43 protein-coding genes and 2 pseudogenes are annotated in these 50,174 nt (G+C 64.0%); 21 read left to right on the forward strand and 24 right to left on the reverse strand.

Annotated elements, in window-relative coordinates; all coding sequences use genetic code 11:
* The first annotated feature begins 331 nt into the window (after positions 1-331).
* A complete protein-coding gene (locus tag F0L46_RS22710) occupies positions 332-1,312 on the forward strand; it encodes an acyltransferase (protein WP_188312099.1) in 981 nt (326 codons plus the stop codon).
* A 274-nt stretch (positions 1,313-1,586) separates the two neighbouring features.
* Here F0L46_RS22710 and F0L46_RS22715 read toward each other — a convergent pair.
* The 4 genes and pseudogenes from F0L46_RS22715 to F0L46_RS22730 all read right to left on the reverse strand — a co-directional run.
* Positions 1,587-1,793, reverse strand: a pseudogene (locus F0L46_RS22715) (transposase); the annotation flags it as partial.
* A gap of 528 nt (positions 1,794-2,321) precedes the next feature.
* Entirely contained in the window at positions 2,322-3,755 is a 1,434-nt protein-coding gene (locus F0L46_RS22720; protein WP_149821903.1) for an undecaprenyl-phosphate glucose phosphotransferase, read from the reverse strand.
* 294 nt (positions 3,756-4,049) lie between these two features.
* A complete protein-coding gene (locus tag F0L46_RS22725; protein WP_188312100.1) occupies positions 4,050-4,598 on the reverse strand; it encodes a glycosyltransferase in 549 nt (182 codons plus the stop codon).
* A complete protein-coding gene (locus tag F0L46_RS22730) occupies positions 4,595-4,987 on the reverse strand; it encodes a glycosyltransferase family protein (RefSeq protein ID WP_240540120.1) in 393 nt (130 codons plus the stop codon). Before F0L46_RS22730 ends, F0L46_RS22725 begins: the two co-directional genes overlap by 4 nt.
* 734 nt (positions 4,988-5,721) lie before the next feature.
* Here F0L46_RS22730 and F0L46_RS22735 point away from each other — a divergent pair.
* On the forward strand, positions 5,722-6,486 hold the full coding sequence (locus tag F0L46_RS22735; RefSeq protein WP_149821906.1) for a metallophosphoesterase family protein: 765 nt from the start codon (positions 5,722-5,724) through the stop codon (positions 6,484-6,486).
* Between the two features lie 383 nt (positions 6,487-6,869).
* On the opposite strand, the gene F0L46_RS22740 is transcribed toward F0L46_RS22735, so the two are convergent.
* From F0L46_RS22740 to F0L46_RS22755, 4 genes are all read right to left on the reverse strand, one after another.
* Positions 6,870-8,528: an asparagine synthase-related protein gene (locus F0L46_RS22740; protein ID WP_149821907.1), complete on the reverse strand. Its 1,659-nt coding sequence runs from the start codon at positions 8,526-8,528 to the stop codon at positions 6,870-6,872.
* A 195-nt stretch (positions 8,529-8,723) separates the two neighbouring features.
* Positions 8,724-9,848, reverse strand: a complete 1,125-nt coding sequence (locus F0L46_RS22745) for a glycosyltransferase (protein ID WP_149821908.1) — start codon at positions 9,846-9,848, stop codon at positions 8,724-8,726.
* Between the two features lie 55 nt (positions 9,849-9,903).
* Positions 9,904-11,250, reverse strand: coding sequence for a VpsF family polysaccharide biosynthesis protein (locus F0L46_RS22750; protein ID WP_276315619.1), 1,347 nt, complete (start codon positions 11,248-11,250; stop codon positions 9,904-9,906).
* A gap of 64 nt (positions 11,251-11,314) precedes the next feature.
* The gene (locus F0L46_RS22755) at positions 11,315-12,481 is read right to left on the reverse strand and encodes an endo-1,4-beta-xylanase (protein WP_149821910.1); all 1,167 of its coding nucleotides are present in this window, start codon (positions 12,479-12,481) and stop codon (positions 11,315-11,317) included.
* A gap of 278 nt (positions 12,482-12,759) precedes the next feature.
* On the opposite strand from F0L46_RS22755, the pseudogene F0L46_RS22760 reads away from it, so the two are divergent.
* Positions 12,760-13,170, forward strand: a pseudogene (locus F0L46_RS22760) (IS5 family transposase); the annotation flags it as partial.
* 513 nt (positions 13,171-13,683) lie between these two features.
* Here the strand turns inward: F0L46_RS22760 and F0L46_RS22765 are convergent.
* Complete coding sequence (locus tag F0L46_RS22765; protein ID WP_188312101.1) at positions 13,684-14,769, reverse strand: endo-1,4-beta-xylanase; 1,086 nt, start codon at positions 14,767-14,769, stop codon at positions 13,684-13,686.
* A gap of 643 nt (positions 14,770-15,412) precedes the next feature.
* Here F0L46_RS22765 and F0L46_RS22770 point away from each other — a divergent pair.
* The 5 genes from F0L46_RS22770 to F0L46_RS22790 all read left to right on the forward strand — a co-directional run bounded on the left by F0L46_RS22770 (position 15,413) and on the right by F0L46_RS22790 (position 22,213).
* Entirely contained in the window at positions 15,413-16,324 is a 912-nt protein-coding gene (locus F0L46_RS22770; protein ID WP_149821912.1) for a WecB/TagA/CpsF family glycosyltransferase, read from the forward strand.
* A gap of 2 nt (positions 16,325-16,326) precedes the next feature.
* Positions 16,327-17,487, forward strand: coding sequence for a glycosyltransferase family 4 protein (locus F0L46_RS22775; protein ID WP_149821913.1), 1,161 nt, complete (start codon positions 16,327-16,329; stop codon positions 17,485-17,487).
* 237 nt (positions 17,488-17,724) lie between these two features.
* Positions 17,725-19,251, forward strand: a complete 1,527-nt coding sequence (locus tag F0L46_RS22780; protein ID WP_276315618.1) for a cellulase family glycosylhydrolase — start codon at positions 17,725-17,727, stop codon at positions 19,249-19,251.
* A gap of 540 nt (positions 19,252-19,791) precedes the next feature.
* A complete protein-coding gene (locus tag F0L46_RS22785; RefSeq protein WP_149821915.1) occupies positions 19,792-20,874 on the forward strand; it encodes an acyltransferase family protein in 1,083 nt (360 codons plus the stop codon).
* 490 nt (positions 20,875-21,364) lie between these two features.
* On the forward strand, positions 21,365-22,213 hold the full coding sequence (locus F0L46_RS22790; protein WP_149821916.1) for a TylF/MycF/NovP-related O-methyltransferase: 849 nt from the start codon (positions 21,365-21,367) through the stop codon (positions 22,211-22,213).
* 26 nt (positions 22,214-22,239) lie between these two features.
* Here the strand turns inward: F0L46_RS22790 and F0L46_RS22795 are convergent, their stop codons facing one another.
* The 3 genes from F0L46_RS22795 to F0L46_RS22805 all read right to left on the reverse strand — a co-directional run bounded on the left by F0L46_RS22795 (position 22,240) and on the right by F0L46_RS22805 (position 27,006).
* A complete protein-coding gene (locus tag F0L46_RS22795) occupies positions 22,240-23,214 on the reverse strand; it encodes a glycosyltransferase family 2 protein (RefSeq protein WP_149821917.1) in 975 nt (324 codons plus the stop codon).
* A 325-nt stretch (positions 23,215-23,539) separates the two neighbouring features.
* Entirely contained in the window at positions 23,540-24,814 is a 1,275-nt protein-coding gene (locus F0L46_RS22800) for a polysaccharide biosynthesis/export family protein (RefSeq protein ID WP_149821918.1), read from the reverse strand.
* On the reverse strand, positions 24,811-27,006 hold the full coding sequence (locus tag F0L46_RS22805; RefSeq protein ID WP_149821919.1) for a GumC family protein: 2,196 nt from the start codon (positions 27,004-27,006) through the stop codon (positions 24,811-24,813). The genes F0L46_RS22800 and F0L46_RS22805 overlap by 4 nt, the downstream gene beginning before the upstream one ends.
* 345 nt (positions 27,007-27,351) lie before the next feature.
* Here F0L46_RS22805 and F0L46_RS22810 point away from each other — a divergent pair, with 345 nt between their 5' ends.
* Positions 27,352-28,677, forward strand: a complete 1,326-nt coding sequence (locus tag F0L46_RS22810) for a lipopolysaccharide biosynthesis protein (RefSeq protein WP_149821920.1) — start codon at positions 27,352-27,354, stop codon at positions 28,675-28,677.
* 94 nt (positions 28,678-28,771) lie between these two features.
* Here the strand turns inward: F0L46_RS22810 and F0L46_RS22815 are convergent, their stop codons facing one another.
* Positions 28,772-29,440: an LbetaH domain-containing protein gene (locus F0L46_RS22815; protein ID WP_149821921.1), complete on the reverse strand. Its 669-nt coding sequence runs from the start codon at positions 29,438-29,440 to the stop codon at positions 28,772-28,774.
* Positions 29,441-29,776: 336 nt separating this feature from the next.
* Between F0L46_RS22815 and F0L46_RS22820 the strand changes: the two genes are divergently transcribed.
* On the forward strand, positions 29,777-31,165 hold the full coding sequence (locus tag F0L46_RS22820) for an O-antigen ligase family protein (protein ID WP_149821922.1): 1,389 nt from the start codon (positions 29,777-29,779) through the stop codon (positions 31,163-31,165).
* A gap of 299 nt (positions 31,166-31,464) precedes the next feature.
* Positions 31,465-31,749 (forward strand): hypothetical protein, encoded by a 285-nt coding sequence (locus F0L46_RS22825; RefSeq protein ID WP_149821923.1) that lies wholly within the window; start codon positions 31,465-31,467, stop codon positions 31,747-31,749.
* Positions 31,750-31,790: 41 nt separating this feature from the next.
* Here the strand turns inward: F0L46_RS22825 and F0L46_RS22830 are convergent, their stop codons facing one another.
* Positions 31,791-32,096 carry a hypothetical protein gene (locus F0L46_RS22830; protein WP_149821924.1) on the reverse strand — a complete coding sequence of 102 codons (306 nt, stop codon included), beginning with the start codon at positions 32,094-32,096 and terminating at the stop codon, positions 31,791-31,793.
* A 444-nt stretch (positions 32,097-32,540) separates the two neighbouring features.
* On the reverse strand, positions 32,541-32,684 hold the full coding sequence (locus F0L46_RS26335; RefSeq protein WP_188312102.1) for a hypothetical protein: 144 nt from the start codon (positions 32,682-32,684) through the stop codon (positions 32,541-32,543).
* 810 nt (positions 32,685-33,494) lie between these two features.
* Between F0L46_RS26335 and F0L46_RS22835 the strand changes: the two genes are divergently transcribed.
* On the forward strand, positions 33,495-34,979 hold the full coding sequence (locus F0L46_RS22835) for a hypothetical protein (protein WP_149821925.1): 1,485 nt from the start codon (positions 33,495-33,497) through the stop codon (positions 34,977-34,979).
* Positions 34,980-35,218: 239 nt separating this feature from the next.
* Here the strand turns inward: F0L46_RS22835 and F0L46_RS22840 are convergent, their stop codons facing one another.
* From F0L46_RS22840 to F0L46_RS22855, 4 genes are all read right to left on the reverse strand, one after another.
* Positions 35,219-35,515: a hypothetical protein gene (locus F0L46_RS22840; protein WP_149821926.1), complete on the reverse strand. Its 297-nt coding sequence runs from the start codon at positions 35,513-35,515 to the stop codon at positions 35,219-35,221.
* Complete coding sequence (locus F0L46_RS22845) at positions 35,512-35,844, reverse strand: hypothetical protein (protein WP_149821927.1); 333 nt, start codon at positions 35,842-35,844, stop codon at positions 35,512-35,514. Before F0L46_RS22845 ends, F0L46_RS22840 begins: the two co-directional genes overlap by 4 nt.
* 170 nt (positions 35,845-36,014) lie before the next feature.
* Positions 36,015-36,227, reverse strand: coding sequence for a hypothetical protein (locus F0L46_RS22850; RefSeq protein ID WP_149821928.1), 213 nt, complete (start codon positions 36,225-36,227; stop codon positions 36,015-36,017).
* 60 nt (positions 36,228-36,287) lie between these two features.
* Positions 36,288-36,599, reverse strand: coding sequence for a hypothetical protein (locus tag F0L46_RS22855; RefSeq protein ID WP_149821929.1), 312 nt, complete (start codon positions 36,597-36,599; stop codon positions 36,288-36,290).
* Between the two features lie 249 nt (positions 36,600-36,848).
* On the opposite strand from F0L46_RS22855, the gene F0L46_RS22860 reads away from it, so the two are divergent.
* The 4 genes from F0L46_RS22860 (at position 36,849) to F0L46_RS22875 (ending at position 38,415) form a co-directional block, all read left to right on the forward strand.
* A complete protein-coding gene (locus F0L46_RS22860; protein ID WP_149821930.1) occupies positions 36,849-37,079 on the forward strand; it encodes a hypothetical protein in 231 nt (76 codons plus the stop codon).
* Between the two features lie 3 nt (positions 37,080-37,082).
* A complete protein-coding gene (locus F0L46_RS22865; RefSeq protein WP_149821931.1) occupies positions 37,083-37,397 on the forward strand; it encodes a hypothetical protein in 315 nt (104 codons plus the stop codon).
* Positions 37,398-37,579: 182 nt separating this feature from the next.
* A complete protein-coding gene (locus F0L46_RS22870; protein ID WP_306461780.1) occupies positions 37,580-38,155 on the forward strand; it encodes a Ros/MucR family transcriptional regulator in 576 nt (191 codons plus the stop codon).
* Between the two features lie 53 nt (positions 38,156-38,208).
* Positions 38,209-38,415 (forward strand): hypothetical protein, encoded by a 207-nt coding sequence (locus tag F0L46_RS22875; RefSeq protein WP_149821932.1) that lies wholly within the window; start codon positions 38,209-38,211, stop codon positions 38,413-38,415.
* Between the two features lie 37 nt (positions 38,416-38,452).
* Here the strand turns inward: F0L46_RS22875 and F0L46_RS22880 are convergent, their stop codons facing one another.
* Together F0L46_RS22880 and F0L46_RS22885 are read right to left on the reverse strand one after the other, a co-directional pair.
* Positions 38,453-40,081, reverse strand: coding sequence for a sensor histidine kinase (locus tag F0L46_RS22880; RefSeq protein ID WP_240540121.1), 1,629 nt, complete (start codon positions 40,079-40,081; stop codon positions 38,453-38,455).
* Positions 40,082-41,165: 1,084 nt separating this feature from the next.
* Positions 41,166-41,369 (reverse strand): hypothetical protein, encoded by a 204-nt coding sequence (locus tag F0L46_RS22885; RefSeq protein ID WP_149821934.1) that lies wholly within the window; start codon positions 41,367-41,369, stop codon positions 41,166-41,168.
* Between the two features lie 299 nt (positions 41,370-41,668).
* Between F0L46_RS22885 and F0L46_RS22890 the strand changes: the two genes are divergently transcribed.
* Positions 41,669-42,886: a hypothetical protein gene (locus F0L46_RS22890; RefSeq protein ID WP_149821935.1), complete on the forward strand. Its 1,218-nt coding sequence runs from the start codon at positions 41,669-41,671 to the stop codon at positions 42,884-42,886.
* A gap of 383 nt (positions 42,887-43,269) precedes the next feature.
* Here the strand turns inward: F0L46_RS22890 and F0L46_RS22895 are convergent, their stop codons facing one another.
* From F0L46_RS22895 to F0L46_RS22905, 3 genes are read right to left on the reverse strand one after another with little or no spacing between them, the layout of a single operon-like run.
* Complete coding sequence (locus tag F0L46_RS22895) at positions 43,270-43,749, reverse strand: HNH endonuclease (RefSeq protein WP_149821936.1); 480 nt, start codon at positions 43,747-43,749, stop codon at positions 43,270-43,272.
* Positions 43,742-44,794: an ERF family protein gene (locus tag F0L46_RS22900; RefSeq protein WP_149821937.1), complete on the reverse strand. Its 1,053-nt coding sequence runs from the start codon at positions 44,792-44,794 to the stop codon at positions 43,742-43,744. The genes F0L46_RS22895 and F0L46_RS22900 overlap by 8 nt, the downstream gene beginning before the upstream one ends.
* Complete coding sequence (locus F0L46_RS22905; RefSeq protein ID WP_149821938.1) at positions 44,778-45,602, reverse strand: YqaJ viral recombinase family protein; 825 nt, start codon at positions 45,600-45,602, stop codon at positions 44,778-44,780. The genes F0L46_RS22900 and F0L46_RS22905 overlap by 17 nt, the downstream gene beginning before the upstream one ends.
* 62 nt (positions 45,603-45,664) lie before the next feature.
* Here F0L46_RS22905 and F0L46_RS22910 point away from each other — a divergent pair, with 62 nt between their 5' ends.
* From F0L46_RS22910 to F0L46_RS22925, 4 genes are all read left to right on the forward strand, one after another.
* Complete coding sequence (locus F0L46_RS22910; protein ID WP_149821939.1) at positions 45,665-45,937, forward strand: helix-turn-helix domain-containing protein; 273 nt, start codon at positions 45,665-45,667, stop codon at positions 45,935-45,937.
* A gap of 279 nt (positions 45,938-46,216) precedes the next feature.
* Positions 46,217-47,140, forward strand: a complete 924-nt coding sequence (locus tag F0L46_RS22915) for a hypothetical protein (protein WP_210247676.1) — start codon at positions 46,217-46,219, stop codon at positions 47,138-47,140.
* Positions 47,137-48,120, forward strand: a complete 984-nt coding sequence (locus tag F0L46_RS22920) for a hypothetical protein (protein WP_149821941.1) — start codon at positions 47,137-47,139, stop codon at positions 48,118-48,120. Before F0L46_RS22915 ends, F0L46_RS22920 begins: the two co-directional genes overlap by 4 nt.
* Before the next feature lie 143 nt (positions 48,121-48,263).
* Positions 48,264-49,715: a TadE/TadG family type IV pilus assembly protein gene (locus F0L46_RS22925; RefSeq protein WP_149821942.1), complete on the forward strand. Its 1,452-nt coding sequence runs from the start codon at positions 48,264-48,266 to the stop codon at positions 49,713-49,715.
* Positions 49,716-50,174: the final 459 nt, after the last annotated feature.

Genomic DNA, 50,174 nt, shown 5'->3' on the forward strand with positions numbered 1-50,174 from the left:
CATTCCGAGTCAGACTCTGAGGTGCAAATCCTGCTCGAGAGCTGGCGACGCCACTTTAACACCGTCCGCTCGCACGCGTCGCTCAGCTACCGACTGCCTGCGCAGGAGGTGCTGGTACCGCGACAACCCGTTTGGCCGCCTGCGCAACCTCGACCTCCTTCGCCAGCCATGCTAGCCGTGGCGCCAAGGCCAACCCTGAACTAGAATTTCAAGAGGACCACTCAGCGGGGCCCGTCATGTTGGAAGACGGTTGATCGGGGGTAGCACACATATGAAGTTACACACTCTCGGTCAGGCTCCTACACCCGCGGACTCAGCAATCCGAGCTCAGATGAGCCACCGTATCGTCGGGATCGATGCGTTTCGCGTTCCCGCAGTGCTCGCGGTTATCCTGATCCACTCTACCCCGACTGGGCAGACCGAGATCGGCGCTCCTCAGATCATGAACCAGATTAGTCGGTTCGCAGTTCCTTTCTTTTTTGTACTAAGTGGTTATTTCATTGGCCTGCGTGGCATCGATAGTGCTTCAAGTACATTTTATCGAGTTGCAAGACGTACTCTACCCGTTTTTATCGTATGGACATCGCTTTACGCCATAGTGGCGCCGGGCGGTATCGAGCGCACTCTCAAAGTAGGGACATTGATATACACGATTATCACCGGCGGTCCATTTGGGTATCATCTTTGGTTTCTTCCGTCGCTCATTGTCTGCACGGCAATGGCCACATGGTTAGTGACAAATTTTCGATGGTTTTATGCTATAATATTCGCTCTAATGCTATATGTCGTGGGGCTTTGCCTTAGCTCGTACAGCGGCTTATTCACCGGTTACGGTATTTGGAGTAAAGGTATATGGGTCGCACGAGCTACACCTTTAATCGGTACAATATACGTAATATCAGGTATCTACCTTGGAGTGCATGGTGCTAGGTCAGACATCCGCCTTTGGGCCGCGCTGCTCGCTAGCGGCATATCAATCCATCTTTGCGAAAGTTGGGCTCTCAGCCGGGTCGGACTCTCTCAGTTTACGGCGTCCGAGTTCCTCATCGGAACACTTGGTTCCGGTATCGGGGCATTTGGCTTTGCGGCGAACCTACAAAAAACGCGAACGCTGGAGGTTGCCGCAAAAATTGGTCGGTATGGTCTCGGCATGTACTGCGTTCATTTATTTTTTGTTAATTTTCTCTATGAGGAGCAGTTACAACAAAACTTTTGCCTGTACGCATGGAAATCAATATTGGCATTTGTCGGTTCTGCGTTGGTCGCGATACTGATTTCTCGCGTCAGAATGCTCCGCAGGTTTGTAGAATGATTCCATATCTTGCTGGTATAGGAGCAAGATTCACTGAATCACACGCCATGGACTAAAAAAATATATCAAGAAAGGATTCACGCGCTAAAACACTCGGCCTTCACCTTCCCGCTCAGCATCTATGTCGAGCCGCACTACGTCTCGGAAGTCTGACTAGGCTTTGCTGAATTGCCGTTGTGAGGGTTAAAGCATTTCCGAGTTAAGTGGGATCATGTCTTAAAGTTCTAAGTCAATTCGTACGCTCGACGAGCGCGAGTCCGTGGAGGAGCATGTCGATGGCATCCCAGAGCACGCCCTTCATTCTCGAAACAGCTTGGTGGAGCAGATTCTTCAACTTAGCAAAGTGCTGCTCGATGGGATTTAGATTGGGGTTGTAGTGTGGAAGATAGAGCAAGGTGGCCTGCGCGCGCCGAACGGTGACCTCTACCCCGACGACCTTGTGAGCCAGGAGGTTGTCCATTACCACGACATCACCTAGCTGAGTGTGAGCGAAGCTTATGATGCGCGGCCAGAAGATGAACGGATTATCAACTTTAGGATGCAACTACCGAGCGGGACGTGGTGATTTGTAATGAAGGACCGCGAGTAGGCTGGCGCCCAAAGATCGCATTCTGAGCCTATTGAGCCCATCTCCAGCCAAACGACGTGAGCACACCGGTGCCTGCGATCGACGCCGCATGTAAGATCAACACCCTCGTGGGGCCGCATCATCTCGGAAGCTTTTGAAATCAAACCCCAGGATCCTGTGGGAAGCGGTCGCGACCAGCGCGTAAGCCCACCATAGCGCGATCCCAAGCGGGGCCACCATGCCGCGGGGATCGCCTGCCAGCGCAGTGCACTAGGCGTGGCACGCTGGCAAGGCTGTCAATCTCCGTCATCACCGCGGCCCGCGGACCGTCGCCGATCTTCTAGCCTCAGTGGTACCCTCATGCCGCGTTTTAGCCGCGCTTAAGCCGCGTCATGGGACTGGAAGCCTGTTGACCGCCCGAATGCCGCGGCTATCGCCCCGTCAGTACACGTTGCGGACTTTGATCAGGCAGAGGGCAGTCCGCACCAGAATCTGCAAGTCGAGCCAGAAGCTCCAATTGGCGATATACCAAAGATCGAGTTCGATCCGACGCTCCATCAGATCAACCGTGGGCGTCTCGCCGCGGAAGCCGTTGACCTGAGCCCAGCCTGTGATTCCCGGTTTCACGTGATGGCGGAAGGCGTAGGTGCCGATCAGCCGCGTATATTGGTCGTCGTGGGCCATGGCGTGGGGACGGGGTCCAATAAGAGACATGTCGCCACGCAGGACGTTAAGAAGTTGCGGCAACTCGTCGATGCTGAGGCTGCGCAGCCAGCGGCCGACGCGAGTTACCCGGGGGTCGCCGCGCTGTGCCTGCTGCACGCTCCCGCCATCCTCCATCACGCGCATGGAGCGGAACTTGAAGATGCGGAAGGGTCGGCCGTTGAAGCCGTTGCGGTTCTGCAGAAAGAGAAACGGCCCCGGCGAGTCGAGCCTGATAGCGAGCGCCACTACGGCAAGGAGTGGCGCCATTGCGATGAGGGCCACCCCCGCTACAGCCACGTCGAGGGCGCGCTTGGCGGCGCGCTCACCCGCCGAGAGCGGCGCGCGCTGGAGTTCGAAGGTGGGGCCGAGGCCCGTCTCCTGCCGGGGGCGGCGCAGGATCTCGGCCGCCGTGGCATCGGGCAGGAGGTTCACGGGGACCGGGGTCGCGCGGAGCTCGGCGAGGAGGAGCTTCGTCATCGGCCAGTGGCTCCAGGGAAGATCGAGGAGCACCTCGTCGGCATCAGACCCGCGCAGGGCGGCCATGATGCCCTCGGCCCATTCACCGACACTCATCCCGTAGTCGAGAGTGACAGTACCCGCCAGCGTGTAGCCGTGGCGCCGAAGTCCGGCCGCCTGAGCCGAGACGTTCCCGGCGCACACAAGGACCACCTTGGGGCCCCGGATCTGGCCGCGGGCGACCGCGTTCTTGATCAGGCGGGTGAGGACGTGACGCTGCAGCGTGGCGAGCGACAAGCCGACCACGGCGAAGGACAAGACCGCCCCCCGGGAGAAGGCTCCGCTGATTTTCAGCGTGAAGCCGATGCCCAGGAGGAACAGGATGGTCCCGGCCCAGGACAGCGCGAGCGAGCCGAGCTGCCGGCGCTGCGGCACGAGGCCGTCCATGCCGTAACCCTGGCGCAGGGCGATAAGGGGGACGAGGAGCCCCGCCTGGGCCGCCGCGAAGGCCAGATAATGCTCGACGTTGCCCACGTGGCCCAGCAGCAGGAGATGGTAGCCTATCCCGGTGGCGAGGCTTGAGAGAAGGATCGCGGCCACATCCGAGGCGGCCAGAAGGTAGCCGGTCTGGCGCAGGGTGAAGGGCCAGCGCACCGAGCGCGCCGGCGAAATCTCCGGCAGACCTGCAGCGATGCTCTTCCGGCGGTGCGTCATTGTTCCTGCCCCAACTGCTACTTCGGTGCAGAAAATTTGAACCTTTTTGTCGACTTATTCAAGCAAGTCGCCGTGCCACGTTAGACAACGGTTAACCGCTGACGGTTTTGTGCCACACTGGGCCACCCATCCCGAAGCAAGACGGCCCAAGCGTAACGTCTAGGGGTCGCCCCGGACCCGCGCCAGGTCATGGCACGACACGCCTGCCGCCGTGATCTCCCACGCTGATACCTTCCCAATAAAAAAAGCCGACGCGGGTGCGTCGGCTCCAGGCGGCCCGGGACGGATCGGCGTTCATTGCTCGCCGAAACTGAACCCAAGGCGGGGCCGGCGCAGGAAGCGGCCGACGAAGCGTGGCTGTGCGGGGGGCTGGGCGATGAAGGAAGTGAGTTCGTTGATCAGCCCGTCATCCGCGTGGCTCGCGATCCGTTGCGGGACCACTGGGATGTCGGATGCATCAAGCATGCGCACGAGGTCGTCCCCGTCCTGCGCCACCGTGATAGCCGCGTGGCTCGCCATGCGACGTGACGTGGCAAGTTGATGGTCGTTCCGGTGCTCGCCCAACGCGGCACGGCGCGGCATAACGATGATCGGCTTGCCGAGCTCCAGGGCGGTCAGGATCGACCCCATGCCGGCATGGGCGACGACGAGCTCGGCCCGCTCCACATAGGCGCGGAACTCGTCGGCGGCGAGGCGGGGCCGGACGTCGATCGTGTGGGGCACGTAGGCCGACTCGCCGACCTGCGCCACGACGTCATCGCGGCCGTGGCGGCCGGCCCAGTCGTCCATGGCGCGGATCAGGCGATCGAAGGGCAGCTGAACGCCGACGGTGACGAAGATCATACCACGCTCCCCGCGAAATGCGGTCCCTCGGGGCGGGCGAGGTGCGGCCATTGCGTCAGGCACAGGTCGGCGACCTTGGTGGCCATGCGGCCCGACATGGAGAGCTCGTCCACGTTCGCGATGCTGTCGATCCACACGGTGCGGGCGCCGAGAAGGCTGCCGAGGCGCAGGGCGATGTAGCCTGGCGCGGCTCCCGTCGACACCACCACGTCCGGGCGCTCGACGAGCAAGATGCGCACCATTGCAACGAAGAGCTTCACAAGGGTGAGCTTCTCGAAGCGGTTAGCGTCGGGAACCCGGTGGAACCGCGCCCCACCCGTCGCGTTACCCTGGTCGAGGGTGCTCACGAAAACGATCTCGCAGCCGCGGAAGGCTGGCCTGAGGCGCATGAGTTGCGTCCAGTGGCCGCCGGCTGACGCCACAGCCAGAACCTTGATTTGCCTTGTCATAGGCCCCCACATCCCGTCCAAGGCGCCGGCGTGGGCCGGAACTCGACCACGCGCCGTCGCATGAAAACATCATTGCCGGTGCGGGGCATATGAGACCGCGCACAGGGGCAATAGCCACGGGCGGCGCCCAATCGTGGTGTTGGTTGTATGACCGCCCCGCCATGCCGTTATAAGAGGCGCCCTCGAGTGCGGTCCAGAGTAATTTCGGCGTATCATTCCGGATGGTTGACAGGCGTCGCGAACTGGCCACAGTCCGGGCGGGCGTTACCCTTGATTGTGTGTTCCGATCCGCCATGTCTACAGTCACGCCCCGGCCCTCGGCGGGTGGTGGGAACAGGAACGCTGAGGCCTGCATGAGCCGCTTGACTCCCGGTCTCGCCTGCACCATTGCCCTCGGCTCCGCCTCGTCGGCACACGCCACAGACCGCCCCGCGACCCGTGAGGAGGCCCGTGGAATAGCGTGCGACGAAGCGCGGCCGAAACTGTGGCTTCAGCGGAGCAGGGAGCAATTTTTGGTGGTGGCCGTGGCCCCAAGTCGCGCCCGATCTGGTCCAGCGGCCAGGGCACGGTGATGGCCCCGAACCGTTGAGGCGGTTGTCAGGAATGAATGTTAAACTCATCGAATCGTTGGAGACCGTCCGCGGGATGCGACACGCCCCGGCAGCGGTGGCGGCATGAGCCGCTGGAAGATATTTCGCCGGCGTCCCGAGCGCGTGGCCCCCCCGCCCCCCGCGCGTGTCCCGGATGGGGTCCGTGTCTACGCGGTGGGGGATATCCACGGCCGCGCCGACCTGCTCGATGCCGTCCTGTCCCGCATTGACCGCCACCGGGCAGAGAGTGGGCCAGCGCAGTGCTTCGAGGTCTTCCTTGGAGATTACATCGATCGGGGCCCCAATTCACGGGGCACGATCGAGCGACTGATCGAACGGTCCAGCGGCCGGCACTCGCGGGTTGTTACACTGTGCGGTAATCACGAAGACATGCTTCTTGAAGCTTTGCGCAACCCCGAACGGCTGAACGTCTGGGCACGCAACGGCGGGTTCGAGACGCTGATGTCCTACGGCGTAACGGTGCCGGCCCGCATCACCCCGGCCACAGCGGAGGCCGTGGTGGAGGAGGCCCGGGCCCTGCTCCCCGTGTCACACCGCCAGTTCCTGTTCGGGCTCGGGGACAGCTTCCGGTGCGGCGACTACCTTTTTGTCCACGCCGGCGTTCGCCCAGGCGTCCCCCTCGACCGGCAGTCCCGCAGCGACCTGCTGTGGATCCGTGACGAGTTCATAGAAGCCGAGGAGGATTTCGGAGCCATTGTCGTTCACGGGCACACGCCTGTGCGGGAGATTGAGTTTCGGTCAAACCGAATCAACATCGACACTGGCGCCTATATCACCAACACCCTGAACTGCTTGGTACTAGAAGGGTCGGACGCTATTGCGCTTTGAACGCCTCTCTGGGCCGTTGATCCATCGAGGACCGCGTTTGAGCCTGCAGGTATTCTGAATTTCCGAGTCAGTGCTGAGCGACCCACAGTTGGAAAAGTCACAGCCCGTGGCTGAGGCCTGCGGCGCTTCCGCCGAGGTGCCGGCCGTCGAACTTCGTCGCGTGGTCGAGGTGATAAAACGGTCGTACGAGAGGCCGCGCTCAACCCCGGGCGAGCCTCAAGGCCGAAGTGGAGCGCGGCAGAGATCGTGATCCGTTGGGCTGGCCGCGGGGTGTTCAGCCAGTCGCCTTACTATGTGTCAGTCTGGTGACAAAGTGAGCTGGGAACGTCATACGTCTGATTCACAGTTGATGTGACATAAAAATGATTCCGGCGCCAGCTGTCTCAACTATCTAGCATCTGTTCCCATGTGAGAAATTTCCCTGCTTGCGTCTGCCGAAGCCAAGCCTCAAGAGTCAGCAGCCGACTGATCTGCAGAACTCGGTTCGGTGCAGGAAGACGCGTAAAAAGTAACTGTTCGGGTGGAACGTCGATATACTCCTTCAGCAATGCCGATTTTCCATACATCAATTGAAGGAAATATGTGCGAAAGGGCTCTCGTTTCATCCACCGAAAATAGTCCATTGTCTCGTGACGCGATAACAATGGTGTACCGAACCAACCGGAGATCTGCGCTGTTCTTTTCAATGTGCGCTGTATCGCCTTCGCAATCCCATTCCTCTCGTAAGGTGACGGTGGGCGACCTGTTTTATGCCACGCGATCTCAGTGAACGGCGCGCCATAAAGCGTTCCACATGCGTCTCTATAAAGTTTTCCATCGCTCGTCATCTCCTCAGGAAGTGAGTCAACAAAAGCGATTAGATCTAAGTCGATGAGAGGGGTGAGGACAATAGAACGGTTCATCTCTAAGCGTGGTCCGAAAAACGTAAACCGACTCATGCGCAACAGGCGATTGTCATGCTCGTCAGCCTCAGGATCTAGTGTGATGCGCGACCGTCCGAGTACAACGTCGCCAAACAACCCGTCGAGAATTGCCCGGTCGGAGCGCAACAACGGTGAAAGATGCCAGATGTGAGTATGCATCATATCCATCATACCATCGGTCATCCAAATCGCCTTGTCTCGGCCGACCAGCCAGTTCGACTGTTCGACGTGAACAACGAGGTGCTCGACCTTCAGTTGGTTAGCAACGTTCGACGCTAACGTTAGCTCAGGAGACCAACGCTGCCCATAAGACAGGGCCCTCACCGGCCAGTTTTTATTACCCTCGACCGCAAGCAGGCGCGAATCCAATCCACCGCTCAAGGTCACATCCACTCTATCCAATCCTGAAGCGACTAACCGCTTACGTATCGCCTGTGTTGTAAGCCTGCTGAACTCCAGACATGCCTCCGCTGGGTCAGCGCGCACTTTAAGAGGGCGCATACTCCGTTCATAAACCTGTTGCGTGGAAACCGTTAATCTGTTCAGATCCCAGATCATCGCGCAGCGCTGGGGCAGCTGACGCACATCATGAAAATAGGTTTCGGGCGGCCTAACATAACCATGATTTACAAAGTCTTTGAGCCGCGCCGGGGAAACCGCGTCGAGCGTCGAGAGCGCCTTCGGCTCAGAGGCCCACGTGAGGTTCGGTTCGTTATAGTATATAGGTACGCCGCCCGAGGGATCACTGACGAGGAGGAGCTTTTCTTCCGATGGATCAATCACTGCTAAGGCAAAACATCCATCAAAGTTTTTTAGATGTCTCTGGATGTCTGAGATAGAATTTTCTAAATCATCAGCAAGCAATTTGATTGAATCTTCAAAATTGAGTAACGCTTCTCCCCTCAGTACAGGCACGCCGAAAATGACGGCAACCCCTTTACCACGACACTTTATTACACGACTTCCATGTTTTGGAGCGACAACGCCGCAAGACCAGTTTCGACCAGCAAATGTAATATTTTCGTTGGATCCGTCATGAGTAAGTTTTTCGGCCATGCGACGCGCGCCCGTCAACCGATTCTCGGCGGTCGCACAAATAGATCCGTAGATCCCTACCATTTGTTCTCCCCACGTTTCGTTTCGAGGCCACTCGTTGCGCCCGTCTTGTACACAGCGGAGCAACTAACGGCTGCAAACTGCAATTGTTGAACTAGCCGCGCTTATCCGGAGAGATTTAAAAATAATGAGGAAAGATCATTCTGCATCTACTTCTATATGCATGTCGCGTCAACAATGCTCCAAGTCTGTCCCAGTTCACCTACGTTGCCCGTTAAGCAAGCGATCGAAAAGCGCAAGGTAGCCTTCGGCGCATGCTGCAAGAGTGAACTCACGACCGCGTGCAGCGAGAAATGCAGGATCGTGCGGCTCGTCGAGTACGTTCGCGATCGCGCGCGCCATGCGAGCCGAATCGCCGACGGGAACAAGCGGCCCGAAGCGTCCATTGTCAAGGATCTCCGCCGGACCAAAGGGGCAGTCCGTGCTCACGACGGGCGTACCGCATGCGAGTGCCTCAGCTAACACGAGGCCAAATCCCTCAAAGCGGGATGCTAGGATTACAACGTTCGCCCGCTTGATAAAAGGTAATGGGTCATCAACGAACCCCGGCATGTCGATTTTATCAGTTATGTTCAAAGCACGCGCCTGAGCCTCGAGTTGAATCCGCGAGCGCCCCTCGCCGAGGATGAGAAGCCGCGCATCCCGCTCCTGCAAGAGTTTCGCAAATGCGGCGAGCAGTACCGCATGATCTTTCTGCGGGACGAGGCGTCCGACGGTAAGAAGAAGCGGCAGTCCATTGTCTAGCCAGGGATGTGAAACGTGCGAGGCAGCGCGGTCGTTGAAATTGTCTGCGATAGCGCCGTTATAGATGATTTCGATGCGGGAATGCTCGAGCTTAGCTATTGATGCTAAATCATCAGCAACTCCTCTCGAAACCGCTACGATTGCGTCCGCAGTGGGGGCAAACATGCGGTATAGGAAAGGCAATGTGCGAAAATTCCAGGATGGCGGATGCTGAACCAAGCCTGAGAGTGAAATGTGCTGACTTATCACTATTTGCGTCCGCGCTCCCGACAGCTTACGTGCAATGAGAGCCATGATGTTCATGTGTTCCATATTTGCGAGAAAAATCTGAGGCGGCGCCGTGCGCAGCTCGCGGACTAGCAAAGGCAGCGCTTTAAGCTGCCGCGATGCCCCAAGCACCTTCACCTCAACTCCCTCCGGGACACGATCGAGTAACTCGCCGTTCCGACGATCGAGCAGAAACGTGACTTTCAACCCAGCGGCTACAAAGAAAGGCGCAAGCCCGAGGTGGAGTCGTTCTGCACCGCCGCCCGAGAGATCTGGGAAATAAACCGTGAGAGACGGATTTTGATTGAGCATCTAACCCTCTTTAACATTATAGTCTGTCGCGAACCTGCTCAAGGTTTACGCCGGTCTACCAAGGATTACCAAGTTGTTTTGGCATGCCCTTCCCTACCGGACTGTTCACACGTCGGACTCGATGTTCACCATGTCCAAGTACCGCCAGAATTACTACCAATGAGGCCGCAAACAGAGTAGTCTTTCCTGATAAACTTACCGAAACGGCAGCATTTGCGAAGATGAATAGAATGATCAGCCATCCGGCTGGTTGCGTCATGCGCACGGCGCTTTGCGAGATCAGAAATAACGCGGGCATGAATACCGCAAATCCGATTAGTCCATACAGAAGTATGAAATTGAGGAAAAAACTTTCGATTCCGTAGGGTGTTTTGTAGCGCACCGAAAGTTCAGCTATGTATTCGGATGGCAGACCAAACACCAGATTACCGAACGGTTGGTCTTGGATGATTTGTAAGGCGATATAGCGAGTGAAGGCGCTTCCGTGATCCTGATCCCAGCGATCGAGGAATTGATCAGCCAGTCCACCAACCGCAACGAGAGAGCCGAATAGAACAATGCTCACAGGCACAATGATAATCACTGGATAGATATGTGAGGCGACACGAAAACCAGAAACAATCTTTATGAGATTGCCTGCAAGATAGATCATGGTTACTGCCGCACAGAACACAAGTGCCGCGCGGCCGCCGAAAGCAACCAAGCCGACGCTACTCCACCCGATCGTAAAAATTCGAAAGAACGGACTAGTTAGTTGTTTGGTTACTAGGCAAGCTAAGAGATACACCCCGGTGAGCGCCGCGCCAGTCAATGGATGGCCAGAAAGAGCACTCGGCCGCCAGTCGTAGAGACCCACTGTGATGCCCAGGTCAGGACGAAAGTAAATGCTTGGCAGAATGCGCCAGCCGCTCACTAGCTCGAATATTGCCAGGGCTGTATTTGCCGCCATGTAAATGTGGATAGTCGCCGACAAACCGCTGAGGTCTGCTCGTGTTGAGGCGCCGGACAAGATTATTATAAAAGCCGGGAGAAGAAAAGTATCGACAATCGGAGAGATAGGAGTTTCACAGAAAATTGCAACGTATAATAGAAATAAAGTAAATAAAATGAAATATATGAGCATACCGGCGTTTCGAATGAGAGATGATAGAATCGCTCGTCCGCCAGAACTCAGCGTCAGCAGAGCAGTGCCGGCGATGGCGCAGTATGTTCCTGGATGTATCTTTTCAAAAATACTACCTCCCGGAGTAGCGTAGTTTAATCCGATCAAGCGGAAGATTGGTGGTGGGAGAAAACATATCAGAACAGTTGTGACGAGAAGTAGACGGCCAGCGGCCGTGCTAACCGGAGCGAGGCGGACAGCGTTATTATCGGGAGTGCTGGCGGCATTTGACGGTTTCATAGCTAGAAGTATACACGCCGTGCGGCGCGTTCCTCGCGTTTTCAGAGTGGGAGACGAAGATTTGTTAACGCCTAGATCGCCGATCGGGTGCTGCACTCAAGCACGACGCCAGCGCTTCCCAGAGCGGCTTCCGTTTGTAATTTTCATCAAGGGGAAGACTACGAGCGCGGACGCCTGCAGGCCGTGCGAAACGCGGCTCATTTAGCCAAGTATAGCGGTCTGTAAGGCCCCAAGTGAGGACTCCGGTAACGGCCTTTTCGTCAAGTATCACATCAAGCACACGCTTTGCGTGTTCGGCTACTGCCTTATCCCTTGTTCCGATATCGGGATCAAGCTTAGTGTCGTTGACGTCGAACTCAGTCACTACGATGCTTAATCCCATCGAAGCAACTTCGCTAAGAAAATCGCGCAGAAGTTTCGGGTTAAACGGATTCCCCGCAGTCAAATGAGATTGGGTTCCGAAACCATCAATGAGCCCCTCTTCCCTTAATGATCGGAGCAATGGAAGCAAAGCTTTACGCCGAGCACGATCTCGGAAATTGTCGTACTCAATCCCGAAGTCGTTGTAAACTAGTTTAACATTCGGGTCAAATTCGCGAGCAGCGCGAAATGCGGCGACAACGAATGTGGCTCCAAACTCTTGGAACAACAACGAGTTACGAAAGCCGTTTGGCAAGTTGTCATAGTTTTGAATAGCCTCGTTCACGACGTCCCATTCTTCTATTCTGCCACTGTATCTTTTCAAAACGGAGCGCACATGCCGCTCGATAACTGAGATGCCTTCGCGCCTGAATGCTTCAGGCGCCCACGCCGGAAGGGCTTCGTGCCAAACCGCGGTGTGACCACGTATTTTCAGTCCATGTTCGATCGCGAAGTTCGTTACGATGTCGGTTTTAGAGAAATCGTATCTACCTCGCTCGCGCTCGATGTGCCCCCACTTGAGTTCATACTCGTGTACGACGGACGCGCACTCCTGCAAAATGGCGGAGCGGAACGACGGATCCTCCTGTAACTGACGTGAGTGAACGGCTGTACCGAAAGTGAGACCTCGGCTGGCTGCGCGTGTTTGGAGCCCGTCCTCGATGGCGTTAGCTGGGCTTACGAAATTAGATGCTGCAAACAGCAGGCCCGCTCTTAGCACATCTCGACGATTGGGGGAGATTGCTGATGGCAGGTTGTCCGCTGAACTTTCCGATATCTTTGAATAAACCGAACTGGTTGGGTCTCGCATCTTATCTCCCACTCTCGTTTGGCAGCACGTGGCGTGTTCCTCCGCTCTATAGGTGGTTAACAAGGACCGCGTCTAGGGCCTGTCCGCAGTCAAGCCGTCCCAGGGCCTCTTAGTGCCTGAGCGGGTTGTCCTCTGGGTGGGACCGGAGGTGAGCGACGCTATCGGGCAGGAAATGGGCGGTATTGGAGCCGCTGGTTGAGGCCGGTTACCCGCACTCCAAGGTGCCGCCCTCCAACCTGCGCCGGACATACGTGAAGCGCTTGGCCACCTCATCCTGAGCCTGTCGAAGGACACGTGGCGGCTTTGGAACCAAGGCCTGCGTGATCGCCGACGGCACGGGGCGGGCGGTCGCCTTCACGGTCACGCCAAGATAGAAGCACGAGCTCCGAGAGGCCATCCCGCTGCTGGACGCCTTGCCAGGCGTGCCGCCGTGGGTCGTGGCCGATCGCGTCTACTCGAGCCATGCGTTCCGCGAGCACCTCCGCCAGCGAGGCGCGAACCCAGTTATCCCAGCCAGGCGCAACGAGGGCTCGCTCGCCTGCCCGGACTGGGCCTACAACAACTGCAACATGGTCGAGCGCCTCTGGGCGAGGCTGAAGGAGTGGCGGGCGGTCGCGACCCGCTACGAGGTGACCGCCACGTCCGTCATGGGCGTCCCGTGCCTCGCCGCAGCCCTCGACTGGATAAGGCGCAAACAGGCCCTAGTCCGACTTAAGCTCGCCATACTCCTGGCGCCAATGATAGCAGGTCACCTCGGTCACTCCACTGGAGCGCACGGTCTCAACGACGCTCTCGCGCTTTGGGACCAGCACATCCACCTGGCTCAGCCTCGCACCAATCTCTTCAGGCCGCGAGATTGGGTGGATCACTTCTTGAACGCCCTCAATAGCGGTCCCACGCGCGAGGAAGCTGACATGCCCACGCCAGGTGCAGACGACATGCTCACCGAACTAGCAAAGCTTGAGCGCTAGGAGTGACGTGCCGCTTCTCGCCGCGAGGAGCTCCTGCTCCACTTGTGGGCCATGATCGAGAGTCCCACTGGATGCGAGTGACGCGCGGCATCATGTTAAGAGCCCTTAAGCCACCGTTTGAGTGTCAATCCGAAAGATCATCGGCTTCGTTCCTGTTCGGGGAACTCCAGCGAAGACTTGCAGGCCATTTAGTGGCGTTTGGAGAACGCAACCTACACCTGCTCGTCGCTCTTAACGGGCGGGGGCCGCCACGAGAGCTTGCGCGATGGCTTCACGCATGGGTTTGGGCCGATCACCGTCACCATAGGGCAGGGAGCGCGGCGGGAGGCCGTCAGGCCGGGGCAGGTAGATCGAGACGGCCGTGTACCGGTCCGAGAGGTTCCAGGTCAGGAGGTCCCGGACAGCCTTATTGTCGAGGGTGACATCGAGGTAGCGCCGGACGGCGTCCGCCGTCTTGCGGTCGCGGGTGCCGGGGTCGGCCGGGAGCTTCTGGTCCGCAACGTCGAGTTCTGTGAGGTGCAGCCTCAAGCCCAGGTCTGACGCCCGCTGCAGGAACGCGGCCCAGCCCCGCTCATCGACGTCGTCCCGGGACGCATCAAGGTGGCTCTGTACCCCGAAGGCCTGGACCGGGGCCCCGCTGCGCACCAGGCCCTCCAGGAGTTGGAGGAGCCTCGCCCGGCGGGTTTCGAAGTAGCGCCCCGCGTAGGGGCCGATCCAATCATTATAAACCAATTCAGCCCCGGGGGCGGCCTCCCGCGCGATCCAGAAAGCCTTCCCGACATAGGAGGGGCCCATAGCCTCCAGGAACACGTTGCGCCTGAGGCCGTCGGGCCGCCCGTCTTCGGGCAGGACGACCTCGTTCATGACATCCCAGGACGATACGCCCCGGCCGAAGTGGCCGCACACCAGCCGGATGTGGTCCTCGAGGACCCTCTCGGCCGAGGTCCTCGCGATTTCCTGTGGCACCCAAGCCGACAACGCCTCCTGGAAGAACAGGGTGTGGCCCCGGACGCGCATGCCGTGTGACTGGCCGAACGCCACGATCTGGTCGGCGACCGAGAAGTCGGCCTGTGCCGGCGTCGGGCGCAGCATGCCCCACTTGAAGTGGTTCTCCGCCACGATGACGTTGCACTCGCGGGCGACGAGGGCCGCGTAGGACGGGTCCGTCAGGACGTTCGTGTTGACTGCGGTCCCAAATGATAGCCCCCGGCCAGCGGCAAGTGCGTGGAGGGGTGTTGCCGACACGTCGCGTCCTAGGGCGGGGGCCGGGCCCAGGGCGGCGGCCGCGGACGCCGTGAGCACTCCGCGGCGGGTCATGCCTGTCCTCGGCCGGGTCGGTCCCTTGGGGCGTTCAGTGTCGTCTGTCATGCGTGCTCCGGGTTCCTTGGAAAAGCGGGTTAATGAGGCAACGTCCAGCGCGAGCCTGGGGCGCAGGCGTGTGAAAATGTACCAGCGCGCACGGTGAGACTGCCGTGCCCGGCCCCGAGGAAGCGAGGGGCTAGTCGCGTGAGCCCGGATCGCGGCCGGCCGGGGCTGCAATCGGCTGCCCTGGGGTTCAAGGTCGTTCAGGCGGTCACAACCCGCACAGGCCAGTAAAGTTGCGCCCTCCACCGCCTCCTGATCTGCGGATGTTCGCGCCCGTTTGGAAGAGCAGACGAGGTTTCTTCCTCAGGTTGCGCCTCGGACGTAAGTTGATCAATACTACTTGTATGGGACCGAGATGACAATGGGCGCACAATTACGGAATATAAACTCAGGTTAAGAAAATATTAACCATACTATACGCAGGGGCGCGGCCAATATTTGTGAATTCCCTGGAACCATAGGCGGCCGACCCCGTTTCTGGAGGCGAGCCTTGCCGCGCCGGCTTGGCACGACCCCACACGCAGTGGGTCCTCCATGCGCGTCCGCGCCCCGAACCAGCACGCCCCGAGGCGGGAAAATAGAAGGACTGTGGTGCATGGTCGTGCCCAACGCCCGGCGTCTCGTTCTGACTGGGGGATCCGCACTCCACCAAACAAAGGCAGAGGACCCAAGGCTGAGCCAGGTTTTCCGGCGCTTTGTCATCATCGACAGTGAGCGCGAGAAGGCCGCCCTCCTCAAGCAGCTCACGAACCCGACCCGGCCGACGGTCCTGGGCTTCCTCAACGCTCACGCCGTGAATCTTTGCTGGAGCCAACCTGCATCCCGGCAGGCCTTTGAGAAGGCGGACATCCTCCTCCGCGACGGCGCCGGCATGGCCATTCTCTGTCGCCGGCTGGGCCTCGGCCCCGGGCTCAACATGAACGGCACCGACTTCATCCCGGAGATCCTCGCCGCCCGCCCCGGCCGGCGGATTGCACTGTTTGGAAGCGAGCCGGCCCTCGTCGCGAAGGCGTCTGAAACCCTCACGGGCCGCGGGCAGGACATCGTCGGCGCCCTCGACGGCTTTCAGCCCCCGCAGCGCTACGTGGACGAGGCCCGCCGCCTCCACCCCGACATCATCGTACTCTCGCTTGGAATGCCCCGGCAGGAGCAACTCGCGGCCACCCTGCGCCAGGAATTGCCGCATCCCTGCCTGATCATCAATGCCGGGGCGCTCATCGACTTCATCGCGGGCCGGGTCCGCCGGGCGCCCCCCATCCTCCGCCGCTTGGGCTTGGAGTGGGCCTACCGCCTTCTGAATGAACCCGTGCGTCTCTTCCATCGGTACGTGATCGGCAACCCATTATTCCTTGTCCGCGTGCATCTTCTCGCCGCAGCGGCGAAGCGGGGGGATGGCCAAGCGCCGGGCCCGGCGGCCCCAAGCCCCGGGCGCTCCCCCGTCAACGGCATGCCAGCCGGGGGCAAGCGCCGTCGGAGGGCGATCGTCTCCGCGAGGGAAACGGCCTGAGCATGGCGGCCGCTCCGCAAAACGAACAATATGACGTCCTCGGGATCGTCATCGTCTCACCCGGGGGGGAGGAGGGCCGGGGCGGCATGGGCACGGTGACCCGCCTGATGGCGGAGGGGCTCCGGCGCGACCATCCCGGTCTGCCCGTGCGGGTGATCGACCCCCGGGGGCACGGCTCAGTCGCCGCGACACCCTGGCGAACGGCGCGTGGCCTGCTCGAGCTCCGGGCGGCGGCGGGGGCCGGAGCCAACATCCTGCACCTCCAGGTCTCCGAGCGGCTGAGTTTCCTGCGGAAGGGGGCCTTTGCGCTCGCGGGCCGGGCGCTCGGCATGACGGTGGTGCTCCACCACCACGGCAGTGAATTGATCCCCTTCTATCGGTCAGCGTCCCCCGGGGTCCAGAGGTGGGTCCGGCAGGTCGCCCGCACGGCTGACCTCAACCTCGCCCTGGGTGACCTCTGGGCCGATTTTCTCAGAGCCGAAGTGGAAGTCGCCCCGGAGAAGGTCGCGGTGCTCCGCAACGGCGTCCCGGACCTGGCGGAGGGCGTGACCCGCCCGCCGCGGGCGGACGCACCATTCAAGATCCTGTCTGTCGCCGAATTGTCAGAGCGCAAGGGCACGACCCAACTCCTTGAAGCGGTCGCGGCGATCGCGCGCCGCGGCGTCCCAGTGGAGGCGACACTCGCCGGCGCCGGGGCCATCGCGCAGTACGCTGCACTCGCGGAGCGGCTGAGCATCTCGGACCGCACGACGTTCACTGGCTGGGTCGACAAGGACCGCGTGAGGCAACTTTTACGCGACGCCCACGTGCTGGCCCTGCCGTCTGAACACGAGGGCCTGCCAATGGCCATCATCGAAGCGATGAGCCTGCAGGTTCCCGTGGTCGCGACCCCCGTGGGCGCCATCCCGGAGGTGTTCACGGACGGCCTCGACTGCCTCCTCGTCCCGCCGCGGGACAGTGACCAACTCGGCCACGCCCTCGAGAGGATCTTTCGCGATCCGGCGGAGGCCCGGGCGATCGCGGCTAGGGGACGTGAGACTTACGAGGCAAATTTCAAGGTCGAGGCCTTCTACGCCAATCTGTGGGCCTTCTACCAGCGCGCCCTCAGTTCCCGCCGCGCACCAGGGGCGTCGCAAGCCGCGCGCGTCGCTCCCGAGATCTAGGCACGCGCCCCTCCCGAGCGCGGCCCGCGTTGCCGGATCGCGCCGGCAGGGCAGCCGCACCAAAGCCGGCGGTGCCCAGTGACCGCCAGCCGCCGTTTCCCACTCAACCCGTTCTTAAGGCCGCGCTGCCACGTTGCGGGATGCCGCTCGCGACAACAAGGCAAGGCATCTGTGACCGAGTTTTTTCAAGTGACTTCCAGGGCCGGGAGCGAGGGTTTCAGGTCCTCAATTCCACACGTGAGTGGGTTTCTGAGCACGCGGGGCAATCAGATCGTCGATGAATCCGGAGCGACCGTGAGGCTCACGGGCGTGAATTGGGACGGCTTCGAAACGCCTAACATGTCACCAACCGGGCTTTGGGCCCGCAACTACCGGCACATGCTGGAGCAGATGAGGGACGCAGGCTTCAATAACGTCCGGCTGCCTTTCTCGGGCGACATCATCTCGGCCAGCCCCCACACGTCCGGCATCAGCCTCACGCTGAACCCCGACCTGGCGGGCCTTACACCCCTCCAGATCATGGACAAAGTTATCGCTTACGCGGGCGAGATCGGCCTGCGCGTCACCCTAGACTACCACCGCCGGGAGGCCGGATACGGGGCCGAACCCGACGGCGCGTGGTCATCGGTCACCCATTCGCAAGATGAATGGATCGCAAACTGGGCGACGCTCGCCGAGCGCTACGCCGGAAACAAAACCGTCATCGGCGCCGATCTCTTCAACGAGCCGGGCGGTGACTGGGGTACGTGGAGTACCGCGGCCGAGAAGGCGGGGGCTGCCATTCAGGCCAAGAACCCGGACTGGCTCGTATTCGTCCAGGGGAACATGGTCCACAACGGGGACTGGTATTGGATCGGCGGGAACCTGCAAGGCGCCGGCGCCGACCCGGTTCAGCTTCCTCTCGCGAACAAGGTGGTGTACGCGCCACACGATTATCCGCCGTCCGTTGTCGATGTCCCGTTCCTGCGTGGGATCGACCAGAAGACCCTTCAGGACCTCTTCCAAAAAAACTGGGGTTACATCTACGAGAAGAACATTGCTCCGGTGATGATTGGGGAGTTTGGCAGCCGCTATGAGGCCGCTGGTGACTTCCCGTGGCTTAAGACCTTCTACAACTACATCCAGGGTGACCTCGACGGAAACGGTGTCCAAGGCGGGCGCCCCGGCGACAAAGGCATGGGGTGGACGATCTGGACCTGGGGCCCCCTCTCAGGCGACACGGGCGGCATCGTATCCAGCGACTGGTGGACCCTGAACCAAGCCAAACTCGACGACCTGCGGCCGCTCACGGGGGGGCTCCTGCCGACGAGCAGCGCGGTCGCTTCGGCGAGCGCCGCGAACAAGGTCGAGTTCACGATAACCCTCCCACAAAATTCCGTCTGGGATACGGTCTACTATTTCAAGACTGCGGACGGGACAGCCAAAGCCGGAAGCGACTACGTGGCCAAAACTGGCGTCATCCATATTCCAAATGGGCAGAATACGGCTCACGTCAGTGTCGAGGTGATCGACGACCACGTCCAGGAGGGCACGGAGGACTTCTATTTGGAAATCTTCGCGCCCTGGGCGCCAACGCAGGTCCTGTACCGCGCCGTGGGCAGCATCTTGGACGACGATCAGCCGATCTTGCCGGTGTGCAATATACCACTGCCGAGCTACGCCACAGCGGGCGCCTCCGCGGCCTTGCCGCCAGACTTATTACCGCAAGGCGGCACGCACGTGAACGACCTGAGCGCGAGCCACGGCTTGGGGTGGGTCCTTTGATGGGCGCCCATAATCGTGTGCCCGTTGGCAGGCCGCACCGGGGCGCGAGCGGGCGCTGCAGGCGCACGGGACCATCGGCGTCACGGCCCCAGCACTAACGCCACCCGTGCCCGGTGCGCATCGCGGGACAATGACGTGGCCGCCCTGATTGCCGCCCCCCGTCGAGCCGCGCGGGGGAACGGCCCATGGGAGCGTGAACACTCGAGGCACCAGCCCCGGCCACCAGGCCGGGGCTGGTGCCTCGGCAGGTTGCGCCCCAGGCGAACTGCGCCCGAATCTGCAGGCGGGTCCCGTAGCGGCGCACACGCGGCTTCGCCACCGTCACGCCAATTGGGTCACAAGCGGCCGGATCCACCCGTGGAAGGCCCCGCTGGAAGGAACTGCTCGGTGGCGGCCGACGACGGCGGGGGACCAGGGACCCGGCTCCAGCGGGCGCATCCCCAACGCGGCCGGGCGTAAGCCCCTTGGCACTATCCCAAGACGTGAGAACGGCGATACAAGGAGGGTAGACGCCGATTCACGTGACGAGGGTTAGTGGAGATGGATTACCGGCCGCTTGGAGCATACCGGACGCTCCTTGCCTCCCTCGTCGTCATGCAGCACGTGAACCACATCGCTCCAGTTGGCTGGACTGTGCACCACTTCGCTTCCGGCACGTTGAGTGTGCTCGCTTTTTTCAGTCTGTCCGGGTTCGTCATCACCGAAGCCGCCGAAAAGCTCTACCGGGGGCGGCCAGTCGCGTTCTTGATCAACCGAGCGCTCCGGCTCGGGCCCCAGTATCTCCTCGCGCTCGCCGTTTCCATGCTTACAGTTTGGGCGTGCTCAACACTCGCACCCCATTATTTTCCGAGTGCCTTGATACACGGCAGTCCATCCGAGATGTTCAGTGTAACGAACGTCATCAAAAATATATTAAGCATCATACCCGGCATAAAAGCTGAGCATCCGTTCGTGCCATATGCGTGGGCCCTCCGGGTCGAGGCGATATTCTATTTTATATTAGCTGGCGGAATATTGATCAGCGCGCGGCGTCCCACCCTCGGGATCATCGGAATATCAGGCGGATGCGCCGCGCTGTTCGGCATGTTCCTCGCGGGAAAGGCGCCGAGTATGATGCAGAACGTGCCCTATTTCGCATTCGGCGCCGTCCTCTACTGGACCATTCGAAGTCCATCGATCGGCCGGCACATGATTCTTGCGGCACTCTTCGTGCTTTCGCTCTGGACTTGCGTGACTGTGACCCTGCCTGAGACGTTCAGTCTGGCCTTCGATCCGGCCGAGAGATTGGTCCACGTGTCCCTGTTCTCCATATTGTTGTTGATGCCGTGGTGGCTCGCCTCGCTCCCGGTCAGCCCACGAGTGGCCGTCTTGGATCGCCGGATCGGCGACCTGTCCTTTCCACTTTATCTCCAACACTTCGCGGTCATCGTCGCCGTGCATGCAGCCCTGCCGGCGTCTTATTTTACCGTCGCCGTCGTGTTTGCCGCGTCCGGCGTGTTGGCGGTGATTGCCGACCGCGTGGTCGAGACCCCGTTGCGCTTGCTCCGTGACCGGATCCGGGGGCGTGCCCTCGATGCCGCCGGGTCACCCATGCCGATGCAGCGACTGCGTTCGTCGGCATAGCCGCGTCCGTCCCGCCCACGGTGGAGCGGCCCGGGGAGGCACCCGCCGCGAAGCGAGCACTGGCCGGGAGGGTGCTTGCCCCTGAGGGCGCGCCCGGCACCGTAAGTACGAAGTACCACCCGACGCCGCGCCCTTTACGGCGCCCCGAGCCCTCAATCCGGCCGCCCCACCGGCGCGCCTCTTCTGGATACGCGACCGGAAAGAACACGGCAGAGTTGGAGGCGCTGGCCCCGGCCCATGTTACAACGCACCGGACTCGACGCGGGAGCACACGGTGATATCAGATCCTGCAACGCGATCAGACTGACGCGTCAAACGGAGGAGCCTGATTGGGCGATCCGGCGCCGCGTCGTCGCGAGCGTGGGGCGGGGCCTCGAGCGGAGCCGCGGGGTGGTGCACGTCGAGTGACCCCAGGCGGCGTGGCATGGGCGCGGACAAGCGCTACGCGGCAATGTGCGTCTTGTGCCGTGCAAACCATGGATAGGTGATTATGAGCCAGACGAACCCGCCTGATTTCCTTGCCATCAAGGAGCGGTGCGCCGGCATGCTGGAGCCGGAAGTCTACAAGATGATCTACGAGACCGCCCGATCGAGTGGGCCCGGCGATCTCGTCGAGATCGGGACGGCGCGGGGCGCCGCCACGGTGGCGCTGGCGCTCGGGATTGGGGCGAGCGCTAACCCCGACCGCAACGTCGTGACGTTCGACCTGCTCGACCCCTTGAACTACCTTGAGGACGCCGAGCGGCATGTCGCGTCCGGGGCCGACCTGTCCGAGCGTTTCATCGCTCAAATACGGGCGAACATCGACGCCTTCGGCGTGACGGAGCGGGTTCACCTGAACTTTGGGGACGTCGCGGACACCTACCCCCGAGCCGACGTACGGGCGCCGCTCGCGGGCGTTATGGTCGATGCCGACGGCGCCCTCGACCGCGACTTTGCGCTCCTCTACAACGACCTCGCACCCGGGGCCGTCGTCATCATCGACGATTGCGATGACGCGGCACACCTCTGGCGGTGGACCAATGGTGAAATCCGCGTTGATCTCAAGCATAAGTTGACGGCTAGCTTCATTCGCTACTTCACCAAGCTCGGCCTCTTGGAGCCCACGGCCGTCATCCGCAACACCTATTTCGGACGGAAACCATTGGCGGCGACCCAAAGCGTCGATTTCTCCAGGCTCGACATCATCGGCGTGTATCGGGAGATCGTCTTCTCGAATGTGGACCGGTCTCTCGTCCCGGTTGGCCCCGTCCATGGCGCCCGCACGGCCGCGGTGAAGGTCCTGAAGTCCCGCTTCCCGGCTCTGTACCGGACCCTCCGGAACGCCCTGCAGCGGTAGGCCCGCCAGATCGCGCCCCGACCCGGTCACCGACTTTGGGGAGGCCCGCCGGTTGGGGGCGCGGTGGGCAGTGCCGTGGGCCCACGCCGGCGAGCGACGGCACGAAGCCGCCGCACGGCCGCGCCCGGCAGGACGCAACGGGCGAGGAGGCGGGCCAACTGCCCAGTTGAGAGCCCCCCCTCCCGGTAGGCCGACACGAACCGCGCCAGAGCCCGGGGCGGGCTCTGGCGCCACAGGAGGGGGCCGAGGCAGCGTGCCTCGAAGGCAGCCCGCGCGCGGGGCGACAGGTGCCGTCCGGCCAGAGCAATGAAACGCTGCCCGGCCTCGAGATTGTCCCGGCTGCCAAGCCGGTCCGGCCGGTCATCGTCGAACCACACTGACAGCGCCTCCGGGACCTGGAGGTAGCGCGCGCCACCCGCGACTGCCTCCATCAAGAAGAGGTGATCCTCATATTGGCGAAGCTCCTCCCGGAAAGGGGTCCGCCGCGCGTGGGCCGCCGGCAGGAGGAACGAGCTCGCCTGCGCAAAGCCCTCCTCGGCGTACAGGAAGGCCCCGATGTCGGCCCCATCGCGGGGCGATTGTTCAGGGAGCACCACCCGCACGCCGCCCGGCCGAACGACGATGGTCCATGCGACGCAAAAGACCCCGTCCGGGTCGGGGGCGGCCAACACGGCCGCGACTTGCCGCTCAAGCTTCTGGGGAAGCCAGACATCGTCTGAGTCGAGGAAGGCAACAAACCGACCACGCGCGGCGGCGATGCCCGTATTGCGCGCGGCCGAGACGCCCCGGTTCGTCCCGTGACGGATGATGGAGATCCGGGGGTCACGGAATTCCGCGATGGCCTCGTCGGGCCGGTCGGTCGAGCCATCGTCGACAATCAGGAGGTCCCAAGCGGCGTGGGTTTGATCCAGGACGGATTGGACCGCCCTCCGCAACGACGGTGCCCGATTGTACGCTGGAATGATCACCGTGACGTGGGCCGGGTCGGGTTGCAGTGCCATCGGAGGCTTCTCCTGTTGGGAGGGGCGCGGCGCCCCGTCATGCTCTGGCGGCACTCCGGCCCGCGCCGGCCTACCCCGGCGGGGCGCCCGCCCGGCCTGCCGTGACGGATGCGTGACCGGCGCGCCGCCACAGCTGACTGCCCTGCAGGCCCGCACGCTCCTGGCAGGGCGGGCGTGTCCCGCCGGGGCACTGCCCGCGGATGGAGGTCGCCCTGGTCCGGGGGGCCACCCGGCGCCAACCCATCGGGCCGGGCCACATTGGGCCAATGTATCCGCGGGCCCCCGGTCCGGCCCATTGAGCCTGACGCAGCGCGCCCTGGGGCCATCAGCGCGACGGCTCGGCCGGCGGGCCGAGGGGGGTTTCAAGGGCCAGGGTCACTTCCACCACGTCGCTGGGGATCAGTTCTGTGTCTTCGGTGGCCTCGATGCGGGTCCGCCCGGTCTCGGTCTTGCGGAAGACGGCGAGTTGGGGCTTGCCGCCGCTGCCGCGCACGAGCTGTGATTTCATCACGCCCGCGTAGAGGAGTTTCTCGCTTACGCCGCGTATCTTGGCCCGCAAGGTCAGGACGCGGACGTCGGCCTCTTGCAGCTCCCGCAAAAGATCCGCGCGATACTGCTCGTCGAGTTTGTCCAACTTGCGCCGTGCCTCCTCCCGTTGCTTGCTCATTTCGGAGAGTTGAGCTCCCGTCTGGAGTAGGCGGGTCGACGAGAGGAGAAACGCGCGGCGGGCCTCCGTCGTGCGGGTGGCCGACGTGATCCCCCGCTTGAGCAGGGCCTGGGTTCCCTCGGCTTCCTCCCGGTCAGCCTTGAGGCCCTCACGCTCCTGCTCCTGCTGCTCGCGGAGCAGGGTAATCTGCTCGTCGAGTTGGCCGATGAGGCGCCTCAAGTGCTGCTTATCCTGGTCAAGATTGGCTCGGCTCGTCGCCAAACGCCGCCCCGCCATCTCGATCATGCCCTGCGTGACTTTGGGCCCCAGGGGGGTCTCCTCGAACCCGGCCGTCGCGATGTCGCGCTTGCCCTGCAGATCCGCGTCGATCCGCAGCTTCTCTGCAAGCGCATTGGCGTATTCGGTCCACAGGGCTTCGTATTCTGAGCGGAACTCAGCCGCGTCGAGGAACGGATCCTTCACGCGAAAACGGGCGACGTCGAGGCCGCCCGCGACGGCAATGGCCTGCCGGACCGTGAGGCCGGGCCGGAAGGGCTGCTCGCCCGGCTTGCTCACGTCGCCATTGACATAGACGGGCCTGTACTCAGCGACCCGGACGGCGATGTCCCCGGCCTCGATGGAGGTCGGGCGGTCCCGCCCATCGATCGACCGCGTGTAGAACACGCGCGACACCAGCCGCTCCTGCACGCGGGACCGCAGTTCAGCCAGGGTCAGGCCGGCTGCATTGAAGCTGCCCGCCGACGCGAGGTTCAATTCGCCGTCCCGGCCGATTGCGGCGCGCTGCGTAATGGGTTGAGCCCCGGCGATCACGAGCTCGATGACGTCACCCGCTTCAAGCTTCGTCTCGGCGTAGGCGGCGGACGGCCATCCCAAGGTCGTCGCCATGACCAGGCAATGCAGCAGAACCAACAGTGGTGTGGGGCGGAGGATCATGATTGCTCAAGCTTCCGGAGCCGGCGGCGGGGCAGGAGTGACCAGGCACGTCCGATGTGGCTCAGCAGGGCTGGCCCCAGAACGCGCGACCGGGCCCTGTTCAAGATTGCGCCAATGATGCGTTCGGCGAGTTCGGGTGAGTGCGCGAGTGCGTCGGCCAGTTCACCCCGGCGGGTCCGGTTGGCCTCGACCACGAGGAGCACAAGGTGCAGGGCCGGGCCGAGGGCGCGTGGGTAGCGTGCCTCTCGCAGCGCCGGCAGGTCAAGAATAATGACGTCGTACGAGGGCCGCATGGCCGTGATGGCGCGCGCGAAGCCGCCATTCAGGATCCCGGCGACGCCCCGCCCCCGCTCGCCCGCGGACAGGACCCACACGCCTGTGCCCGGCTCCAGGACAGGCACGTCGAGTGTCTCGGGAAGATCGAGCTGGCGCGACAGGCCACGCCCCTCAAGGTCTACGTCGGCCACGAGGACCTTGAGGCCCGATGCAGCCAGGTGCGCCGCGAGGAGGCCCGCCGTCGTGGTCTTGCCCTCACCCCGGTGGACCGAGGTGATGCCGGCGACCAGGGCCCCGCCACTAGGGGGCGAACCCGCCATGAGGAGGATTTGCAGGAGGTCATTCATGCCGTCCCTGGCTCGTCCGTCGGCGTCGGAAAGCGCCAGGCGGTAGGTCTCCAGTCCCCCGGCGTCCACGAGGCTCAACTGGCCAACGGGCACCACGTTCGTGGTCCTGAGAGCCGCCTCCACCTCGCGGGGCGACTCAAATGTTCGCCGGACCCCCTCCCGCAGGAGCACGTACCCGCTGCTGACACCCAGGCCGAGGACGAGGCACGAGGCCAGCACGAGCGGCGTTTTCGGCCATGAGGGGAGGACGGGGGGCGTCGCCGCCTCAACGAGCGCGAAGCGGCCGGCGGGCAGGCTCTGGCTCTGGAAGGAACGATTGAAAGCCGTGAGAAGCACGTCGTAGATGGCCCGGGCCGACTCGGCCCGGCGCTGCAACTCGCGGAGCTGAACCTGATTGAGGCCGATCCTGGCGGCAATCTGCTTGACCCGTTCCACCTCGGTGGAAAGGTTACGGGCGCGGCTGTCCGCAAGATTGTAGGAGGCCTGCCAGCGCGCGAGCGTCTCCCGCGCCACGGCACGCACCGCGCCCTCCAGGCGCTCGACCTCGGCCCCTAGTGTCGCCGGGTCAGTCCGCGCCCGTGCGAGGTCTGACTGCAGGCCGACGATGGCCGGGTTCTCCGCGGCTGCCGCTCCGATCTGGGCGACGTCGCCCCCCTCAATGGCCCTGAGCAGGCGATCCACGCGGGCCTTCAAGGCGTCCGCCTCCGCCCGCGCCGCCGACGCTTGCGTGTTCAGGTCAGCAAGTTGCCGGTCGAGGTCGCTCGCGCCCGTGGCCTCGGTGACGATGTTCTCGGCGCGGAAGGTCGCGGCCGACACCTCGGCGGCCGCGACCTCGTCGCGCATCTGCCGCAGGCGGTCCTGGAGCGACAGCGTGATCTTCGCTGACGCCTCCCGTTGGGTTTTGACCTGATGAGCCACGTAGGCTTCGGCCACGGCGTTGGCGACCTCGGCGGCCCGGTTTGGGTCATGTGACCAGTAGCTGAAACGGATCAGGAGGCTCTGGCCGACGCGTTCGGCCCGGACACGATCAGCGAAGGCGACAAACTTCAGTTCATCTCCGCTCCCGGGCGAGGGCGGCTTGAAGGTCAAGAGCCCCACAAGTTGGCCGATCCCCCGCCGGACAGCCCCGAAAACGGAGACAGCGTTATATTCAGGGTCGTTTGCAACATCCAGGGCGACAGCGACGTCACGCCGCAGCACATCCGAGCGCGCGATCTCTAGATCGCTGTTCAGGATCATGGTTTCCAGGTTCAAGAACGCGGGCTGGCCGCCGCCTGGGTTTGGCAGGATGTCAGGCTTAACCAAATCAACCTGAACATGCGCCACGGCAGTATACTGCCGCTTGGCTGTGGCGACGTAGATGGCTCCGATGGCCATGAAAGCTGCGCAGGTCAGCGCGATGATGGGCCACCGCCGGGCAAACAGGGCGGCAAGATCCTCGAAGCTGAGAAGGGAGGGCGTGTTCCACGCCGGTGGCGCCGCGATATGCAGCGGCTGTGGGGGCGACATCATGGGACGGAGCATACCCCGCGCAGGCTCACGCTCCAGTGCTGAATGCTTCAATGCCATCAAACCCCCGTGCCCCGCCCCAGGTGCCTTGTGCCGCTCGGGGGAACGGCCGCAGTGAAACGAGCGCGAAGACAATGCCGACGGGCACTTCTTGTTCCTCCCGTATCCCCGGCCTCCGCGCCGGGCACTGGTCGGCCCCGCCCGCTCGTGCCAGACAGCGCCCTGGATCTGTGCCGGCGGCGGCCTTCCCAACGCGTTGGCCCGACGCCGGGGCTGCCGGCAGCGGCCACCCCCGGCGTGGGCGTGGGGCCACGTCGCGCTTCCTGCGGGGAACGTCGCCCGTTTGAGGCTGTATAACGAGGGGCGGCCCTGCACTCGACGCCGCCCCGCTGCCGGAGGGAGCACATGGGAAGCCTGCTGAAGCGCTTGGCCGGCCTATCCCGGTCCGACGTCCTGCGCCAAGCCCTGCTCGGGCTGGGCCTTCAGGCGTTCGGGAAGGTCCTCGCCTTCGGCCTGACGCTTCTCCTCGCGCGCCTGCTTCAAGCCTCGGAGTTCGGCTCCTTCGCCTACGCCAGGAACTGGGTCTTCCTGTTGGGGCCCCTGGCCACCCTTGGCTATGTGGGAGCCGCGCAGCGCTTCATCCCCGGGTACCTGTACGATGAGGCCTACGGGTCCGCTGCGGGGTTCACTTGGCACTGCTTCCGGGTCGTGACCACCGTCGGTGTCGCCGTGGCCGTCGCGTTCGCAGCCGCCGCCGTCACGTTCCCCGACCTCATCGATGGATCATATTGGTGGGCGGCCCTTTGCATCCTGCCCAGCATACCGGCCTACGCCGTCCTCTTCGCCCTGCTCGCCGTCGGACGCTCCTTTAACCTGACGGTCGTCGCCTACGCGCCGCTCCTCATCGCGCAGCCTCTGCTGCACCTGCTTCTCTTCTACCTAGCCGTGGCCGGCGGGTTGCCGGCCGACGGCGTGACGGCGTCCGCGTCCTTCGCAGCGGCGACGGTCCTGGTCTGCGCCGCCTCCCTGCCGATCCTGTGGGCGCACGTCCCGCGGGCGGTCCGCGAGGCGCGGCGGGTCACACTGCGCCGGCCCTGGCTTGAGTTCGCCCTCCCCACCTCGGTCACGGTCGGCGCGTCAACGGTGATGGCGCGATTTCCCACTGTCGCCGTCGGCCTGTTCTCCGCCGCCACTGGCGTTGGCCAATTTGCAGTCGCGCTGGCCGTGGCCCAGACGCTCGCAATGGCGCGGGACGCCGCAAGCGGGGCTGTTCTACCTGAACTGTCACGCCGCGTCGCGGCCAACGACGTCGCGGGCGCGAGGCGCGTGCTCGCCCTCGGCCTTGCAATAAGCCTCGTCCCGACACTCCTGGGGGCGTCGATCTTTTGGATTGCCGGCGACCGGATCCTCGGGGTTTTCGGGCAGTCCTTCATCGGCGCCGGGCCCCTCCTGGACGTGCTCGTCCTTGACCAACTCATCCAGACAGCCGCATTGCTCCCAAGCGCGTTCCTGACAGTTGTTGCCCGGCCTCTCCTAAACATCCGTATCCTGTCCGCCTCGGCATTCGTCGGCTCGGCGATGTCGCTGGTGCTGGCAAGCCAGTGGGGACCGGCCGGCGCCGCATTCGGGTCTCTCACCGCCAGTCTCGTCCTGCTTGTGCTGACGTCGCTCGCCTGCCGGAAGGAGTTGTCCCGCCTGGGCCGTGTCAAGGCCTCGAGTGGGCCGGCGTGAGGACGTGCGGCGGCCGCGTCGGGCGGTGAGGTCCCCGCCGGGCAGGGGCACCACTCGGTTTCGCCGGAGATCCCGCACAATCTCTACCCTGTGGTCAGTCAGTGGCCGGGGGCCGCTGCAGAAAAGCAGGCCGCGGTGCCCCATCCCCCGAGGTGGATTCCCCGGGCCACCGATTGATGGGCTCGAACCGGAAATCAGTCCGCCGGACAATTGCGACGGGCGGCGTGATCAGAGACCGGGGTTCGACCGACTGGACCACCACCGACATGGGCGACACGAATGAACCGGCCCCCACGTGGCACCCGAGGATGAGGGCGCCCGGCCCGATATAGACGTCGTCCCCAACACTCGGAAGCAGGATGGTCCGTTCACCCTCGGCCCCCGTGTCACGGCCGCCGAGCGTGACCCCGTGGCAGAGTGTGACGTTGCTCCCGATGACTGCGCCACCATTCACCACGAGGCCGAAGCCGTGCACAATGAGGAGGCCCTCACGCAGGTCCAGGCTCCACGGCAACTCGACGCCCGCCCGGCCGCAACTCCACCGGTGCAGCCCCCGGGCACCGGCAAAGCCCAGAGCAGCCCACACGGTCCGGCGGTCGGAATAATACTGGCACAGGCGAATGGTGAAGACGGGGGCAAAGGTTTTATTGCGGAGGGCTTCCAAAATCACCCGCCACCACGCGAAACGGGAGGGGCCTCCGACCCGGTGGTAGTCGGCTCGCACGGCGGTATCGAATGCAGGCGGATCGAACGGCAGGGGCATGTGACTCCACACGGCACGGCGCGACGCCCGAGCGCCAGGCCCAGGAAGGCCCTGTCGCTCACGCGTAAGGTATCTGAGGGATGGGGCGCGCTGGCTCTGATCTAGGGCGCGTGTCTGCCTCCTCCAAGGGATGTGAGTCTGCCCGTGATTTGCTTTATAGGTTCGGCCTGGGCCCACGCCCGCCCGCTGTGAGATGCTCGATCTTGCCGTTGCCGTCTGGCCGCGGCCGGCGCTGGTCTGGGAACTCCGCCCCACGCCGGATGTCTGGCGTGGGCCCGCCGGGTGTCACGCGGCAGGGCGGGCCGGAGGCTGATGGGGCAGGGGGAAAGTGTCGTAGTGACCGGGCAGATGGACTGGCGTTCTTGCGTGACCTGGGCGACGCTGGTGTTGGCCGTCACGTTGGGCTCCGGCCTGATGTGGCAGGTGTTGGCGGCCGGCCCGAACGAGGTGAATTTCGACCTTTCGGCGATTTCCCGGGTGGGTGTTCTGATCTGGGCCGGGCTCTACGGCTTGATGTGCCTCAGCATCCTGCTCGGCGCGAGGCACGCGTTGGCCGGACTGGCGGCTAATCCGCTGGGCGTTGCGCTTGTCGCTATGGCCCTGCTCTCGGGCGCATGGTCCGATATGCCGGGATATGCGACCTACACGGCCCTGCAATTAAGCATCTTAAGCATATTTGGTATCTCGGCCGGTCAGCAACTGAGTATGCGCCAAGTGTGGGGCGCAATCGCGATTGCCTTCAGTATCGTTGTCGTGACCTCCGTTGTATTCATTATGCTTCTGCCAAGCTATGGGATTGTGCAGTCGACGCAGAATCAGGGCGCGTGGCGCGGGGCATTCCTGGAGAAGAATATCTTCGGGGCATTGATGGTCTACGCCGTCGCGACGGCCGCCGTCGGCGCCGTGATCATGAGGGGCCGCCGTCGTTCGTGCGCCATCATCGCCCTGGCGGCCTGTTACGCCTTGATGATCCCGATCCGGGCCGTGTCCGCCTTCTTCGTCGCAATCCTCGTCCTTTGCGCCCTCACCACCCTCCTGGCTGCGAGGCAGCCCAGGCCACACGCGCAAGCCGCCTTGGGGCTCGGACTGATCGTTGTTTCCGCCACCCTCGCCGGTGGCGCACTCTTCGCAAGCGACATCCTAGAGGGGCTCGGAAAAGACACGTCGCTGACCGGACGAGACGAACTATGGGTCTACGCGCGGGACGCGATTGCCGCCCACCCATTCCTGGGGTTCGGCTTCGGGAGCTTCTGGGATAATGCGGGCCCCCTCGGGGGCGTTGATCTGACACGCGGCATCGATTGGGGGCCCCGGTCTGCCCACAACGTTTGGCTTGAGACGGGCCTGCAACTCGGCCTTTTGGGCATCGGTCTGCTCGCGGCTTTCCTTCTGCAAATTGCTAAGCGCCTTTGGGTGGCTGTATCCCGCGGTAATGATCCCGTCGTATTCTGGCCGTGCCTGATCGTTTTCGCCCACATGTGGATCGGAGCAACCGAGTCCAATCTTTTCATCCATCAGTCAGTGTATCATTTGCTGCTTTATCTTGTAGCCGGAATGGTGAGCCGAGAACTCGGCGCGGGTGCCCCGGCGGGGCGCGGTGAACGCGCCGAATTGGCGCGCCGCGCGGATTTCGCCGGAATGTGGGGCATTGGTCGACGCGCCCCGCCGCGCCCGCAAGATGTCGGGCCGGCCGGGCGAGGGGGGCATTTCGAGGACGGAACCTAGGGCCATCGCCACACCTTGGGGCGTCGCCCCCGATACTTTGTCGGCCAAGCGCACAGGGGGCCAAGAGCCTGCGCCGGCGGCCCGAGAGCACCGCCCCCCACCGCGTGTCGATGGGGGCGAGGTGAGTTGGTACTCGCCAGCGCGACTGGTCGTGTTTGCTCCCCCGACCCGGGCGCCCCTGGTGGAGGATCAGGCGTGGCGCATCGGCCGGGGCACCACATTATTCACCGTCCGAGCCTGGCGGTAATTGTGAGTGGATCGCGTCTGTGCCAGGATCACTCGAAACTGGAGGCCGATCCGTGCGTACTATTTTGTCCCTCTCGACGTTCGCTGTAGCAGCCACCATCGCGGGCTCGAGCCTCGCCGCCGACTTTGCGGTGCGTAGGACCTCGGCAGGCCCTGCCGTCGGCGTGCCGGTGGTCGTGGACGAGCTCTATCTGCGATCCAACCGCTGCCCCGACAACCCGAACTGTATCGCTCCCCGCGTGGCGCCCGTTCCGAGCGTGCGCGCAAGGGCCTATGTCGAGGTGACGCTTTCCCCGGCACGCCCGTCGTCTGAGGTGGTGCTCCAGAGCCGCTACTAACGGCGGCGGACGCGAGCGGGCCGGTGGGTCAGGCGCATCCTTTACCCAGACGGCCCGCATTGGCGCTTGACCCGCAATCGAACGCTGCAGGCGCCAGGGAAGGTCAATTCTTCGTCGAGCTCGGTAATTTGTTCGGGCACCTGATCGACGCTCGCCGCCGGGGTCGAGGCTGCCAGTTGCCATGCTGCGCGTGGCCCGACTTCCACGAGCACGAACACGCAAATGACGGGCGATGATGCTGGTCCCACGCTCAGGACGAAGTGGCGGACGAAATACAGCGGAACTGATGGCGGCGGCCGCAGAACTAAGGGAAACATTCGGCTGAAAAGCGGGTTGGTCGGTACCATGGCGGCCCCGTCCACGACGGGACATTGACGGTTTACCGCAACCCATGTTCCGGGTTTAGCACCGGGCGGCGCCAGTAAGCGTCAACGGTTTGGCACAACGACGGTCCCGCTACCCGCCCGGGAGCCGCGTCCGGTGTTGAATGACCCAGTCTGCCTGCCTTCCGAAAGCTCGCTTGTCGGGCGGACCGCTCACCCTGCCGATCTGATCCAGGCGCCCGACCATTGCGCCGCGCCCGGCCAGACCGGAACCGGGGCGAGGACCTTCACGATCTGTTAACCGATGCGGCGCAGCTTTGCCGCAGTGCGAATGAATAGCTGGCAAAGACCAGACCGCATCGAGGACCGCCAGCATGCTTGAGATCGCGTGTATGTGGCTGATCTGCGTCGCCGTCGTCCTCGAGGGCGCTTTCCGGGCGCCCGTCATGGAGGACCGCCCGGGACGCCTCACAGCAAGCCGAAAACCCTGAGCACGGCCCACAGCAGGAGGACGATCCACAGCGCATTAAGCGCGCCGCCGACGGTCAGTGCTGCAACCGGCCAGAGATCCGATGCTTGTTTTGAGCTGTCCCTTAGATCGCCGTCCGGCATAGCCTCTGCCCTATGAACACCGGCTGCCAGCCTTCCAGATGGCTGTGCTCCGGCTCTACTTGTTCCGCTCCTCTTTGGGGTAGCCCGATCGGATCTCAGGCACATCCACCCGCGTGCGGCCATGCTGTAACATCCGCGAGGTGTGGCATTTGTGCACTCAGTCCCGGTCCCCACTCTGGTGCGTCACCGCTGTCGCGCTGTTCTTTTCCCTCATGGTGCTGCATCAAGAGAGCGCCACACCCTTTGAACACTGCCCTGCACACGACAAGTATGACGAATGAGCAGAAGACAAGCATGTTCAAGGCCTGAGTTTGCCACGTTTGCCCTGACGTCACTTTATGCCACCGCCAGGAAACGAGGTTCTCTCTTCTCGTTGCCGAGGCGCCGGTCGCGCTTGTCATCCCGCCCGAGCACCACACTGGCAGCGCGGATAGGTGTCGCCATGGCTATTCAGCGGGGCCTGCCCGCCGACGCAGGGGGGGCAGGCCCCGCCGGGGGAGGTTGTCCCAGGTCGGCGCATGCTTCGCCTGGTTGTCTCCAGTGCCGCGTTGCTGGGCCACACCCGTGGGAGGGGGCGCCTGCAGCGAAACATGTTTTGGCCACATTCCAAATCGCATAAAGGGTCCCATCAAGCTAGGTTGATTTGCAAGATGACGGCTTGAGAACGAGCGCTAACGCCGTAAATCTGAGTTCGTGAACGGTAGATGTTACGAAGAGTTATCACGACGTCCGGGAAGGCGTCGATCGTGATTTGTTGACAACTAACCAGAAAACAAAGCCACCATCACGTAATACAAGGGGCATCGTGATATGGTCTATCAGACAATTGAACAGCCATTCTCGACAAGCAGTCCGTGGAACGTATCGATTGGTGCGGGCGCAACGTATCAGAGTGCGTCTGAACCCGAGACGGCGATGATCCGCACCCCGAGCCAGCGGGCGGATCCCTGGGTCCAGCAGAACTCCATGACGGTCTATCAGGCCACGAGCACCGACCCGCTTTTAACCTGGAACTACGACGCGCGCTCCACGTCCGAGTGGACCCAAGGCGGCGAGACATGGGGCGGGTCGTTCAAAATGCATACGCCCGCCGGGCTCCAATTTGAAACTGTGGACGGATGGGCAATCATCGTAGAGCCCGATGGTCAGCATTACTTCGAGACGTGGCTGGGTTCCTATGACGCTGGCTCGAACAGCTATCATGCCAACTACATCGTCCGAAACGACCTCACCACGGACGGGATCGCCGCCGCTCCAGGAGCTCACGAGGGTATTCGTGCCGCCGGCCTGTCCCTGCTCGGCGGTCTAGTGCGGGCTGATGAATTGGACAGCCTGGAGATTGATCACGCTGTCGCCATGGCAATCAGCGTTAATCAGGCCCAGAAAGGCTCGACACAAGCAGACCAGTTCGTCTGGCCGGCAACGTCCTCCGATGGTGCGGGGCCGTCCATGTACAAGGGCGAAGTTCCGATTGGGGCGCTATTCGCAATCCCGCAATGGATTGACCTGGACGCCATCGGGCTGAGCACTCCTGAGGGACGTGCCCTCGCGAAGGCTTTCCAGAACTACGGTGGTTATGTAGTCGACACTGCGGGCGATTTCACGCACGTGCTGGCCTACGTGGAGAACGGCGCCGATCAGGCGCAGATTGACAATTTGAACAAGGACGTTGCCAAGATCCGTGACCAGTTGTCCATGGTCAACAACAACAGCGCCGAACACCCGGGTGGCCCAGGCGAGGGGCTCGACAAAGGCCCTGTCCCTGCATCCGATAGCACGATCCAGGTAGATGACACGCCTGCTGCCTCCGCGGGGGGGGCAGCACAAGGAATGGACGTGCCGGTGCTTGCCGGAGCGCAACATCCGGCTCCCCTGCTGCAGGGGACTCCGACCGAGACGCACCCCGAGCCCGCGCCTGTGTCCGCCAGCACAGGACTTCCCGCGACTGCGCAGGTGGAGGTGCCAGATGTGTCGACAGCTGCGGCGAGCCCGACACACTGGGAGTTACCGCAGCCGGGTCATGCCAATACCACAGGAATTGTACAGAAGCTTTCCCACTCACCTCATGGGGCAGTGAATGAGCTCCTCTGGTCCGAATTGGGCGCTGCCGGAAGAGGGAACGCCGAGGCGCGGGTCCACGCATACACTCACGCTTCCGAGAAGTCCCACGCCATCCTTTCACATCAATCAATGGCATCCGCTCACGACAATTTAGTCCCCCAAGACGTGGCGATCCCGGATCATAGTGTTCATCAAAATGGATTCGATCCGTTTGCGCATTTTGCCTTGATGTAAAGCTGGTCAAAACGGTGCGCCGAGAAAACTGCGCAGCGCACCACGGTGTTGCCCGCGCAGCATGAGAAGGCGCACCGAATCCTGACTGTGCTCACCTGAGGCCGCCACTCTCTCGAGCGATTTGCTTCGAACGGAATGACGGACCCGTCTGCATCTGTATGCGGTCCCGCCAGAGACAGCTCCAGTGCTGGCGAGTTTCTTGGTGCCCCTTTCCGCCCGTCTCGGTCGAGCCTTTTGCGTCAGTTGGCAGGTGAATGCTGCTCCGGCGGGATGCAGGCGGACCACTCCCGTTCAAGGGTAAACCACGCCGTCACGACACGGGTCAGCGCGTGGCTGAGCCTGGCATCGCCGTCCAGAACACCAACCAATTTGAGCGTCGCGAACTGAAGCTGCACGAGTGCCTCGGCCTGCCGCAGTGTCGCCGGTACAAAGGTGAGTTGGGCGGCCGCATCGAGGATCCTGTGGGCCTGGAGTTCGACCGGCGCGCCGCCCGTGACGGCCTCACCGATCTGCTCGATCCAGTGGGACACGGTCATCGGCGGTCCCCGGGAAGCCGGGATGTGCCGAGTTGTCCCTGATTGTCCAGGGGGCTCCCCTGTTCGTCGTACCATGTTCCCTCGAACGCCAACCACGCCTTCGCAAGGTCGCTCAGAACGTCGAACCGGCGCAGATCATCATGCCTCAGTCCGGCCATGCTCAGCGCGACCCGTGAAAGGGCACGCAGTGCCAGCGCCTGGTTGACGGTAGCGGGAAGGCCGGCCAGGCTGCGCGTGGCTTCCAGGATCGTGAGCGCGCGCAGATCCGCCTCGCCGTCGCTGCCAACGGCCCGCCTAATCTCGCTCAAGCATTGAGTGGGCGTCTTCAAGGGCTCTTCCCGGGTAATGTCCGACCTCGGCACGCACAGGGCTCGACCAACGCATAGGGGCGAACAGAAGCGTGCCATGGCCCGTATCGGTGTTCGACGCGAGCGGGCCCGATCAGCACCGCGCTCGCCTCAGCGAGGGTTCAGGGCGGGGGCTTGTTCATCACGCCCACTTAACCGTTCCCTGCAAACCCGCCCCTGGCCCGAACTCCCTCGGCGCTGATGCGCCACTCCATCTCGGTGAGCGTCGCCAGTTCCGTCGGCCGCACGCGGCCGTCGATGAAGCCCCGTCGTTCCAGGCTCCACAGGGCGCCTCCATCCTCGCCCTCAAGGGCCGTGAACTCGTCCGGCATGCGGGCGAGAAGGTCCCGCTCGGCTGCAGTCAATTCACCCATCATGCTCACCCGTTCACTCAACGCCCCGTGTCGCCGTGGAAGCGCGGAGCCTCATCCCTGGACCCGCACAGCCCGGAGAATGACGACCGCGTCCACCTCCTGCATCTCGGCCCAGTAGCCGTGCCGGCGGAATGCCTCAATCGCCACGGCCTCGGGGCTCAGGCCTGCCTCGCCGGCGACCTCCCCAATCGTGGCGAAGAGCCCCGGCAGGAGGTCCTCCGGCAGGAGACCATAGTGGAAGGCGCCGTTCGCGACCGCCCGCGCCATGAACGCCGCCTGCTCCCGGTCCGACATGGCGGCGAGTTCCACAAGGAAGCGTGAGACGCTCTCCAGAGCATCGGCAAGATCGTCGTCGTTTGGCACGCCAGACATCGATTCCCGGGCCTGATGCCCACCATATGCCAAGCCCGCCGTGTGAATAGAGGGCAGAAAACGGGAGGGGAGGGTGGCCCGTGACCTGTGGGTGGACCCCGCCGCGTTCGCCTGTGCAGACGCGGGGGCGGGCGGCTGTTCAGGGCAGCGTGGAACACGCTTCAGTCATCCGACGAATGGTTATTTGTACGCAATTGAATTTATCTCTAATGTATCGCCCATCGTCCCTGGAGTTGCCTCATGGGCCCGCGCCCTGCCGCCTTCCGCCGTGCCATCCTCGTCGCAGCAATCGGCGCCACGCTGGCGGCCGCGCACGTCAACTTTGCCTCGTCTGCTCCGGCTGCCCGCGCCACCCCTCCGGCCCATCCCGTCGACGCGGAACTCGTCGGAGAAAATTGCTACTACGACGTCCAGACCGTCACCAACAAAGCCGGCCAGTCGGTCGCGGCCCGTGTCGTCGAGTGCGATTAGGCCATGCCGGGCGGTCAACGGGACGATGACCTGCCCCGCCATTGGCTGAGCCGGGTCCGGCTTGCCGGGCGGCCAGGTTGGGACAACGAAGCCCGAGCCCGTGTCGCCCTGGAAGCAGTGCGCCACCTGGCGGCACATGCCGACAGCCCCGAGCAGTGGGATGCGGTCATTGAGCTCCAACGCGCCGCGTTCGCCCTCCACGAGGCCCCGAGCGCGGGCATCGGATTGGAGATGATCGTCCACCGGTTCGTCTCGGCGTCGGGCGCACTCGACAATGCTTGGCCCGGCGGGTCCCGCACTTTGATCAGCATCGTCTGATCGCACCAGGGCACGCCGCCCGGCACCAACATGCGCCCGCCACACCGCCCGGTCCCGCCGGCTGGGGCTGATTGGCCTTGAGTCGGAGGCGGCCAGGCCAACGCCGACGCGCTCCTTGACGCGTTGCAAGGTCAAGGCTTTGCCGTCCCTCCCCTAGAGACGGAGGGGGCTCGTCCTGTGGCATGCAGGCTGCCGAGACGGTGTTTGGGGTAGACACCGTCGCCGTCATTCCTAAATGCGGCACTGGAGAAGCCCCTTCAGACCCGGACGGGGCCCATGCAAAGGATGCGCCCGCAATGCAGGATGACGGTTCGCACAACCCTGACTATATCAGCCTCGCCGCTGAGATCGTGGCCTCCTACGTGTCGCATAACAGCATTCCACCGGCCGAGCTGCCGGCCCTGATCGGCACGGTCCACCAAGCACTGCAGGGCCTGAGCACACCGGCGCAGCCGGAGCCCGTGAAGCTCGAGCCGCGCATACCCATCAAGAAGACCCTCACGCCCGACTTCCTGATCAGCCTTGAGGATGGGAAGCAGTACCGTTCCCTGAAGCGTCACCTGACGACGGTGGGCCTCACGCCGGAGATGTACCGCGCCAAGTGGGGCCTCCCCCACGATTACCCGATGGTCGCCCCGAACTATTCCAAGCAGCGGTCCGAACTCGCGAAATCGCTCGGCCTTGGCCAGATGCGCACGAGGGATCCCGGGCCCCGCCCCGAGGGCCCAGACGCGGCCAGCGGCTTGGCCGAGGAGTAAGCGAGGGCTGGCCCTCGTCCGATTTCGCACGATGATGGGATTGAACCACCGCCATGCCTGAGCCGGCGCCTGGGTTCTGGGAGTTTGGTGCCGTCCGGGAGGGAGACCGCGTCCGCATCGAGATCACGGCGCGGGCCTCGGGGGGTGAGCCCGTCACGGTCTCGTTCGAGGTCTCCCGGGAGGAGGCGCTGCGGGTGGCCGACGCCGTGGCGAGTGCGGCCGGCACGGCGTTTAACCGGACGCACCGGGATGATGACTGACCCCGCTTCAGGCTCCGCTGGAGCGGGATGCGCCGCCTCAGGCCGGCATGGGGATCGTCAACACGGCACGAAGGCCAGACCTGTCGAACGTCCTCTCGATGGTGCCCTGGAGTTCGCCACGGATCGTGCGCTCGATCAGGCGCGACCCGAAGCCGGCCCGGGCCGGGGGCGCGACGGGAGCCCCGCCCGCCTCCCTCCACTCAAGCCTCAGCACGCCCCGCTCGGCCGACCACTCGATGCGGACTTCGCCCTCGTCGGCCTTGAGGGCTCCGTATTTCGCTGCATTCGTTCCCATCTCATGCACGACCATTCCGAGCGCAATCGCGACATTGCTGGGAAGTGTGACGTGCGGCCCGGAGAACGAGACGCGGCTCGACTGAAAGGGCTTGAGTTCAACGGTCAGCAATTCCTTCAGATCGACGCCCGACCAGGCTGATACGGTGAGGAGGTTGTGTGTGGCCGACAGGGCCATGAGGCGCGCCGAGAACGCCTCGTCGAAGGACGAGAGGCCCCCCGATGTCTTCATGGTCATGCGGCTGATCGACTGCACCGTCGCGAGTGTGTTCTTCACCCGATGGTTCAACTCTTGGATCAGCGTCGCCTGCTGCTCCTCACGCCGGCGGAGCACGCGCGCCGTATCCCGCATGATGGTGCCAACCGCGTTCACCTCCTGGAGCGACGTCCGGGGGACGTCCATGTCGCGCATCTCCCTCATCGCGGCCGCCTTCACCTGCAGGGCATTGATGGCGCCCGTGATGCGCCGGCCCATGAACCCGGCGAGGAGGGCGGCCGACAGGAGGGAGACCATGGCGGCCGCCCCGCCGATCAAGAGGATCGAACGCCTTGGCGATTCGTAGACCTCCGGGAGGGCGGACACGCCGATCAGCCACCCCGTGCTGGCCATCCTGTGGTAGGCGCCCTGAACCCTGATCCCCTCCAGGCTATACACGTCCCGCCAGAGACCTCCCGCCCCCGGCGGCACGTCCTTCGTGACCTCCCACCCGGTTCGTGACATGGGCTTGCCGACCCACTCGTCGTGTGAGGGGGAGCGGGCGATGATGGCCCCGTTCCGGTCATTGATCGCGACGATCCAGCCCGCCGGGACGCGGTCGAACGCCTGCTTGAAATAGGCAGCCGGGATGATCACGCTGAGGGAGGACGTGACTCCAGCCCCGCCCGGGGCCGACCGGACCGGGATGGCAATGCCGGTGATCCAGGTCCGGCCTACGGGGCCCCAGATCAGGTTCGCGTAGTAGGTTCTGCCCTGCTCGAAGATGAGATCGTCACCCTCCGAGGCGAATTTTGGCAAGGCCGCGTCCGGCGGCAGCTTGGTGTTCATGAGTTGCTGCCCGCCCGGGTCGCGCAGCACGAACCAGAAATCGTCCGGCATTCCGATCTGCTTGATGTGCCTGCGGATCTCCGCCACGTCGCCCCCGACGACGCTTGGACTGACGGACAGCACGGTGAGCGCGCCCCGCAGGCCCTCGAGCCTGCTCTCGATGTCGGCCGCCACGGCCGCAACTTGCGCCTCGGCGACACGGTCGATGCGTCGTGCCTCCTGGTGCAGGTAGGCCCACCCAATGAAAATGCTCATCAGGAGGATCGGAAAGGCCAGGGCCAGAGCATAAAGGCGGAGGTGGCCAGTGATCGAACGAGCCTTCTGCATCAACTCCTCGAAGCCATCCGGTCGCGGGAAACCCCTAACCACCAGCAGGCCCCAAACTCAAGTCGAGCAGCCCGCACGGCTCCGATCACCGCCCGGCCAACGCCGGCGTGTCGTTGCAGGCCACTGAAGTGGCACGGCATAAAAACGTGCCAGCCCGGTCACCGGCAAACCGGCGGCAGGCGTCGCTTCCAACGCTCCCCACGCTTGAGCTCGGGCTCCGGTTTGCGGGCCCGAATTGAAGCCTGACGCGCCTGGGGCGGGGGAGGCTGGACGCCGGCTGGCACCGATGCGACGGGGATATCGATCCTGGCGGCCGCTTGCCCGGGAGGGCCCCCCTTCCGTCCTGTCATCGTCGAGGCGGCAGCGTCAGGGGAGCGGCCTCCGTTCCTACCCCGGCCCCCCGGCGTGCGAGCGGCCTTGACGCGGGCCTGTCCAGCGTCAACCTTTGACTTGGGCAGGTCCGATCCCGCGCCGCGCGCCTGCAGCAGGAGGCTCGGCAGGATGCGCCCTGATTGGGGGGCGGCCGGTACGGCGTGAGTGCGGTCGCTGGTTTCGCGTGCTCGATCCGCTTGGCCGCCAAAGATCCGGTCGACATCAGGTGAGGACGCCCCGTCCCTGAGATCCGACAGTTCGGTCCACACGCCTTGGCCGGCATCGGGTCGGGGCGAGTGTGCTGGCCACGTGGGTGAGGAGCGACTGCGTTTGACTTCGACAACGAACGGCCGGTTCTGTCTTTTCATGTCACTATTAGGTTGTTGCAGAACCTGGCTGTGACCGGTGTGAGCAACAGCAAATAGGTTCCAGATTAGGTCAGGCCATAACACTGTAACATGAAATTCGTTGCAGTGTGCCCAGTAGTGATGTTTAAAAAATCATCCCCGCCGGGCAAATCGGGCGCGCCCGGCGTGTCAGTTTACGACTACAGCCGCTGCGGCCAGGAGCCCGCCCACAAGGCAGAAATCCAGGATCGCAGAGCCAAGCGCTGCGATCGGGTGGCATTCGCGTGACTGTCGCATCATAATCGTGTCCCTCCTGTTCAGGGGAACAACGCCCCGCAGATCGATGCGGGTTCAAGGTGACAGCATCAGGCTGAAAGCTTCTGGGCTACGCGAGGCAGGTCCTCCGGCGCGAGCAGGCCGCGGTCAGTGATCACCCAAGCCTCGTCGGCCGCGGTCTCAAGCGCAAACTGAACGGCGTCCTGCATGCGGCCAAAGTGGTGTCGGTCCTGTCCGAGTAGCACCGTCGCCGGTTCGCTCGGCTTCAATCGCGTGAAATCGTCGTGTTCCATTGGTGCCTCCGCAGCGTGAACCGAAGCTAACTGCGACATCTGAAACCCTGGCCAAACGGAACGCTCAAATTGCAACGAACCCGATCCGCTCAGATGCACTGGCGCCTCGACATAGGTACCACCCGCCTGATCGTTGCCGCTCCTCGAACGCCATCTTCAGCGGGCGATCGAAGCGCTTATCCGTCCCCTTGTTGAGCCAGATCGAAAGCTAGCGGTCGCTAGCCGTTGACGCTTCGCGCGGTCGCTTCGGTTCCAGTCGTGCCGGGGGCGGTGACATGCGGGATAGAAGGGGGTGGAGCATGCAGCAACGGGCCGGCGCTATTCTCGCGTTCTTGATCTTCGCCATCGTGCTGACCGTTGGCCTCGTTCAACCGGAGGGTCTGCTCTGGAGTTGGGATCTCCTGGGCGTGCCCCGGATGCCGCCACCCAACCCACGGTTCACCGACACGATCAGTGTCACCCACTCCATCGACTGCCTTCGGGCCGGGTTCGACCCCTACCGGACGGGGCAGTGCGACCCGTGGGGCCGCATGTTCAATTATCCGCCGGTCTGGTTGGAACTCCGTCACCTCGGCGTCTCATCGGCGGCAACTGACGTGATCGGGGTCAGCATGGCACTCCTGGCGGCGGGAGCCCTGCTCATGATCCTCCGGGCCACCACACCAGTGGGTGGAGCGCTCGTGATCCTCGCCATTCTCTCGCCTGCCGTCATGTTCGGGATCGAGCGCGGAAACGTCGACGTCTTCCTGTTCTCCTGCCTCGCCTTCGGATTGGCGATCACGCATCGGATGGGGCCGGCCTCCCGGTGGCTCGCGCGGGGAGGGCTGGTTGCCGTCCTGGCCGTGTTGAAGGCTTACCCGATTGCCGCGTGCATCATTCTGGTCCGGCAGGCGGGGTGGAGGTGGGCCCCGGCGATCGCGGCAGGCCTCATTTCGCTCCTCCTTTTCGTCGTCGTATCGCGCAATCACCTCGCCTTCATCTTCTCCAACACGCCCCTCACCTCCTACTACTCATTCGGAGCAGCGCCGCTTTTCCTAGATCTCGCGGATTGGGTGGGCGTTCCGGAGGAAAGCCGCACGGCGATGAGGTGGCTTGGCGTCGGCGCCGCGTTTGTCCTCGGCCTTGCCGCGGCGGGACTGGGCATGCGCTTGTCTCAGGGGGCGCCCACACTGCTGCTGCCGGCCTTGCGCCGGGGAACGTTTCGCGACGACCTGTGTCTGGCCTGCCTGGCGATCTTCTGCTTCAGTTTTCTCTTGGGCTCTAATTTCAACTATCGCCTTATCTTCCTGCTCGGCGCGCTGCCCCGCATGATCGAGGCGTTGGAAGGCCGGAGGCAATGGCGGTTGGTCGTTCTTCCAAGCCTCGTGATCGCATTGCTATGGGCCGTCCGCCTTCCGGCCTGGGCGGCACATAGCGCGAACTGGATCGTCTACCTCATCTCGTGCGCGTGGCTCGGCACGATCCTACCGCAGATGGAAGCGGCACGCGTGAAACGACCGGAGCCGCATGGCGTGTAGGTTGGAACGCGGCGTCCTTTGCTGGACAATGCCCACGATCACACTGAGGCGCGGGTCAGCGTGCTGGAGTGCTCGCCGCGCGCCCGCGTCTACAATGCCGTATCTTATGGCGACGCTGTCCGTTCAAGAGGGCGCTCCCGCCAGTACGGCATGCGGAGCCTCCCGCATCCAAGGGTGCTTGAGGCGCCGGACGTGGTCCTCCTAGCCCATCAGTGAACAGAAGCCGGGTGGGCTGCCCGCGTCGTCCTCCCTCCGACGCGGGCCACGATCGCGGGTGGGTTGAGGCACCATCCCGGAAGCGGTGCCTCGCGCCCGGGGGCATGACGGGGCCCTGTCCAGGGCAGCCGCCTCCAATCAGGCGCCTGCCCTGCCAACGGGTGCCGTCAGGATTTCGGGTCTTTGCTTCCCTTGCCCGGCAGCCGGACCAAGGGCCGGCTGGGCGGTGTTAGGGCCGGAGGGCGGTCACGTGAGATGGCCGGCCGGTGGTCGAGGCCGATGCTCCGCTGCGTGTTCGTCCACTGCTTGCGCGAGGGCACGCGCCGGCCCGGCACGCGGTCGCCCTGCCGCGCCCGGAAGTCCTGGTGACGCTCGGCCAGGCGCTTCGTGCGCGCGATCTCCTTCAGGTCCTTGGGCGTCTTCTGCTCGTTGCACGTCCAGCAGATCGCCGCCAAGCGGGCCGGATCGTTGGCATTCTCGTGCTCGTCGCGGAGGGCGAGCGGCGGCCGATGGTCGAACACGATGAAGCCCATGATGAGCCGCGTGCCGCAATCGGCACAGCGCCCGTCCTGGCGCAGCATGATCTCGGCCCGAAGCCGGCCCGGCAGCCAGCGGCGTTCACAACGGGGGAAGGGGCGGTCACGCATGGCTCTCTCCAGGGTTCAGTGCTGATGAAGGGGACGGGGTGGCCCCGCCCTCGGCGAGGGTGAAGGCGACCAGAAGGTCGGGATCGGCGCCGAGCGCCTCGGCTCGGGCCAGGAAGTCGGCATCGGCTTGCGCCCGCTCGGTGTCCGACAGCCCCCGCCGGGAGGGCAGGGCCTGCAGGGCGCACGCCAGCAGCGGGTCGGCGCTCGCGCCCGGGCCTGCCCCAGGCTCGGCCGGACCCGTGGACGGCTGTTGATGTGTGGCGGACACGGTGCCGGGAGGGCGCAGTGGCCCACCCCTGGCCCTGGCTGGAGTGCCCCGGCGCCTGCCCCTGAGGGTGCTCTGGCTCACGCTAGCAGGCGCCTGCCAAGCCCGTTTTGCACACGGATCAGCCGCTGGCGGGGTAACAGTGTCACCCCCGGGATTCACACTGTTACCCTGAAAGGTAACACTTGGCCCCTCCGGCGAGGCCACTTGGCGCCCCTGTAACCCCCCTGTCACCCCCACTTGGCCCGGGTGTGACCCCTGTGTAACCCCCGGGGTGTCACCCCCTGTCACCCCACCCCCAAGCCCGCCCGCAGCGGCCCCAGCTTGCCCACCAGCCCGCTCCCAGGCCGGAGCCGCCGCGGGCGCGTCGAGGTCGTCCTCGCCCGCAAGCCCCACGAGCGTGAACAGGCCATACCGGCGGGCATAGGTCAGAGCCGCCCCCATCGCCTGCGGGCTTGCCATGTCGGATAGCCGGCACACCGGCCAGGTCGCCGCAATCCACTCGCCCGACCCGTGCGCGAGCGTGGTGGTGAGCAGGACCAGCCCGCCGTCTCGCTCCACATGCGTGGTCTGCAGCACCGCCAGTTCATGCCGGCACAGCGTCTTGCGCACGATGTCCAGCCCCGCCGAGAGCGGGGCATAGCGGTAGGTCTGCCCCTCGCGCCCCAACCCCCACCGCTCAATGCGGCCCGTCAGCGTCTTGGCCGGGTTGACGAGCTCGGCTTGTGCCTTGGCGAGCGCCGCCGCGAGCTGCGCCAGCCCCTCAGAGCCCGAGCGCATGCGAGCCTCCGTTGCTCATGAGCTCGAAACTGATCGCACCCGCCTTGGAGCGCTTGGCCCTGACCCCGTGGCCGAATGCCTCCCGGGCGTCCTCAGGCACAAGCCCCTTCAGCTCCGCCTTGGCACTCTCGTGCCGCCCATGCGCCTCCCGGGTCTGGGCAAAGACGGACGCGTACTCGGCCCAGGTGTTCGAGAGGCTCATGTCGACCACGCGCACGGCGGGCACCTTGGCCCGGGGCGCCTCGACCCCGAACGGGCGCGGCACCTCGCCCTGCTGCACGCAGCGCCAGAAGATACGCTCCACCTGCAGCAGCACCGTCTGGTACACGGGGTCCGCCTCGACCTCGATGAGCACCCACTTGGCCCCGCCGGTCAGGATCGAGAGGTAGGCGCGCTTGGAGCCTGTCACGAGCATGTTGTGCTGGAGCTGCGCCATGTGCTTGTCGGCTGCGGCCTCTTCCGAGAACGACCAGGGCAGCATGAACTTGGCCTCGTACACGGCCGCCTGCGCCTCGACGAAACCGTCGAGCGTCGCGCCCATCCACTCGTGCCGAGGATGCCGCACGAAGCGCTGCAACCCGCCTAGCGCGTGGCCGGTGTTGCCCTCGAACCAGCGCCGGTTCAGGTCTTCCGTGGCGCAGCCGAACTGGACGAGGAGGTTGCCCGAGAGGTCCTCCGGTTCTGCCTCGCCCCGCTTCTCCTGCCAGAGGCGCACGAGGGCAGCCTCGTCCGTGCTCATGATGGTTCTTGCATCCGAGCCGCCGATATAGGAACAGCGGTCCGGCTTCGAGGCAGCTTGAGGGCTCATCTGTTTCTCCGATTCACTGGATGAGATAACTTACGGAAAAAGAAACTTATAGGCTGGACGGGATGAGTCAACCAGAAACTTACGAAAAAGATAACTTTCAAGCGCCGGCGCTTACCCCGGCGCAGTGCCGTGCAGCTCGCGCGCTTCTGGACTGGACACAAGCAGAACTCTCGTCAAAGTCGGGTTTAAGCGCCGTTTCCATTCGCGCATTTGAGAAAGGTGGTGTAATCAGGGGGAGTAATGCTCGAAAATTGCAGTCGATATTCGAAAGTGCCGGGATCGAATTCATACCTGAGAACGGAGGTGGGGCGGGTGTTCGTCTAACAATGCGGTAATAAAAGCAAATTTACTTAGTTCATTTCTGTGAAATACCTTTCGAGACGATCACTGACGTACACCAGGAGCACCAAGCGTTGTTGGCAGAACGAACCCAACTGCTCGTCTCGGCTCCAGGTTAAAACATAGGCTATCCACGGCAGGGGGCTTGTTGGGCTGAACTGAACCGCCGACACTGGAACGAACGAGGAACGTTCTGGAGTTCGATCGTGATAACCCCCACTCAGGCCCTGCCCAAAGTCCCCCTCTCAGAGGTGCTTCCCCGCCACATCGCCGCCTTGCTTGGCCCGCCGCCCCTCCTGCCAGAGGAGGACGCCGACGCCTACGAGGGCATCCTCCGTCAGCTCAGCCTCTCCCTCGTCCCAGTGGACATCATCGAGTGGCTCGACCTCAAGGAGATCGGCGACCTCTCCTGGGAAGTGATCCGCTACCGCCGCCTGCGCCGGACCTACCTCGCTGGCCGGCAACGCGATGCGATCAACGCCTTCCTCATCAACAGGCAGGAGCCGAAAGGCATCCGCAGAGAGGCTCTCTTTGCAAGCCGAGACAAGCTGATGTCGGCCTGGGCCCGCCGGGAGCCCAAGGCCGTCGAGCGGATTGAGGCCATTCTCCGCCAGTACGGGCGCACGTCCGAAGATTTCAACGCCGAGACCCTCCTCGGCAGGCTCGGCGAGATCGAGCGCTTAGAGGCCCTGATCACGGCCGCTTACGCCCGCCGGAACGAGGCCCTGCGGGAGTTCGAGCGCCGCCGCGACCCCCGCGCGGGCCGCCTCCGCCGCGTCTCTGACGAGATCATCGAGGCCTCCGCCAACGAGCCCGCCCCGAGCCCCGGCCGGGTGTCGAACCCCCGCGACGACGAGCGCCGCCACGAGCGCCTCCATATGGACCGTCGGGCAGCGGTGAACGCGCATTATGACCGCATACAGCGTGGTGAGATCGACGGTGATGATCTTCCGGACGACGTCGACCCCGAAAGCGAGCTCGGTACCTGCGACGGCTCCGACGGCGGGGGGGCTCCAGACGCGCAGAACGAACCCACGCCCCAGCCAGAGCGGCTTGAAGGGGGAGGGCACCAGCAAGCCGCGCGCCCACACACCGATCCCGCTGGCGGAGATAGCGGGGCAGGGGAGGAGGGGGCGTCCCCAGAACGCCCGGGCACCGCGGCCCGAGAGGCTGTAGCCCCTCAGGTGCCGCCCGCGTGACCACTCCCGCCAAGCAGGCCGCCAACCGCCGCAACGCAAAGCGCAGCACCGGCCCCCGCACCGGCGCCGGCAAGGCCCGCGCGAGCCGCAACGCCCTCCGGCACGGCCTCTCGACCGACATCACCCGCGACCCCACCTGGGCGGCCCGCGTCGAGCCCCTCGCGCGGGCCCTCCTCGGGCCGGGTGAGCACGGCCCAGACGCCCTCCACCTGGCGCGCCTTGCGGCCGCCGCGCAGGTCGAGATATGGCGCATCCGGGCGCACCGCACGGCCGTCACAGGCCGCGCTCTGGCCCCCTTGCAGGAGAAGGGCTTCGACGAGGCGGCTGCTCACCCCAGCGCCAGCATTCTCTCCAAAGGTGCACATGATTGTGAATACATGCTTCACGTTTGGTCGTTCATCCGCAGTGAAGAGGCTGATCTCCTGCGGCTGTCGCACCTCAACGGGGTGGAAGGCTGCAAACGCCTGATGGCTAGCGCTGAGCGCAACGTCGCAGCCCTGCGCCGCAACGTGGAGAAACACGAATCGAGCAGGGACGCCGCTCGCCCGTCCCTGGCCGACGCCGAAGGCGCCCTCGCCGATCTGGTCAGGCTGGATCGCTACGAGCGCCGTGCTGCCTCCCGCCGCAGAGCGCTGCTGCGCAACATCCATGCCCGCACGAGTCCACCCGCCACTGACGATCCGCCCCGCGGGCCCCCCGCCTGCCCCTCCGGGCAAGGCCGGCCCCGAACGCGCCCGCCCGCCCGTCCCGTGCGACCGGCTGCCGTCCGGCTCACCGCTGCGGATGTCACGATCGCCGGCTTCGCAAGGCAAATCTTTGGCGCCGCCCCGGACGCGATCCCACGCGAGGACCTCGCGCAACTTGAGGCCCTGTATGACCGCATGTCAGAGGTCCTCGGCTTCCCGCCCAGGCGGACGGCCGGACCGCAATGCACTCCAAGGCCGGCACCCCGCCCAGCCCCGCAGCCGCCCCACGACTGACAGAAAGCTCGCCACTTTTGAGGCGATGTTTGATCGATCTTTAAGGATCTCCCGCAGTCAGGCCGATGTCAGGCATCAGATTAAGGTTTCCGTAGCCGGCAAGGCCCGATGTCTAGCGTACGTCCTTTGTGCTGCGGGCTCCCATGATCAAATACCTTCCCTCCTTCCTGTGCGAGAAGCGCGGCGGGGTCGGTGTGCTCTTCGCTCTCGTCCTGGTTCCCCTGGTCGGCTCCGCCGGAGCCGCCCTGGACTACAACCGCGCCATGAGCCTCCGGGAGACGATGCAAACCGCCGCCGACGGGACGGCGCTCTCGGTCGCGAAGGCCACAGGCGATTTCACGGCCCGCAAGCAGCAGGGGCTCGCCTTCCTCACCAAGCAGCTCCCGCAGCGCGACGGGATCACCTACCAGCCGGCGGTGGAGCAGGTTCTGCAGAACGGCCAGGAATCGGCGGTCCGCGTCACGGTCTCGACGGCCGTGCCGACCACCCTTCTGAGCGTGCTGGGCATCCGCACGGTGCCCGTCGCGGTGGAGTCGCAGGCGACGAGCGGGCGCAACGAGCGCTTCGACGTGGCCTTCGTCCTCGACACCACGGGCTCGATGATGGGCGCCCGCATGACCTCGCTCAAGAGCGCCACGACGGCCCTCATCGACGACTTCATCGCGCGCCGCGGCGACGCGGACCAGATCCACGTCTCGGTGATCCCGTTCGCCCAATACGTGAATATCGGCCTGGGGAACCGCAACCAGCCCTGGCTCGACGTGCCGGCCGACTACCAGACGCCCGTCAAGGAGAAGTGCGAGGACGTGCGCGAGGTCGTGGGCCAGCAGTGCGAGAAGGTCTTCCAGCCCGCGCAGCCCGCCCAGCCGCGCACCTGCTACAACGACGGAACACCCTATTCCTGCGACATCGCAGCCCAGCCCGCCCGCTGGGTCGACCAGTGCACGCCCATCTACGGGAACAACATGGTCAAGCAATGCACCAAGAGCGGCGGCAGCTGGGTGCGCTGGAACGGCTGCGTGGGATCGCGCCCCTATCCCGACGAGACCCGCGACGGCAACTACTCGGTCCGCATCCCCGGCCTGATGAATATCAGCTGCGCCTCGCCTATCCTCGAGCCCACGAATGACCTGAGCCTCGCCAAAAGTCGCATCAACGCCCTGACCACTAACGGCGAGACCTACCTGCCGGCGGGCCTGCTCTGGGGCTGGCGCGCGCTCTCCACCCAGGCCCCCCTCTCGGCCCGGACCGCCCAGGCCGGCTCGCCGGTGAGCCGGAACATGATCCTCGTCACCGACGGCATGAACACGGTCTCGCAGCGCAACCGGAACAGCAAGTTTCACGACGGCAAGAACGCCGCGGAGGCGGACACGATCACCAAGCTCACCTGCCAGAACATGGCGGCCGACACGGCATCGGGCATCCGCCTCTTCACCATCGCCTTCGAGGTCACGGACGCCAACGTCAAGAAGCTCCTGACCGAGTGCTCCACGCTCAACGGCGGAGCCTTTTACGATGCGGCCGACGCGGCTCAGCTCCAGGATGCCCTGAGGAACATCGGCGGCCAGATCTCGAAGCTGCGCATCGCCCGCTGAAGCCACCCGGGGAGGCCGGCCCGGAACGGCGGTCTCCCCACCCCCTCATGCTGAGAGGCTGGCTCATAAGGACGGCCTACCCTCCGTCCTCGTCCTGAGGTGCCCGCCGCAGGCGGGCCTCGAAGGGCGATCCAGGGATCTCCCTCCGGCTCACGCGGGTGGTGCGTGCTTCGAGGCTCGCTCCGCTCGCGCCTCAGCATGAGGGGGACAGGTGCGAACCCTTTCGGGTCACGCTCTGAGGAGCCCGAGCCAGCAGGCGTCTCGAAGCATCACCTCGCCACAGCCGGATGAAGACCCCTGGAGCGCCCTTCGAGGCCGGGCTGCGCTGGGAATCTCGGAGCCCGCCCGCGAGGCCATCCCTCAATAGGTGAGCTCGGCGATCGTGATGCGGTTCTCGGCCGCCGGCCAGGCGCGGGCCACGATGCGCTCCAGGTTGAACACCCCCGCCACCGCCCGGCC

Source organism: Salinarimonas soli (assembly GCF_008386575.1).
GTDB classification, from domain to species: domain Bacteria; phylum Pseudomonadota; class Alphaproteobacteria; order Rhizobiales; family Beijerinckiaceae; genus Salinarimonas_A; species Salinarimonas_A soli.

Coding starts and splice junctions, on each gene's coding strand:
- F0L46_RS22710 (WP_188312099.1), top strand. CDS start 332: ATGAGCCACCGTATCGTCGGGATCGATGCGTTTCGCGTTCCCGCAGTG.
- F0L46_RS22720 (WP_149821903.1), bottom strand. CDS start 3,755: ATGACGCACCGCCGGAAGAGCATCGCTGCAGGTCTGCCGGAGATTTCG.
- F0L46_RS22725 (WP_188312100.1), bottom strand. CDS start 4,598: ATGATCTTCGTCACCGTCGGCGTTCAGCTGCCCTTCGATCGCCTGATC.
- F0L46_RS22730 (WP_240540120.1), bottom strand. CDS start 4,987: ATGCGCCTCAGGCCAGCCTTCCGCGGCTGCGAGATCGTTTTCGTGAGC.
- F0L46_RS22735 (WP_149821906.1), top strand. CDS start 5,722: ATGAGCCGCTGGAAGATATTTCGCCGGCGTCCCGAGCGCGTGGCCCCC.
- F0L46_RS22740 (WP_149821907.1), bottom strand. CDS start 8,528: ATGGTAGGGATCTACGGATCTATTTGTGCGACCGCCGAGAATCGGTTG.
- F0L46_RS22745 (WP_149821908.1), bottom strand. CDS start 9,848: ATGCTCAATCAAAATCCGTCTCTCACGGTTTATTTCCCAGATCTCTCG.
- F0L46_RS22750 (WP_276315619.1), bottom strand. CDS start 11,250: ATGAAACCGTCAAATGCCGCCAGCACTCCCGATAATAACGCTGTCCGC.
- F0L46_RS22755 (WP_149821910.1), bottom strand. CDS start 12,481: ATGCGAGACCCAACCAGTTCGGTTTATTCAAAGATATCGGAAAGTTCA.
- F0L46_RS22765 (WP_188312101.1), bottom strand. CDS start 14,769: ATGACCCGCCGCGGAGTGCTCACGGCGTCCGCGGCCGCCGCCCTGGGC.
- F0L46_RS22770 (WP_149821912.1), top strand. CDS start 15,413: ATGGTCGTGCCCAACGCCCGGCGTCTCGTTCTGACTGGGGGATCCGCA.
- F0L46_RS22775 (WP_149821913.1), top strand. CDS start 16,327: ATGGCGGCCGCTCCGCAAAACGAACAATATGACGTCCTCGGGATCGTC.
- F0L46_RS22785 (WP_149821915.1), top strand. CDS start 19,792: ATGGATTACCGGCCGCTTGGAGCATACCGGACGCTCCTTGCCTCCCTC.
- F0L46_RS22790 (WP_149821916.1), top strand. CDS start 21,365: ATGAGCCAGACGAACCCGCCTGATTTCCTTGCCATCAAGGAGCGGTGC.
- F0L46_RS22795 (WP_149821917.1), bottom strand. CDS start 23,214: ATGGCACTGCAACCCGACCCGGCCCACGTCACGGTGATCATTCCAGCG.
- F0L46_RS22800 (WP_149821918.1), bottom strand. CDS start 24,814: ATGATCCTCCGCCCCACACCACTGTTGGTTCTGCTGCATTGCCTGGTC.
- F0L46_RS22805 (WP_149821919.1), bottom strand. CDS start 27,006: ATGGCATTGAAGCATTCAGCACTGGAGCGTGAGCCTGCGCGGGGTATG.
- F0L46_RS22810 (WP_149821920.1), top strand. CDS start 27,352: ATGGGAAGCCTGCTGAAGCGCTTGGCCGGCCTATCCCGGTCCGACGTC.
- F0L46_RS22815 (WP_149821921.1), bottom strand. CDS start 29,440: ATGCCCCTGCCGTTCGATCCGCCTGCATTCGATACCGCCGTGCGAGCC.
- F0L46_RS22830 (WP_149821924.1), bottom strand. CDS start 32,096: ATGGTACCGACCAACCCGCTTTTCAGCCGAATGTTTCCCTTAGTTCTG.
- F0L46_RS26335 (WP_188312102.1), bottom strand. CDS start 32,684: ATGCCGGACGGCGATCTAAGGGACAGCTCAAAACAAGCATCGGATCTC.
- F0L46_RS22835 (WP_149821925.1), top strand. CDS start 33,495: ATGGTCTATCAGACAATTGAACAGCCATTCTCGACAAGCAGTCCGTGG.
- F0L46_RS22840 (WP_149821926.1), bottom strand. CDS start 35,515: ATGACCGTGTCCCACTGGATCGAGCAGATCGGTGAGGCCGTCACGGGC.
- F0L46_RS22860 (WP_149821930.1), top strand. CDS start 36,849: ATGGGCCCGCGCCCTGCCGCCTTCCGCCGTGCCATCCTCGTCGCAGCA.
- F0L46_RS22865 (WP_149821931.1), top strand. CDS start 37,083: ATGCCGGGCGGTCAACGGGACGATGACCTGCCCCGCCATTGGCTGAGC.
- F0L46_RS22870 (WP_306461780.1), top strand. CDS start 37,580: ATGCAGGCTGCCGAGACGGTGTTTGGGGTAGACACCGTCGCCGTCATT.
- F0L46_RS22875 (WP_149821932.1), top strand. CDS start 38,209: ATGCCTGAGCCGGCGCCTGGGTTCTGGGAGTTTGGTGCCGTCCGGGAG.
- F0L46_RS22880 (WP_240540121.1), bottom strand. CDS start 40,081: ATGCAGAAGGCTCGTTCGATCACTGGCCACCTCCGCCTTTATGCTCTG.
- F0L46_RS22885 (WP_149821934.1), bottom strand. CDS start 41,369: ATGGAACACGACGATTTCACGCGATTGAAGCCGAGCGAACCGGCGACG.
- F0L46_RS22890 (WP_149821935.1), top strand. CDS start 41,669: ATGCAGCAACGGGCCGGCGCTATTCTCGCGTTCTTGATCTTCGCCATC.
- F0L46_RS22895 (WP_149821936.1), bottom strand. CDS start 43,749: ATGCGTGACCGCCCCTTCCCCCGTTGTGAACGCCGCTGGCTGCCGGGC.
- F0L46_RS22900 (WP_149821937.1), bottom strand. CDS start 44,794: ATGCGCTCGGGCTCTGAGGGGCTGGCGCAGCTCGCGGCGGCGCTCGCC.
- F0L46_RS22905 (WP_149821938.1), bottom strand. CDS start 45,602: ATGAGCCCTCAAGCTGCCTCGAAGCCGGACCGCTGTTCCTATATCGGC.
- F0L46_RS22910 (WP_149821939.1), top strand. CDS start 45,665: ATGAGTCAACCAGAAACTTACGAAAAAGATAACTTTCAAGCGCCGGCG.
- F0L46_RS22925 (WP_149821942.1), top strand. CDS start 48,264: ATGATCAAATACCTTCCCTCCTTCCTGTGCGAGAAGCGCGGCGGGGTC.